The sequence below is a fragment of the Pantoea sp. X-Soil-ISGK-355 genome, from assembly GCF_059730805.1.
Map to the genome: position 1 here is coordinate 1,438,324 of NZ_AP035971.1, position 55,607 is coordinate 1,493,930.

Genomic DNA, 55,607 nt, shown 5'->3' on the forward strand with positions numbered 1-55,607 from the left:
AGGCGCGAATTACCCTGCAACAGTACTGAAGAGTAGTAGGGATCCCAGATTGCCCAGGCATCCACATCACCCTGCTGGAAGGCAGCGCGCGCATCGGCTGGCGTCAGATAAACCGGCGTGATGTCTTTAAACGTGAGGCCCGCCTGCTGTAATGCGCGCAGCAGTAAATTGTGTGAACTGGAGCCTTTCTGGAAAGCGACTTTTTTGCCTTTCAGATCGGAGACCTGTTTCAGAGCGCTGTTTTTCGGCACCAGAATCACTTCTGATTTCGGTTTTGGCGGCTCCGAGCCGACATAGAGCAGATCTGCGCCTGCGGCCTGGGCAAACAGTGGCGGAAGGTCACCGGTACTGCCGAGATCGATACTGTTAATGTTCAGCGCTTCCAGCATTTGCGGGCCAGCCGGGAACTCGATCCACTTAATCTGAGTATGGGGAAAACGCTTCTCCAGCAACTGATGTGACTTCGCCAGCACCATGCTGACTGAACCTTTCTGATAGCCGATGCGAATCTCAGCCGGATCCGATTCAGCGGCCTGTACCTGAAGGCCAGCCAGTAACAGTCCTGCCACCAGCCACTTTCCTAATCTCTGCTTCATCAATCGCTTCCTTATACTGCCTGCGCAACGGGATGGTGATGACGGGTCAGCGCCAGCCAGAATGCGGAGACGGCTTCATCAAGACGCTCTGCCAGTGAATCTTCCAGTACAGGCTGACGATCGTAATGCGTGACCTGGCTGTCTTCGGCGTAGACCCCATGCAGAATTTCCTGTGCTTTCAGCGCGTTGAGAACCGGTTTCAGCGCGTAGTCCAGCGCCAGCATATGGCCGACACTGCCGCCGCTGGCGAGTGGTAACACAACTTTATGCTCCAGTGCGCGCTCAGGCAGCAGATCGAGCAGGGTCTTCAGCGCGCCCGAAAACGACGCTTTATAGATAGGTGTTGCCACAATCAGCCCATCAGCCGAGGCCAGATCGTCACGCAGGGCCAGCAGCGCGGGTGCATCAAAGCGCGCATTAATCAGATCGTCAGGCTGAAAGTTGTGAATATTCCAGGGAATGACTTCAATGCCACGAGCTTCCAGTTTGTGCTGACACAACGTCAGTAATGAAGTTGAGCGGGAGGGAAATCGTGGGCTGCCTGCCAGCGTAATAACTCGCATTATCACTCCTTATAACTAAAAGTTATTGATTATTTAATGTTGAGAACTTATGCCTTCATACTGTCAGAGCAGTGGAGTGGGCTTAAATGATTTATCCGGCAAAGCAAGGATAAAAACTGCAAATAGACGTGCCTGTAGCAGCGAATAAAACTACCGCTTCCGATAATTCTTAAATTAGGCGCTGGCAGCTGAGCAATTCATTAATGGGTATGATATGAGATTGCCATAATGGGGTGATTGATCAGAAAAATTCTCTTTCGTCTGATTGCTTAATCAATCATTCCTGAGAATGACGCGGTGTTAAAGCGAAACGGTTGAAAAAATAGCCTCTGAAGCGGCACGGAATCAGCGTAACTGCGGCCGCATCCGCCAAAGATTAAGATTAATTGCAGAAAGTAAACTGTAATAAAAATGAAGGAATAGTGAAGATATTCATCTTTTCAGATGTTCGCTTACAGATTTCTGAATCTGGTTACGCCTGCTTTGTGGGGGGATTTTAAATCATTCCTCAACGGTTTTAACATTACAGCGGGCTATAGATGCACTTTTTTTAACAGTGAAAATCAGGTGAAACGTTTAGATAATTTTTACAAGTGGTCTTTTTTCGCATAACCGGTTTAAGATAATCAGGCTCAATCAAAGCTATCATAATAGTAGCGTATTACTCTTTTCGACGTTTCGCCTCTGGTCAGGCCCTGCATCTGGCAGGTGACTCGTATTGTCTTTTTTCTAACAGCAGAGAATTGCCTATGTCTGACACTTTATTATCAGTGATTATTCCAACCTACAATGTTGAAAAATATATTGTGGAGTGCGTCGATTCATTATTACGTCAGGTTAAAGCACCCAATGAAATAATCATTGTGAATGATGGCTCCACCGATGGAACATTAGCCTTACTTGAACAGAATTATGCACACCTTGCTCAGGTGAAAATAATGACGACTGAGAATGGTGGTGCCGGTCATGCACGTGATGTGGGTATTGAGCAGGCTAAGGGTCAGTTTCTCTTTTTCTGCGATCCAGACGACGTCGTGGCGGATGGGTTGGTCGCTGAACTGAGCATGGTGGCGGAAAAGCATCCTGAAACGGATCTGTTCTGTTTTAAATCGTGCGTCTATCGCGACGGCCATATTGATATCACCTCGCCAAAAGTCAGACACGAATACTTTGGGCAGCAAAAACCGCAGGACGTCTTATTGGGCCTGCTGCGTAACGGCAGCTATACGTCAGCGGCGTGGAGCTATGTCATCAGCAAACGTGTTATTGAACAGCATAAATTACGCTTTGTTAAACGCGTTCATGAAGACCACAATTTTACGCTCTCCTGCTTTATGAAAAGTCAGCAGGCCTGGGTGAGCCATCAGGTTTATTATAAACAGCGTATTCGTAACGGCTCACTGACGAACAGTACCAAAAGTAATGAGTTTTTCTATCAGCGTTATGATGCCTTTATGCACGCCTACAATACGTTAACCGGCTCTCTGGTTAAATCAGCGTGGCGCGATACGCTTGAAAAAGCCTATTTAATTCACTCGTTTCGTCTGATGATCTACTTATCACTTTATAATCGTACGCCTGTGCCGGAATATGTGCTTAACGCAATTCGCTTTATGGGTCGCAATGTGAAAACAGAAAACGTTAAAGAGTGGCTATTGTTCAATCGGCCTGAACTGTTTATTGCACTTCAGCATTACAAGGTCAAAAAAGAGCTGAAAAACGCCGCCTGATTCTGAAAAGCAGCCTGATTCTGAAAAATGTGAAGCGATATTGTTTATGCCTTTGCGAAATGAGAAGGTGAGACATGCAATGTGTATAAGGTTGTTGCGTCATGGCAAAAGTACTCGATAAAAGTCTGGTTATTAATATTTTCTCGCTGCTGGCCTACCGCGGCGCATCATTTTTGTTTCCGCTGGCCACGCTGCCCTATCTTGCCCGCGTTCTGGGTGTAGAGCAGATGGGGACGCTGGCGCTGGCCATCGCCTGCGTGCTCTATTGCAGTACCATCTCTGACTGGGGATTCAACGTCTTTACTACTAAAGACATTGCTCATCATCGTGATGATAAGGAACGCGTCAGTCAGCTTTTCTGGTCAACGTTTAACGCCAAGCTGATGCTGCTGGTGGTGACCAGTGGCACGTTACTGACGGCGACCTGGTTTAATCCCGCCTGGCATCCGCTGTTTTTTATCATTCTGGCGAACTGCACCACGCTGATAGGCTCGCTGTTTTCATTCGGCTGGCTGATGCAGGGGTTTGAGAAACTGGGTAAAACGGCGATGATCGCCACCTTCGGTAACTTCTGTGCCATTCCACTGACCTTTTTGCTGGTGAAATCCCCGCAGGATACCTGGCTGGCGGCGCTGATCCCTGGCACTGTCTCCATCATCAGTGCAGCGATTACGCTGAAGTTTGTGCTGGAGATGAAGGTCATTGGCCGTTACCGCTTTGAGCCGCGCGAAATCAAACAGCGCATCACCGACAGCATGGATGTGTTTATTGCTATCGCGGGTGCCAATCTGTTTAACAGCGTCAACGTGGTGATCCTGGCCTCCTTTACCTCTACTTATATGGTCGGGATCTACAACGGTGCGGATCGTCTGCGTAAAGCGGCTAACTCCGTACCCGAGCAGATCGGCAGTGCTTTCTTCCCGCGTGTCAGCCATCTGTTTGGTCGGGATAAACGTGCCGCCATTGCGGCAACGCGCAAAAGCCTGCTGCTGTCATTCTCACTGAGTCTGTCGATTGTGATCTTTACCTGGTTCTTTGCTGACCTGGTGGTCTCTATTTTACTGGGTAAAGACTTTATTCCGTCGGCGGATGTGCTGCGCGTCTTCGTGCTCTGCTTCCTGTTCGGCAACATTGCCTATCCGGCTGGATTACAGATTCTCATCCCGCACGGTCTGGCGCGTCAGCGTATGTGGGTCATGATGGCCGCTGGCGTGATAAACGTGCCGCTATGCTGTTTCCTGGCGTGGAAATTTGGTGCTATCGGTGCTGCGTGGTCGATGGTAGGGGCTGAAGCGTTTGTCTGTCTCGGTATCTTTGGCATCATGCAGCGTCACGGCATCCTGCGGGAGTATCTGTTTCCTTCCGAAGTGAAAAACCAGCCCGTAAACGATTCCGCCGTTTAAGATCAAAGCATTTTCATATAGTTTTCTGCATCCCCGCCCTTCGATTTACTTTTGCGCCAGAGCACTTTACCATTCTGGCGCACATTTTCCCGTGCACCGACTTTCACGATTGCTTCCGTCCTTCAGGAGAGTGCATGTTTTATCCTATCGTCCGACCGGCGCTGTTTAAACTCGACCCCGAACGCGCGCACGAACTCACCTTTAAGCAACTGCGTTTTATGAACGGCACGCCGCTGGAGCTGTTTTATCGCCAGAATCTGCCGTCGCGTCCGGTCACCTGCATGGGACTGACCTTTAAGAATGCCCTGGGCCTGGCTGCGGGTCTGGATAAGAATGCCGAGTGCATTGATGCGTTTGCGGCGATGGGCTTTGGTTTTGTTGAAGTCGGCACCGTCACGCCGCGCGCCCAGGCAGGTAATGATAAGCCGCGGATGTTTCGTCTGGTGGAAGCGGGCGGCATTATCAACCGGATGGGATTTAATAATCTGGGCGTTGACCACCTGGTTGAGAATGTGAAAAAAGCGCGTTTTAACGGCGTGCTTGGGATCAATATCGGTAAAAATAAAGATACGCCGGTTGAGCAGGGCAAAGAGGATTATCTGATCTGCATGGAAAAGGTCTATGCCCATGCCGGTTATATCGCCATCAATATTTCCTCGCCTAACACGCCAGGTTTGCGTTCACTGCAATATGGTGAGGCGCTGGATGATTTGCTCTCTTCCATTAAACAGAAACAAAAAGAGCTTGAAAAGCGCCATCTGAAATATGTTCCGCTGGCCGTAAAAATTGCGCCCGATCTCTCTGAAGAGGAGTTAATTCAGGTCGCGGACAGTTTGATTCGTCATCAGATTGATGGCGTCATTGCCAGCAATACCACGCTCGATCGTTCGCTGGTAAGCGGTCTTAAGCATGCTGAAGAAGCAGGTGGATTAAGTGGACGGCCAGTGCAGTCGCGCAGTACGGCAGTGATCCAGCGCCTCTCTCAGGAGCTGCAGGGGCGTCTTCCCATTATCGGCGTTGGCGGCATTGATTCTCTGACCGGTGCGCGTGAAAAAATCGCCGCTGGCGCAACGCTGGTTCAGATTTATTCAGGCTTTATTTATCAGGGGCCAGGATTAATTAAAGATATCGTTACGCATCTCTAAGACAATTCTCACAATGATTGGCCGGGGGGTTTATTTATCCCCTCGGCTCGTTTATATTTTGTCCTGTTGCACGCTTTTTCAGCTTTTCCTTATGTTTCTTTTTTCGCTGAATTCTGCGCGATTTTTGGCGCAGCGGTAAATACAGGGCACACGATGAAAATTAAACCCGATGATAACTGGCGCTGGTATTTTGATAGCAGCCACGACCGAATGATGCTCGACCTGGCTGACGGGATGCTTTTTCGTTCCCGCTTTTCCCGCAAAATGCTCACGCCGGATGCGTTCTCTGAGTCGGGTTTCTGTGTCGATGACGCCGCTCTGTATTACACCTTTGAAGAGACCTGTCGTCAGTGCAAACTCAGTGGCAGCCATTGCGCTGAACTGGTGCTGAATGCGCTGGTCGCCGCGCGTTTCCTCAAACCACTGATGCCAAAAAGCTGGCATTTCGCCGCTTATGCCCCTGCAATGCAGCCCCGTCCCGGTGAAATGGTGCAGGTTACGCTGGCAGAAGAGGGCACACAGGCACGTCTGCTGGTGGTTGAGAGTGGTGATAATGCGGCGCTCTGCCTGCTGGCGCAGCCTGGATTAACCCTGGCCGGTAAAAATATGGTGCTCGGCGATGCCATCAAGGTCATGAACGACCGGCTGCAACCCTGGTACCAGGATGTCGCGCACTACGCCCGCGCTGTCTGATTACTTCACTTCTATATCACCTGCCGGAATACAGCTGCAGCTTAAGAGGGTGCCGTCCTGACGCAGGGCACTCTGTTTAAGCGCTTTTACTTCACCGGCTACCAGACTCAGCTTGCAGCTACCACACAGACCTGCCCGACAGGAGTAAGGGATGCGAAAGCCCTGCATCTCCAGCTGATCCAGTAATACCTGCTGATTATCCCCGGTGAAGGTCTGACCCTGAAACGTGATGGTCACGGCATCCGGCGTCTGCTGCTGTGGTTTCAGCGTTTCGACCACTTCGCCGGCACCATAGATGCGGGGCGCATGACGTTTCAGGACGATCATTTCATCACCCGTACGCACCACACCACTGTTCCGCGCCACTAAGTTCAGACCGAAATCGATGTCGCCACTGCCATCCTGAGCGGTGCGGAAAGTCTGCAGTGTCGCCAGCGGATGACCGGTGGGATGCTTAAGTCCGGTCTCGGTGCTGACCGTAGTAAGTACACAGCGACTGCAGGGCTTGGGAGCCTCAAAGATGACGTCGCCAATCTGAATCTCTGCCCAGCTATCCTCATCCCAGGCGGCCGCACCGCTGACGATCAGATTCGGGCGAAACTGTTCGGCACGCACGCTGGCCGGGCAGCGCTGTTGCAGATCGTGCAGCGAAGCATTGTTGATCAGCAAAAACGGAAAGCCATCGGCAAAGCTCAGCGGAATATGATCAAACTTTTTGACCCGGCGAGTCGGTTGCGGCCCGACCCAGCGCAGTTGAACGTCACGCGGGAAGAACTGGCTCAGCCACTGATTAACTGCTTCGGGCGCAATGCGCGCAGTGAAGTGGTTGCCCCAGACTTCGGTGGGATGACCCTGCTCACTAAAATCGCTGAAGCGGATCAGGGTCTGGCTGCCATCCGGCGCAGCCAGCAGCAGGCCATCCGGCAGGAGCGCCGGTGTAAAGCGCACCATCTCCGGGTGCTGGCGTGCAGTAATAAAGGTGCCATCAGGTTCGGTCACCATAAACAGACGATCAAACGCCAGCCCGCTGTCAGTGACCAGCGCATGTGACAACGCTAATCCCCGCATTGACTTCACAGGATGAATAAATAAGCGGGAAAGCGTGATCATGGTGTTCTCCTTGAACCCGACGCGCGACACAAAAGAAGCTAACTTTATGACATAGGTCTCCGATTCGCTATAATGCGCGACAATTTTCTCAAGAGTTAAAAAGTGACAATATGAATTCTCTGTTTGCCAGCACGGCGCGTGGGCTCGAAGAGCTGTTAAAAAGTGAGCTGGACGCGCTGGGTGCGCAGGATTTGCAAGTGGTGCAGGGAGGCGTTCACTACGAAGCCGACGATCGCGCCATGTACCAAAGCCTGATGTGGAGTCGTTTAGCATCACGCATCCTGTTGCCGCTGGGAGAGTTCGGCGTCTACAGCGATCTCGATCTCTATCTGGGTGTACAGAGCGTGGACTGGCCGTCGATGTTCGGCAGCGACAAAACCTTTGTTGTGCATTTCAGCGGCACCAACGACGCGATTCGTAACAGCCAGTTCGGTGCGCTAAAAGTTAAAGATGCCATCGTAGACAGCTTTACCCGTCAGAATCTCGAGCGGCCTGATGTCGATCGTGAGCAGGCGGATATTCGTGTCAACGTCTGGCTGAATGACGACCGCGCCAGCATTGCGCTGGATCTCAGCGGCACCTCGCTGCATCAGCGCGGTTATCGCCAGCAGACCGGTCAGGCACCGTTAAAAGAGACGCTGGCGGCGGCTATCGTGCTGCGTTCAGGCTGGGAGCCGACCACGCCGCTGATCGATCCGATGTGCGGTTCGGGTACGCTGCTGATTGAAGCGGCGCTGATCGCCAGCGATCGGGCTCCGGGCCTGCTACGTAAGCACTGGGGCTTCACTGCCTGGAACAAGTTTGATGCTGCGCTGTGGCAGGACGTGAAAACCGAGGCGCAGAACCGTGCCCGCGCGGGCACAGCCGCGACTCAGGCGCGCTTCTTTGGCTACGATAACAATGGCCGGGTGCTGGAGTGGGCGCAGGCGAATGCCCGTCGTGCTGGCGTCTTTGAACTCTTTACATTTGCGCAGCAGGACCTGCTGCAACTGACCAATCCGCTCGAACCGGCGGTTCACGGTACGGTGCTGAGTAACCCGCCGTACGGTGAACGTCTGGAGAGCGAACCGGCGCTGATTGCGCTGCACAGCCAGCTCGGACGTCTGATGAAGCAGCATTTTGGCGGCTGGAACCTGTCGCTGTTCAGCGCCTCGCCTGAACTGCTGAGCTGCCTGCAACTGCGAGCCGATCGCCAGTTCAAAGCGAAGAACGGCCCGCTGGATTGCGTGCAGAAAAACTATCAGCTGGCGGTTAACAGCCATGAAAGCGCCGGGCAGATTGCGGAAGATTACGCAAACCGTCTGCGTAAAAATGTGAAGAAGCTGGAGAAGTGGGCACGTCAGGAAGGCATTGAATGCTACCGCATTTATGATGCCGATCTGCCAGACTACAACGTTGCTGTCGATCGCTATGGCGACTGGGTCATTATTCAGGAATACGCGCCACCGAAAACCATCGATCCGAATAAAGCGCGTCAGCGCCTGTTCGATGTCATCAGCGCGACACTGAGCGTACTGCAGCTGCCTGCTGACCGTCTGATTATGAAAACGCGTGAGCGCCAGAAAGGTAAAGCGCAGTATCAGAAGCTCAGCGAGAAAGGCGACTATTTCGAAGTTAAAGAGTTTAATGCGCGTTTCTGGGTGAACCTGACCGACTATCTCGATACCGGCCTGTTCCTCGATCACCGCATTGCCCGTAAAATGCTCGGCCAGATGAGTCAGGGTAAAGATTTCCTGAACCTGTTTGCCTACACCGGCACCGCCAGTGTGCATGCCGGGCTGGGTGGGGCGCGTTCAACTACCACGGTAGATATGTCGCGTACCTATCTGGAGTGGGCGGAGCGCAACCTGCGTCTTAACGGACTAACCGGACGTCAGCACCGCCTGATGCAGGCAGATTGCCTGAGCTGGCTGAATGAGAGTGACGAGAATTTTGACCTGATCTTTATCGATCCGCCAACCTTCTCTAACTCAAAACGTATGGAAGAGAGCTTCGACGTTCAGCGCGATCATATGATGCTGATGCGTAACCTGAAACGCCTGCTGCGTCGCGGTGGCACCATCATGTTCTCCAATAACAAACGTGGTTTCAAAATGGACATGGATGGTCTGAAAGCACTGGGCCTGCAGGCGCAGGATATTACCCAGAAAACGCAGTCGCAGGACTTCGCGCGTAACCGTCAGATTCACAACTGCTGGCTGATCACTCATGCCGGTAAGGAATAAGATTACATGTCATTAATCAGTATCCACGGCGCTTATCTCTCCTTCAGCGATGCGCCGCTGTTAGACAATACCGAGCTGCACATCGAAGAGAACGAACGCGTCTGTCTGGTGGGCCGTAACGGTGCGGGTAAATCCACGCTGATGAAAATCATCAATGGCGAACAGCCACTGGATGATGGCCGCATTATTTATGAAACCGATCTGGTGGTGGCGCGTCTGCAACAGGATCCGCCGCGCAATATTACCGGTTCGGTCTACGACTTCGTAGCTGAGGGCGTTGAAGAGCAGGCTGAGCATCTCAAAGCCTATCACGCCATTTCCCATGTGGTGATGGAAGATCCCAGCGATAAAAACCTCAACGAGATGGCACGACTGCAGAGCATTCTCGACCATCAGAATTTGTGGCAGCTGGAGAGCCGCATCCATGACGTACTGGAACAGATTGGTCTGCAGCCCGATACCGAGTTGTCGTCGCTCTCTGGCGGCTGGCTGCGTAAAGCCGCGCTGGGTCGTGCGCTGGTGAGTAACCCGCGCGTCCTGATGCTGGATGAGCCAACCAACCACCTTGATATCGAAACCATCGACTGGCTGGAAACCTTCCTGAAGAACTTCAGCGGCAGCATCGTCTTTATCTCGCATGACCGTTCGTTTATCCGCAACATGGCGACGCGCATTGTCGATCTTGACCGTGGCAAGCTGGTCTCCTGGCCGGGCAACTACGATCTCTATCTGGAAGGCAAAGAGGAGGCGCTGCGCGTTGAAGAGATGCAGAACGCGGAATTTGACCGCAAGCTGGCGCAGGAAGAGGTGTGGATCCGTCAGGGCATCAAAGCCCGTCGTACACGTAACGAAGGCCGTGTACGTGCGCTGAAAGCGCTGCGTCGCGAACATTCAGAACGTCGCGAAGTGATGGGCAAAGCCAACATGCAGGTCGGTGAAGCCTCCCGTTCCGGCAAGATTGTATTTGAGCTGGAAAATGTCGACTACGCAGTGGGCGGCAAAACGCTGGTGAAAGATTTCTCTACCCAGGTTCAGCGTGGCGATAAAATTGCGCTGATCGGGCCGAACGGCTGCGGTAAAACGACCTTACTGCGTCTGATGCTGCAGCAGCTGAAAGCCGATCATGGCCGCGTCCATTCCGGCACCAAGCTGGAAGTGGCCTACTTCGACCAGCATCGCGCTGAACTGGATCCGGATCGCACCGTGATGGACAACCTGGCCGAAGGCAAGCAGGAAGTGCTGGTTAACGGCAAACCGCGCCACGTGCTGGGCTATCTGCAGGACTTCCTGTTCCATCCAAAACGTGCCATGACGCCGGTGCGTGCACTCTCAGGGGGTGAACGTAACCGTCTGCTGCTGGCGCGCCTGTTCCTGCGTCCCAGCAACCTGATGATTCTGGATGAACCGACCAACGACCTCGACGTCGAAACGCTGGAGCTGCTGGAAGAGCTGATTGATGGTTATCAGGGCACCGTCTTACTGGTGAGTCACGATCGTCAGTTCGTCGACAATACGGTCACCGAGTGCTGGATTTTTGAAGGCAACGGCGAAATCGGTACCTTTGTGGGCGGTTATCACGATGCACAGCAGCAGCGTGCCGCTTACCGGCAGCACAGGTCTGCTTCACCGGCAAAAGCGACAGCGAATACCGCTAAGCCAGCCGCCGAAAAGAGTGAAGCGAAGCGTAGCGTGAATAAGCTCAGCTACAATCTGGCGCGTGAGCTGGAACAGCTGCCGCAAAAACTGGAGCAGCTGGAAGCGCGCATCGGTGAACTGCAGGCGAAGATGAGTCACCCGGACTTCTTCAGTCAGGCACACGATCAGACGCAACCGGTGCTGGATAATCTCGCTCAGGCTGAGCAGGAGCTGGAAACTGCTTTTGCGCGCTGGGAAGAGCTAGAGTCACTGAAAAACGGCGCGTAGGGCAGGGCTAACGGATGTGTTTAGCAGTGAAAAGTAACGCGTGGATGCTCTGTCCACAATGCGATTTAATGATTAAGCTGCCGGACATTCCCGTTGGCAGCCGTGCGTCATGCCCGCGCTGCGATACCTCTCTGACGGCCAACTGGCACGAACCCCGTAAACGGCCAACGGGCTATGCGCTGGCGGCACTCTTTATGCTGCTGCTGGCGAATCTGTTTCCTTTTGTCTCCATGAAAGTGGCGGGGCTGACCAGCCAGATTACGCTGTCGCAGATCCCACAAGTGATGGTGGCGGAAGATTACAGCAGCCTGGCGACACTGTTTCTGCTGTTTGTGCAGGCGGTTCCGGCCTTTTGCATGATCACCATTATTCTGCTGGTCAATCCGGTCCCTCTGCCCGTCCGTCTCAAAACTGGTCTGGCGCGTATTCTGTTTCAGCTGCGTAACTGGGGCATGGCCGAAATCTTTATGGCGGGTGTACTGGTCAGCTTTGTCAAACTGATGGCCTATGGGGATATCGGACTGGAAACCAGCTTCTGGCCGTGGGTGATGTTCTGCCTGTTACAGTTGCGGGCCTTTCAGTGCGTTGACCGGCGGGGCTTGTGGGACAGTCTTTCCCCGCGACCTGCGATCCCTCATTCACCCGAAGTGGGCATCAGTGGTTTAGAGCAGGGCCTGCGCTCCTGTCCCTGCTGTACCGCCATTCTGCCGGAAGCTGAGCACACCTGTCCACGCTGTGGCGTTACCGCACAGGCGCGGCGTAAGCACAGCCTGCAATGGACGCTGGCGCTACTGTTCACCTCAATACTGATTTACATCCCGGCCAATCTGTTGCCGATCATGGTGACGGAAACCCTCGGTACGGCTTATCCCTCCAATATCATGGCAGGGGTCATTGTGCTGTGGGGCGATGGTTCCTATCCGGTGGCGCTGGTAATCTTTATCGCCAGTATCATGGTGCCGACGCTGAAGATGCTGGCCATCGGCTGGCTCTGCTGGGATGCCAGCGGACGCGGGCGGCGTGACAGTCATAAGATGCATAAAATTTATGAAGTGGTCGAGTTTGTTGGCCGCTGGTCAATGATCGACGTGTTTGTGATTGCCGTGCTCTCTGCGCTGGTGCGTATGGGGCAATTAATGAATGTTTATCCCGCGTGGGGGGCAGTATTGTTTGCGATGGTGGTGATTATTACCATGATCGCTGCCATGACCTTTGACCCGCGATTAACCTGGGATCGTGTACGCGAAAACAATATGAAGGAGTCGCGCCTTGACGGAAACTAACCACGGCCATGCAAAGGTGGAACAGATTAAGCGCTGGTCGCCGGTCTGGATTGTCCCCATCGTTACGCTGTTAATCGGTGGCTGGATCCTCTTTTATCACTTCAGCCATCAGGGGCCGGAAGTCACCTTAATCACCGAAAATGCCGAAGGCATTGTTGCCGGTAAAACCACGATTAAAAGTCGCAGCGTCGATGTCGGCGTGGTGGAGAGCGCGGTATTAAGCGACGATCTTCACCATGTGGAAATCAAAGCGCGTCTGAATGCGGGCATGGAAAAGCTGCTCCACAGCGACAGTGTTTTCTGGGTAGTGAAACCGCAGGTGGGGCGTGAAGGGATCAGCGGGCTTGGCACGCTGCTGTCAGGTGCTTATATCGAACTGCAGCCCGGCACCAAAAAACAGCCACCCGAGCAATTTAAGCTGCTGGATGCGCCGCCGTTAGCGCCACCGGATGCCAAAGGTATTCGTATCGTGCTGGACAGCAAAAAGGCAGGCCAGCTTAATCCGGGTGATCCGGTGCTGTTCCGTGGCTACCGTGTCGGTACGGTTGAGACCAGCGTTTTTGATACTGACAAACGTATGATGACCTATCAGCTGTTTGTCGCTGCACCCTACGATCGCCTGATTACCACCAATGTCCGCTTCTGGAAGGACAGCGGCATTGCCGTGGATATGTCCGCCTCAGGAATGCGGGTGGAAATGGGATCGCTCACCACGCTCTTCAGCGGCGGTGTCAGTTTTGACGTGCCGGATGGCTGGGCGCTGGGCGAGCCCGCGCAGAACAAGTCTGACTACCATCTGTTTGACGATCAGCGCAGTATTCAGGACTCGCTCTACACCAATCATATCGACTACGTGATGTTCTTCTCTGACTCGATTCGTGGGCTGCAGGCGGGCGCGCCGGTTGAGTTCCGTGGCATTCGTCTGGGTACTGTCTCCGAAGCGCCACTGATGAAAGCGGGCCTGGTCCAGGCACTGAATAACGATTACCGGGTGCCGGTGCTGATCCGCATTGAGCCGGATCGTTTTGTCAGCCGATTGGGTGAGAACTTCGATCTGGAGCAGCATCTGCAGGATGGTAAAAAACGTGGCCTGCGTGCGACGCTGAAAACCGGTAGCCTGCTGTCGGGTGCGCTCTATGTCGATCTCGACTTCTATGACAATGCACCGCCTTATAAAGGCCCGCAGAAAGTTTCTGGTTATGAAGTCATCCCAACGGTCAGCGGCGGCCTGAGCCAGATTCAGCAGAAGCTGATGGCGGCGCTGGATAAGATCAATAGTCTGCCACTGAACGGTATGGTCAATGAAGCGACAGGTACGCTCAAAGAGAGCCAGAAAACGATGCGTGATCTGCAGCGCACCATCGACAACATCAATAAAGTCACCGGCAGTCCGGCCATGAAAACGCTGCCAGAAGATTTGCAGCAGACGTTACGCGAGCTTAACCGCAGCATGAAAGGCCTGCAGCCAGGTTCGCCTGCCTACAGCAAGCTGGTCGGCGATATGCAGCGGCTGGATCAGGTTCTGCGTGAACTCCAGCCGGTGTTAAGAACGCTTAACACCAAGAGCAATGCGCTGGTATTTGAGGCGAAACCGGGACAGGATCCCCAGCCGAAGAGGGCGAAACAGTGAAAAAAGGATTGATACTTTGTGCCGCGCTGGTGTTGAGTGCGTGCAGCAGCAGCGTTGACAATACCTGGTATCAGCTGCCATCCGGGGCGGCTTCCATGAAGGTCAGCAGCAGCCAGCTGAATGAAGCGCAACCGATGTTATGGGTGCAGCAGGTGACGGTGCCGGATTATCTGGCAGGCAACGGACTGGTTTATCAGACCAGCGATGTCAAATATGTTATCGCCGCGAATAATCTCTGGGCCAGCCCGCTTGATCAGCAGTTGCAGCAGACATTGATCACTAACCTGAGCAAGGCGCTGCCAGGCCGGCTGGTAGCCGGGTCACCGTTAGGCGCCCAGCACGACACGCTGAATGTAACCATTACAGGCTTCCAGGGACGCTACGATGGCAAAGCGATTGTCAGTGGCGAATGGACGCTGGAACATCAGGGCCGTGTGACCAAACAGGCATTTAACCTCGTGCTGCCGCAGACTGAAGATGGCTACGATGCGATGGTCAGAACGCTGGCGGCGGGTTGGCAGCAGACCGCACAGACGATTGCTAATAATGTGGTTGCGTTAAATTAAGATTAATGTGAATAAATAAGCTAAGCCCCTGAACGATTGTCGTGTTTTATCGGCGTCATTCAGGGGCTTTTTTATTAGCTTATTCAGAAAGATAGTGTTGGCGTATGCATCACAAAACGTCCTTAATTTTACCGATTAAGGTCACATTTATGACACTGGCATGAAGATTGGGCATTGATCTTTGGGTGCGCAGGAGGTAGAACATTAGGGTGGTTGAACATTAATTCACCACTTTTTCTTTCCACCAGATTCCACAGACCTTACATGAGGGACACGGAGTATGAAGAGACAGAAACGAGACCGCCTCGAACGCGCCCATTCACGTGGTTATCAGGCAGGCATTACTGGACGCTCAAAAGAGATGTGTCCGTATCAGTTGATTGACGCTAAGTCTCACTGGTTGGGAGGTTGGCGACAAGCCATGGAGGACAGGTCGGTAGCTGCATAACCGGATGTCACTGAAAAGGGAATATAACCTCCGCCATGCGCGGAGGTTTTTGTTTCCAGGGGAAACGCTTAAAAAGCGGCAGTATCTTTAAACAGGCCGACTTTCAGATCGCTGGCGGTATAAATAAGGTTGCCGTCAACCAGCACTTCACCATCTGCCACGCCCATCACCAGTTTACGGTTAATCACACGTTTGAAGTGAATGCGGTAGGTGACTTTCTTCGCTTCAGGCAGGACCTGTCCGGTGAATTTCACTTCACCCACGCCCAGCGCACGACCTTTACCTTCGCCGCCCAGCCAGCCCAGATAGAAACCGACCAGCTGCCACATGGCATCCAGGCCCAGACAGCCCGGCATCACCGGATCGCCAATAAAGTGACAGCCGAAGAACCAGAGATCAGGATTGATATCCAGCTCCGCTTCAACAAAGCCTTTGTCATATTTGCCGCCGTCTTCGGTCATTTTGACCACGCGGTCCATCATCAGCATGTTGCCAGATGGAAGCGGCGGACCATTTTCGCCAAACAGTTCACCACGACCTGACAGAATCAGATCTTCTTTGGTATAGGATTCGCGTTTATCTACCATGTTTTCAATAAGCCTTGTTTTAGTGAATCACGAATATTAGCGAACAGTTGTACGCTGAGCAAATCGGATTAACGGTGGTTGAACCAGTTAAGCCAGCGGAGCGCCCAGGGACGTTGCGGCACGTCCGGCTGGTTAAACAGGCTAATGCGTTCCTGGATGGTGTTCAGCAGGCAGTCACCCTGACCATCTTCAGTACTCCAGATTTTACCGGTCAGGAGCGGCAGCGCTTCATCAGCACGGTCGATCGCCCAGATGTGGAAGCGACCCTGTTCAACCGCTGTCACAACGGCCTGGTTAAGACTGAGATGACGAACGTTGCAGGCAGGAATAATCACACCCTGCTGACCCGTTAGTTCACGCTGATGACAGATATCAAAGAAGCCTTCGATCTTCTCATTCAGTCCGCCTACCGGTTGTACGTTGCCAAACTGATCGACTGAACCAGTCACGGCGATTTGCTGATTGATCGGCTGATTCGCCAATGCGCTGATTAAGGCACAGAGTTCAGCCAGCGAAGCGCTGTCACCGTCCACCTCGGAATAGGATTGCTCAAAGACCATTGAGGCTGAGAAGGGCAGTTGCTGATCGAGCTCCAGCTCGGCAATCAAAAATGCCTGCATGATCATCATGCCTTTAGCATGAATGTTACCGCCCAGCTCCGCCTTACGCTCAATATCCATGAACTCGCCATCGCCGGGATGAACCACGCAGGTAATACGAGAGGGGTCGCCCCAGGCACGGGGATGACCAGGATATTCCACCACCGACAGGCCGTTAATCTGACCGACTACTTCGCCTTCGGTTTCAATCAGAATCTGTCGCAGCAGAATCTCATCACGCATCCGTTCATTGAGATAATTCTCGCGCCACAAGCGCGCTTCAAGCGCATCACGCAATGCTTCAGCATTGAGTACGTCGCCCATCAGAGCCGACTCGCGCATCTGACGCTGCAGCCAGCGCGGGCAGAGGGGTAGCGTATCCTGATCGCCGCTGTAACGGACACCTTCTTTGATCAGCTCTGGCCAGAAGTCCGCTTCCGGCACGGGCAGGCCCGCCTGTTGCGCCAGTTCAGTACTCCAGCGACACCAGGCCAGCATGTCATCTTCATCAAGAACCTGAATGTTCTCTTCAAATTCAGTATAGATGGCCATTTCATGCGCTTCAGGGTCGAGCTCCTGAAAATCCGCAAGCGCTTCGCGGTCGCCGCACAGGACCAGGTTAAGACTGAGCGGTAATGAAGGAATCGAGACAGGTAGCGGGCGGCGTTCATCCTGAGAGGTCCACTCAACATAGCCTTGCTCAATACACTTTTTCAGGCGCAGCCATAGAATTGGCTGCGTCAGCAGGCTACGCAGTGACAGTACCAGCGTGCCGCCATTGGCGCGATGGATCAGCCCTGGCTCAAGCTGGATGCGATCTTTATACTGCCGCACGCAGCCAAACAACTGCTCCATCTCAATCCACTCAGCAAAGTGAATACCACCCTGACTGGTGAATGGGCGTTGCGGATCGGATGGGGGCTGAAGCGTGACGTTGTCAGCCATGATATGGTAATCACCGCCGGACAGAGTGGTACTGTCAGCCATGACCCGCTGCGCGGCCTGAACGATGAATGTCAGATAATCGCGATTCTCCTGGCTTCTAACCAGCAGTAACGGGAATCCCTGCGACTGGTGATGTAAATGCGCCAGCGCATTCAGCAACCGGGGCTGTACCGTTGCCAGAGCATCAGTTTCTTCATCAGCAATTCGGGAGAAAACGGATTGGTATTGCGCGCTATCCGGCTGTAAGGTCTGCCACGTAAGTTGAGTGCTGGTCAAAATAATCGCATTTATCTGTTTTAAGAAAAGCGAGATTATACAGGATTCACCCTTGTTAAGCACTGCAGACTTCCTGTTGAAGATGTGATGATGGCAGCATGTTTTTCGTTGCTGCATCCGGGAAAAAAGCTGTTATTCTTAGCCCGTTACGTGATCACGATGAGATTCCGATGAAATACCAGCAACTCGAAAATCTTGAATGTGGATGGAAGTGGAAATACCTGGTGAAAAAACATCGGGAAGGTGAACTGATCACGCGTCACCTTGAGTTAAGCGCGGCACAGGCGGCAGTGGATAAACTGCTGGCGATGGAAAATAATCCGGTGACGGTGAACGAGTGGATTGCAGAACATATTCATTCTGATCTTGATAACCGGCTGAAGCAGACCATCCGTGCCAGGCGCAAACGCCATTTCAACGCTGAACATCAGCATACCCGAAAAAAATCGATAGACCTGGAGTATCTGGTCTGGCAGCGGCTGGCAGGCCTCGCTCAGCGGCGTGGCTGCACGCTTTCTGAAACGATTGTTCAGCTGATAGAAGATGCGGAACGCAAAGAGAAATATGCCACTCAGATGTCGAGTCTGAAGCAGGATTTGCAGGCGATTCTGGGTAAATCGGGTTCAGAGAGCGAGTAAGCGGGCAGGGAATTCAGAGTATAGGCGCTAAAGACCGATTGATTACCGGCACAAAAAAACCCCGCTAAGGCGGGGTTTTTTATGACGTGTAAACTTAAGCCTGTGGCTGAGTTACAACGTCTTTGATGCCTTTAACGTCGATTTCTACACGACGGTCCGGCGCCAGGCAGTCGATCAGGGCATTACGGCCTTTCACGCTGTCACAGGTGTTGCCGGTAACTGGGTTAGATTCACCCATGCCACGTGCAGAGATCTTGTTAGAAGGAATACCTTTAGATACCAGGTAATCTACGACTGACTGAGCACGTTTCTCAGACAGTTTCTGGTTGTACTGCTCTGAACCGATGCGATCGGTGAAGCCCAGTACGACAACGGAACCATCTTTAGGATCCATTGAGCTCAGCTGGCTGTACAGCTGATCCAGAGCCTGCTGGCCTTCTGGCTTCAGGGTAGATTTGTTGAAGGTGAACAGAACGTCAGACTTCAGAGTGAAACGCTTGGTTTCAACAACTGGAGCTGGTGCTGGAGCCGGAGCTGGCGCCGGAGCAGCGACGTCATCCTGACCGAAGCGGTATGAAACGCCTACGCTCAGCATGCCGTTGTCTGGACGCGTACCAACGGTCTGTGCATCACCGATGTTGTTAACCCACTGGTAGTCCAGACGGGTAGCCCAGTTTTTGGTCAGCGCATATTCAACACCAACAGCAGCCAGCGGAGATACGCCGGTGTCGTGGTCGCTGATGCGGCCAGTAGTTGGGTTAGTCTGCGTTGAATCTGCACGCCATACCATGCCGCCCAGACGAGTATACACGTCCAGATCGTCATAGATTGGGTAGCTCAGTTTAGCAGCCAGCTGAACGCCCTGTGCTTTGAATGCGCCGTTAGTCACGTTGCCTTTGTTAGGCATGCGACCCAGCCAGTCATAGCCCAGCTCGAAGCCCAGGTATGGATTTGCCTGGTAACCAACGAATGCACCTGCACCCAGCTGGCTTTCATGAGTTGGACCGTCATTGTTTTCGTAACCGTTACCGTAGTAACCAGTGTCGTGATACTGAGACCAGCCCAGTTTAGCACCGGTGTACCAGGTGTCATCTTTCGGAGCGGCCTGCGCTACGGTAGCGAAGCCAGCCAGTGCCACTGCAATTGCGATAGCTGTCTTTTTCATTTTGCGCCTCGTTATCATCCAAATAGGCAATGAGCAAAAAGGTTGCTCTTGGTTTAAATCCTTCGCCGGGTCAAAACGCTCGCTTATGACTCTACCGCAAAAAACGGAGGTTATTGAGCACCCTGGCGAGATAAAGTCTACAACGAGATTGGAAACTTACAAGTATGATGTGAGGCGCTTCTGTAAAAAAACAGCGATTTATACACAATTTCTAACAATTAGCCTGGTAGTATTGTCGCGGCAAAAAGCCTTAAAAACCTGCTAAACCATTGTCACAGCTCGAACTAACAGAATCAGTGGTTTAGCGACGACAGATAAGAAAAATAGCTTGGGAAACTTCTGATTTTTACTTAATGAAACAAATCCGACTGAATTTTTATCGCACTTTGCGGTCTGAGAGGCGCTTCCGATGTCCCGCTTGCCCGCAAAATCAAACCCAGCGCGTCACCCTCTGCCGCCGCATTTTCAAGTTGACGGCGCTCATCTTCGCCAAGGTCATAAGGAATCCATGCCAGAACGACACTGTAATTTCCTGTACGTAATGCCTTGACCATCGCTTCCACCGCATTCAGACGTTCAGAATCGGCGATATGCATACTTTTATCCAGCGGTAATCCCGACTCCTGCATCCAGGTGCGATTCAGTTTATGTGCCGGTGTTAACCACAACTGCCAGCGTGATTGCTGACTCAGCTGCTGTAATAATGGCAACAGCAGCATCTGCATCATACCGGGCTGCTCGCTGCAGCGTAACTCAGTAATTCCACCGCCCTGAGAGGCCGGAACGGAAGAGGACGCGTAATGATGAGCATAGCGTGCATTATCAGGATGTTGTGTTCGCATAAGTTAATCACCAGCAGTTGACTGTATGAATATACAGTACTGTCATCCTGGATAAAGATCAACCCAAATTTCTGAAAACGCCTCGCAAAAACGCGACAAGATTAGTTGAAGCGTTATTTATTCATTGAACCGGCTGACACTTTTTTCTATCTTCTAATTGCCTGATACCCAAGGCAATTTAAGAAGTATTTCTGACATGGAGGTGGTGCAATGAAAAAGGTGAATCCGGTCGTAGAGCGCTCCAGAGCGCGCCTGGCCCCATTGGGACCAATAGAGTCCCGCACCCAGTTTGGGGGGTATGCTCTGGCTGTCGAAAGTGTGGTTTTTGCCTTAATTAATCAAGACGAACTCTATCTGCGGGCCAGTGAACCGCTGCGCGAATACATTACCGATCGCCCGCTGCAACCGTTGATTTTTCGCAAGCGGGGAAAACTGGTCAGCCTCAATTACTTTCGGGTTGATGAGGCCTTATGGCGCGATTCGGACCATCTGCTGGCGCTCTCTGCTGCCTCATTAGAGACGGCGCAGCTGGAGTTGCAGGACAGGCAAGCGTCTCCGCGGCTGAAAGATTTGCCTAATCTCAGTGTACGCATGGAGATGATGCTCTTTGAGGCGGGCGTAATGAGCGTCAATCATCTCTACCAGATAGGGGCCAAGCAGTGCTGGCTGAAGCTGAAAGCGATCAACCAGCACGTGGGATTTCAGACATTACTGGCGCTGCAAGGGGCTATTACGGGCCGCCATGCGGCTGCGCTGCCGCAGGCAACCCGGGCGGAGCTGAATGCATGGTTCCAGCGCACGCTTTTATCACACCCGGACTTCAGAAGTAGTGAAAGCTAGTCAGTAATGAGCGTGCGGCGCAGGCGAGCCACATCCGGCATTAATGCCACCAACAGACCGAGTTGCTGGAGCACCAGCGGCGCACGCGTATCTGCATCTGCAGCCAGCTGGCTGATTCGCTGAGCCAGTTGCTGGCGCATCAGTTCAACATGTTTATCGCTGACCACGTCCGTCTGAAGCACATCCTCGACATAGCAAACCGTATCATCCAGTAAGGCGAGCAGGTCCGGCGCTGTAATTTTATCGCGGTGAGCGCCCAGCGCGGAAATGTAGCTCAGAAATGAGTGATTGGAGCAGAGCAATTGAAAAGCTGAATCACGCAGTTTCTGGCTGGTACGACTTTCACTGCTCATGTTTGAGACGACAGACGCCAGTTCAGCATCCGCATTATGCGCATCACGGCGGGCAATACGATAGGCAAGCCGGTTATCTTTACCCTGGTGATATTGCTCCATGATGGCATCCAGATAACGACAGTTCGCTTTCAGCGTTCGCTCTGCCACAGCTGGCAGCTGACGAAAGCGCCAGTCAGGCCAGATAAAGGCGACAGCCAGCCAGGCCAGACCACAACCGAGTAAGGTATCCACGACACGGGGCAGCGCGACTTCAAACCCTTCACCTAACAGGTTAAAGCAAAGCAGCACCAGCAGAGTGATAAACAGCGTAGCCTGCGCATACTGCACCTGCCTGAAAGCGAAGAACAGCACGCCGGTAATCACTATCAGGATTAACTGCCCTTCAATGGAGGGTACCAGCCATAAAACGGGTAAACCAATCGCAATCCCCGCCAGCGTTCCGCCGATGCGCAAGGCAAGGCGTCGCTGCGTGGCGTTATAGTTGGGCTGGCACACAAACAGGCTGGTCAGCAAAATCCAGTATCCCCGCTCCAGTCCGGTTATCTGAATGAAGCCGTATCCAATACAGAGCACCACTGACATGCGAACCGCATGCCTGAACAGTGCCGACGCGGGAGAGAGATGGCGGCTGAAGCGCAGCCGGATATCACTCCAGCCACTCAACCCTTCACGTGACAGCAGATTGTCACTGTGCTGCGGATCTTCACCGGCCAGCGTCTGCTCTGACTCAATGGATGCGAGCTGTGCGTCAATGGCACGCAGGTTACGTAGCAGCCAGAACAGCGCGCGGGTATGTGGCGCCTCAGGCTCATGTTGCTCAAGTCGTTCAATCGCTTTCTGCAATCGTTCAAACGCACGTTCAAAGCGGCTGTCATGCACCCATCTTTCACGCATCAGGATGCAGTGTGCCAGCTGGCGACAGGCTTGCGCCTGCATATTCAGCAGACGCTGAAAGCGAAACAGAATTTCGTTATAGCGCCAGTCGCCGCGCAGCAGGTGATATTGCAGATGAGAGGAGCTGGCGCGTTCATGAATATCCTGCGCCACAAAGTAGTAGTGCAGACTGCGACGGGTGCCGCGCGATCCGCGATCGCCGCGCAGACGGCTCTGCAGCGTGGTTTTGGTCAGATTGAGCTGCGCCACTAACTGGCTGTTGACCATTGCCGCATCAATAAACGCAGCATCATCCTGCTCGCCCGCATCAGGATCGAACAGATTCGCCTTTGCATCAAGGTAGCGGGCCAGTTGTGAAAAGCTTCCCGCCAGCTGTTCCTGTACCGGTCGGACCGGGAACATCAGATGACCCAGCAGGGTCAGAAGGTTATACCAGAGAGCGCCGACCAGCAGCAGCATTGGCTGCATGTACCACTGGCTGAACAGCCCGATGCCGAGCATGGTATAGACCGCAATCAGCAGCGCACCAAAAGCGATAGTGGCGTAGCGCTGCCCCAGAGCACCCAGCAGAATAAAGCCCCAGGTCGAAATCGCCAGCCCGACCATAAAGGCGAACGGCCAGGGAAACAGCAGCTCTACGGAAACCGAGGCGATGCAGAAGCAGAGCAGGGTAATCAGCAGATTCTTCAGACGTCCGGCCAGACGATCATCAAGATCGGCCAGCGCAGCCGCGACCACCCCCAGCGTCAGAGGAATCGTCCACTCAATCTGATGCAGCCACCAGGGGATGGCAGCGCAGCCACTCAGGGCAAACAGGATCCGCAGCAGATAGCGCCACGTACTGTTAAACAGATATTTTCGCCAGCCAGGCACTGCATCAGACATCATATTAATAGCGGCGGGCATTGGCGTCGCGCGCAGCACGCGCCTCTTCTACTGACACCACCCGGCGTCCAACCGGCCAGAGCGCAATAGCGGCGATCTTAAAGTTTGCAATCCCTGTCGGAATACCGATGATGCTGATGCACTGCACAATGCCCACGGAAATATGCGAAAGGCAGAGCCACCAGCCGAAGAAAATCAGCCAGAAGATGTTCAGAAAGGTGCCGCCGGTATTCAGAATATGACTCTTACTTTCAGGACGCAGCACATCGACATGCACCGCCTCGTTGCCAAACGGCAGCAGCGAGAGTTTAGTGATTTCCCAGCAGGAGCGGGTCAGCGGCAGGGTAAAAACCAGCACGACGCTGATCAATGTGGCAAACAGCCAGCTCAGGGTGGTGAAAAAGCCGCCCAGAACAAAATTCAGAATATTTAAAACGGTGCGCATGATCTTCTTTTCCTTTTGCATTCCGCAAGATGTGACGCCAAGTTTAGCCTGTTTTAAGGCTGGAGCGCCAAGGGTCTGACAGGTAAACTCCCCCTAATCCTCTTATCTGACGTTGGTGTCGGCGTGGAACTGAAAGCAACTTCAATGGGCAAACGGCTTGCTCAGCATCCTTATAACCGTGTTCGTCTGCTGGCAGCGGGTGTCGAAGTCAGTGGCGATAAGCATGAGTATCTGATCCCCTTTAACCAGTTACTTAATATCGCCTGCAAGCGTGGGCTGGTATGGGGCGAGCTGGAATTTTTGCTGGACGATGAAAAAGTGGTCCGGCTGCACGGAACGGAATGGCAGGAGACGCAGCGCTTTCACCACTATCTGATGCAGGCCTGGCAGAACTGGAGTCTGGAGATGAGCACGGTGTGCCGCGAGGTACTCCAGTCACTGCGCGACGAAATCGGGACGTTTGGCGCGCAGGATCGCTGGCTGAATCGCCACGAGCTGCAGGCGCTGAAGATAAAAATTCTCAAACAGTTCGACGCGTTACCGATGCCGCTCACCCGCTTAAACGATTTTCCTGACTGCCGTGATAGCCTGGCATTTTGCCAGCACTGGCTGGATCAGGGTGAGTTGGCTCTGCGGCAGCGAAACCGTGACTGGACTAACGCTATGCTGACCCGCTATCAGTCGTTCTTTGCCAGCGTCGAGAGCACGCCACTCAATCAATCGCAGTGTGAGGCGGTGGTTAATGGCGAGGATTCTCTGCTGGTACTGGCTGGTGCGGGCAGCGGTAAAACCTCGGTGCTGGTGGCCCGTGCAGGCTGGTTAATGGAGCGCAGACTGGCCAGCGCCGATCAAATTCTGTTGCTGGCATTTGGCCGCCAGGCTGCTGGAGAGATGAACGCACGTATTCAGTCCCGGCTCTCTGCGGGTGACATCCAGGCAAAGACTTTCCATTCTCTGGCTCTGCATATTATTCGTGAAGGGAGCAATAAGCAGCCGGTTATCAGCAAGCTGGAGAGCGATGCGGATGCACGTCGCACGCTGCTACTCAGGGAGTGGCGGCAGCAGTGCCACGAGAAAAAGGCGATGGCAAACGGCTGGCGTCAGTGGCTCCGTGACGAACTGGCGTGGGAGTTACCGGAAGGGCCATTCTGGGAGGACGAGAGGCTGGCAAACCGGCTGGCGTCACGTCTGGAGCGCTGGCTCGGTCTGATGCGCATGCATGGCGGTGCGCAGGCAGCGATGATCGCCGACGTGCCGGAAGAGATTCGGGATCGCTTCAGTAAACGCATCAAACTGATGGCACCCCTGCTGAAAGCGTGGAAAAGCGCGCTGAAAGAAGAGGGCGCGGTCGATTTCTCGGGACTCATTCACCAGGCGATTGCCATTCTGGAAAAAGGACGGTTTATCAGTCCGTGGAAACACATTCTGGTGGATGAATTCCAGGATATCTCGCCTCAGCGTGCCGCATTGCTCAGCGCACTACGCCAGCAGAATAAGCGCACCGCGCTGTTTGCTGTCGGCGATGACTGGCAGGCTATCTACCGCTTCAGCGGCGCAGAGATGACGCTGACCACCGCATTTCATCACTACTTCGGTGAGGGCGATCGGTGCGTGCTGGACACCACCTACCGCTTTAATGATCGCATCGGTGACATTGCGAACCGGTTTATCCAGCAGAATCCGCAGCAGCTGGCAAAACCGCTGAACAGCGTCACCAAAGGCAATAAAAAGTCGATTTCGCTGCTGGCGGAGGATCAGCTGGAAGCCCTGCTGAACAAACTCAGCGGTTATGCGAAGCCTGAAGAGCGGATTCTGCTACTGGCGCGCTATCACTATCTGCGACCGGAACTGCTCGATAAAGCCAGAACCCGCTGGCCGAAACTTAATCTGGAATTTATGACAATCCATGCCAGCAAAGGTCAGCAGGCGGATTACGTTATTTTGCTGGGATTGCAGCAGGGCAAAGAGGGTTTCCCGGCGGAAGTACGTGAGTCGATTATCGAACAGGGCCTGTTACCGCAGCCCGAAGCGTTTCCGGATGCCGAAGAGCGCCGTCTGGCCTATGTGGCGCTGACGCGAGCGCGCCAGCAGGTTTTTCTGATGTTTGATAAGGCCGCGCCGTCACCGTTTGTTGATCACTTCCGCGAACTGGGCGTTCCTGTGCTGCGTAAAGCCTGAGTTATTTCAGACGATCGGCCAGATAGCGCTGATAGTCAGGAATCATAATCTCAACGTTTTGGGCAAACAGTGGCGACTGAATAATAAAATCCGCTGTGGAGCGGTTCGTGGCGACCGGGATATTCCAGACGGTCGCCAGACGCAGCAGGGCTTTTACATCCGGATCGTGCGGCACGGCGTTGAGTGGATCCCAGAAAAAAATCAGCGCATCAATTTTACCCTCCGAGATCAGCGCACCTACCTGCTGATCGCCGCCCATGGGGCCGCTCAGCATAGCTGTCACATTCAGACCGGTATTACGATTGATCAGGTTTCCGGTGGTGCCGGTCGCATAGAGGATGTGTGGTTCAAGTGCGGGCTGGTTTTGTTTAATCCATTCAAGCAGAGCGGCTTTACAGTGGTCATGGGCGACCAGCGCGATATGTTTTGTGGTGCCAAGGGTACGAAAAGTCTGTTCCATAAAGGCGTCCTGATAAGGCTCATGCGCAAGAAGAGAGAGCACGAGTGTACCTCTGGCCCTTCAACGCTATCAACTCGTACGTAACATTTTGACCAGGGTCAGTAATTGCTGACGCGTGGCTTCGTCGAAGCGGTGAAACCAGCGATGCAGCGAGGGCAGTTCGGCCTGCGTTGTCCAGTCCAGATCGGCGGTGAGGCGGGAAGAAGAGGGCGTAGCAGAAGCGGAATTTGCAAACCGGGGTACAGAGGCAATCTGATGGGTGCGATTGTAATTCAGCATCGCTTTTTCCATATCAGCTGTCGCGGTTGCTGGCAGGTGGTCACGCACGCTGGTTATCTCATTGCCTTTCTCATCCACCAACTGAAAATTCAGACTGCGGTCAAAATGATAACGCTCACGTTTTGTCTCCAGCGCCGGCAACCGGATAGTGATGGTTTTGGCCACGGCAGTAAAGGTAACGATCATCGGTGCAGACTGATAAGCGATCACACTCTCTTTCTGCCCTTCACGCTGCTGCTCTACCCGAAACAGAAACTGATGCTGACCGCTATCCAGCTCTAAGCTGTCTGCTCCTTTGAGGAACGAGCCTGAAATTTTTCGGCCATCCAGCACCAGCATATCGATTTGGGGATCGAGCTTTAATGTGATGGCAGAACAGGACGCCGAAACAAGGAGTGTAAGTAACCCCGTTAAGGCCAGCGACAGCTTCATTTCAACTCCGGTAAGTGGTGACGCAAAGGATGGCGTGTAGCAAATTCTTACATTATGGCAGCTAATTTACATTTAAACATATTTATTCGTGCGCAGGTTCAATTAATTTCGTCAGGGACTTAACTGTTAAAGCATGCGTCAAACTACACTCAACACTGACCTGAAAGGAGATAAAGATGAACGACCAGACAATTCGCGATGTGCTGACGCGTACCCAACGTATCGCCTTAGTAGGGGCAAGCGATCGTCCCGACCGTCCCAGTTATGGTGTGATGAAATATCTGCTCGATCAGGGCTATGACGTGATCCCGGTCAGCCCGAAACTGGCCGGTAAAACCCTGCTGGGGCAGCAGGCTTATGGCAGCCTGGCGGATGTACCGGGCGAGATTGATATGGTAGATGTCTTCCGCAATTCAGAAGCCGCATGGGGCGTAGCGCAGGAAGCCATTGCTGCAGGTGCAAAAACATTATGGCTGCAGCTGGGTGTGATTAATGAGCAGGCGGCGGTACTGGCACAGGATGCGGGTATGACGGTGATTATGGATCGCTGCCCGAAGATTGAAATTCCGCGTCTGGGGATAACGCGTTAAAAAATTAGCGTGGCGGCAGAGCGTGCCGCCACAGATTAATGCCGCAGATGAGGTGCCTGTAATTGCTGACGTACTGACGCCGCCAGCTCATCCATTGATGGCTGCTCAGGATGCTCAATGCTTGTTTCACCGGACAGCTGAATTTCGGCAACATAGGTATGAACCTGATCGCCTTCCTCATCTTCCATCACCACATGATACCAGGGTGCGGTGCGCATTTTCTCTTCCGCGCCAACATCTTCAATTTTAGGTGCATCTAACGAGTATTCAGGATCGACATCGACGATAACGCCCAGTACGCCGGACAGACGATGACGAACCTGCTGACCAATACCAAATTTACTGGCAATCATAGTGACCTCCGAAAAAAAGCTCTCTTTCCAATATGGGGGCAGGAGCTGATTTTTCAAGTCACATCACGCGGCAGGCGAAACCTTTCAGATAGAGACCTTCCGGATAGCTGGCGATGACCGGATGATCCGCTGCCTGCCGGAACTGCTCAATAAACTGCACTTCGCGACCAGCATCCAGTGCGGCATCGGCAATGATCTTCTGGAACAGATCGGTGGCCATCAGACCGGAACAGGAGAACGTCAGCAGCACGCCGCCCGGGTTAAGTAGCTGAATGGCGAGCATATTAATATCTTTATAGCCGCGGCAGGCACCCATTAACTGGCTTTTGTTTTCGACAAACTTTGGCGGATCCATGATGATCAGATCAAATTTTTCCCCGTTGTCACGATAACGGCGCAGCAATTTGAATACATCATCACGTTCAAAGTGCGCGCGGGAAAGATCCAGCTCATTCAGTTCAACGTTCTGACGGGCAACGTCCAGCGCTTCCTGTGAGGTATCCACGCTGATCACTTCTTTACAGCCGCCCATCAATGCAGAAACCGCGAAGCCGCCAGTATAAGAGAAGCAGTTAAGCACGCGGGCATCCTGCGCGTAACGACGCGTGGCAAGACGGCTGTCACGCTGATCAAGGTAATAGCCGGTTTTATGACCGCCCTGAATATCAACCAGCAGCTTCATGCCATGCTCGGTAATCGGCAGCAGAGGCGGGGGAAGTTCACCGGTGACGGTGCCCTGCGTCAGTTCCAGGCCCTCTTTCTTACGAACAGCGACGTCAGAGCGGTCATAGATGGCACAGCCAGGGAAGCACTGTTGCAGGGCAGTGATGATCGCCGCGCGCTGATATTCCGCACCTGCTGAAAGCAGCTGAAGTACTAAAAAGTTGCCAAAGCGATCAATGGTAACGCCCGGTAAACCATCTGATTCACCGGCGATCAGGCGATAGCTATCCAGACCATCGCGGGCCGCCAGCCATTTGCGCCACTGCTGCGCCTGTTCAAAACGGCGGACAAAGAAGGCGATATCGATGGATTCATCGGCCTGCCAGCTCCAGACGCGGGCGCGGATCTGCGACTCGGGTGAATAAGCGGCACGCGCCAGCCATTTACCGTTGCTGTCACACACGTCAATGGTTTCACCCAGTTGCGCTTTACCTTCCAGACGTGCAACGGCCCCTGAAAAGACCCATGGATGGCGACGGAGCAGGGACTTTTCACGTCCCTTTGCGAGAATCAATCTGACTGTCATAGTTTGCTATGCTTACCTGAAAAAATGAGGCGCCATTGTCCGGTGGATAACGGGAAATTGCAACGAACAGCAGCAGGAGAGAATCATGTCAGCAGCCTGTTTTAAAGCATGGGTTCATGGCCGCGTCCAGGGCGTTGGGTTTCGCTACAGTACGCAGGCTGAAGCCAGAACCCTGGGCGTACTGGGGTACGCGCGAAATCTGGATGACGGCAGCGTCGAGGTGCTGGCCTGGGGCGAGGCGGATCAGGTTGAAGCGCTGATTGCCTGGATTAAAGCGGGCGGACCTCGCAGTGCGCGCGTGGATAAGGTGCTGGTGGAGCCACATCAGCCCGCAGAACCGCCCCGCGATTTCAAAACCGGTTAATTACAGACATTTCGCCGGTTTAGGCAGACCGGCGATTTTCGTCGCCTGTTTAGCGGGTCCTTCCGGGAAGAGGCGAAACAGGTAGCGGCTGTTGCCTTTCTCTTCCCCATACTTCTGCGCCATTGCCTTTACCAGCATTCGCACGGCGGGTGAGGTGTTAAATTCCAGATAAAACGCGCGCACAAAATGGACCACCTCCCAGTGCGCTTCAGTCATAGTAAGCCCTTCCTGTTCCGCGATGTGCGCCGCCAGCGCCTCACTCCAGTCGGCAGTATGCTTCAGATAGCCTTCGGCATCGACGGCGATTTCGTTACCGTTAAAATTCACGTGATGTCCTCTCTGTAAATGACGGCGCAGTTTAGCAAACCTGGCGGGCAGTAAAAGCAAAAACCCCGCCGAAGCGGGGTTTCAAAGGGTGACTGTCACTGCCGGTTAGTTGCTGCGGGCAAAACCCAGCAGGCTCAGCAGACTGACGAAGATGTTATAGAGCGAAACATAGAGGCTGACCGTCGCCCGGATGTAGTTGGTTTCGCCACCCTGGATGATGTTGCTGGTCTCCCACAAAATGGCACCAGCGGAGAACAGGATGAACAGGGCGCTGATAGCCAGATGCAACGCAGGCAGCTGCAGGAAGATATTCGCGACCACCGCCACCAGCAGCACCACAAAACCAGCCATCATCATGCCGCCCAGGAAAGACATATCACGACGGGTAGTCAGCACGTAGGCAGAACAGCAGAAGAACACCAGCGCCGTACCACCCAGTGCCAGCGCGATCACGTCGCCCATGCCTGCGGTCAGGAACGAACTCAGGATAGGACCCAGGCAATATCCCAGGAAGCCGGTGAAAGCAAACGCGGCCAGAATCCCCATCGGGCTGTTTGCCAGACGGTAGGTTAAAAACATCAGGCCATAGAAGCCGACCAGCATCAGGATCAGACCAGGCGCAGGCAGGGCCAGCAGGGTGCTGGCTGTCGCCGTCACCGCGGAAAAGGCCAGGGTCAGCCCCAGCAGAAAATAGGTATTGCGCAGAACTCTGTGCGTTGACAGCAGTGAAGACTGCGATGAGGTGACAATTCTTTCCATGTTGCGCTCCTTTAAGCAGAACACTAAATATGTGCCGAGAATACGCAGGCCATTAAAGAGGGAAAAGGCGTTTTACCCTTCTTTACGCGCTATTCTGCTAATTGTTTGAGCAGAGTGGCGATTTTCACAGCGAAAAATCACAATCTGGCTGTTTTTCAGGCGAATAGACAGATAGACGCTTTACATCGCTAAACGGGATGTTTATAGTGCGCGTCATTGCGGAGGGGTGGCCGAGCGGCTTAAGGCAGCGGTCTTGAAAACCGCCGATGGGAAACCATCCGAGAGTTCGAATCTCTCCTCCTCCGCCACTTTATCTGCCACGGGCAAATCAATAAGTTTACCGAAGCAGTACAGTTTCAAAACGGAGGGGTGGCCGAGCGGCTTAAGGCAGCGGTCTTGAAAACCGCCGATGGGAAACCATCCGAGAGTTCGAATCTCTCCTCCTCCGCCACATTTTACAGGCCAGCACATAGTGCTGGCCTGTTTCGTTTCTGCCACTCCTGTTTCTTCCTCCAGTCTGAAAAATTACGCCTCTTCTGATGACGTGCGGCTGCACATTCATCTGCCCTATGCATCTCTGCTATAGTCCACTCACTGTTTTTGCAAACATCTGGCGCTTTTCTGAGGCGAGCTGAGTTACACTGTTAAATACATCGCTCTGAGGCGAGCTAATCGGTTGATAGCCTGAGTGTTTCTTTACTGAATGAATGGAATAGGCACAATGATCAAGAAACTGAGTCTTTGCGCATTGTCAGTGCTCGCTGCATTGCCGGTCGGAACGGCAGCATTTGCTGCTGATGGCGATATGCAGCTGCAACAGGTGCTGATGGTAAGCCGTCACAATCTGCGCGCGCCGCTGGCCGATAATGGCAGCGTGCTGGAGCAGTCGACCAAAAAGAGCTGGCCGCAGTGGGATGTTCCCGGCGGACAGCTGACCACGAAAGGTGGCGTGCTGGAAGTTTACATGGGTAACTACACCCGTCAGTGGCTGGCACAGCAGGGCCTGGTAAAGAACGGCAGCTGTCCTGACAGCAATAATGTCTTTGTTTACGCGAACAGCCTGCAGCGCACTGTCGCTACCGCGCAGTTCTTTGTCAATGGTGCCTTCCCAGGCTGTGACATTGCCGTCACGCATCAGGATGAAATGGGTTCCATGGATCCTGTCTTCAATCCGGTCATCACCGATGACAGCGAAGCCTTCAATAAAAAAGCGTTAGCCGCCATGGCCGCCGCCAATGAAAAACTGCCGCTAAAACCCGCCTTCCAGCGTCTGGAAAAGATTGTCGACTACAAAAATTCGCCTGCCTGTAACAATAAAAAGCAGTGCGACCTCAGCAGTGGTCAGAACACCTTCAGCGCTGAAAATGGTAAAGAGCCTGGTGTCAGCGGTCCGCTGAAAGTGGGTAATTCGCTGATGGATGCTTTCACGCTGCAATATTATGAAGGCTTCCCGCTGGAGCAGGTTGCCTGGGGGCAGATCAAAACGCCTGAACAGTGGAAAGAGCTGTCAGCCATTAAAAATGGTTATCAGGATGCGCTATTCACCAGCCCGGATGTTTCCCGTGAAGTGGCTGCACCGCTGGTGGATTACATTCGCAGTCAGTTAGTGGATCAGGACAAAGCTAACGCGCCGAAAATTATGCTGATGGTCGGCCATGACTCGAACATCGCCTCGCTGCTGAGCGCGTTGCAGGTCAAGCCTTATGAACTGCCTGATACCTTCGAAAAAACGCCAATTGGCGGTCAGGTTGTTTTCGAACGCTGGCATGATGCGAAAAACGATAAAGACCTGCTCAAGGTGGAGTATGTCTATCAGACCGCCGATCAGCTGCGCAACGCAGACGTGCTGAGCCTGAAGAACCCACCGAAGCGCGTGACGCTGCAGCTGGCGGGTTGTGAGACCGATGCAAACGGCTATTGCAGCTGGGATCAGTTCTCTCTGGTGCTGAATGCTGCGCTGCAGGGCACGCCAATGCAGCCAGCGGCGGCACCACAACCGGCAGCCCAGTCTGACGACGACAGTGCGAAAGCCGCAGCGACGAATGACGCTGCTGCTGATAAGGCTGAAGCGGATAAAGCGACCGCAGCCAAAGAGAAGGCTGACGCCGATAAAGCTGCCGCTGAGAAGTCTGAAGCGGATAAAGCTGCCGCAGAAAAGGCAAAAGCGGATAAGGCTGCAGCCGAGAAAGCTGCAGCAGAAAAGGCAAAAGCGGATAAGGCTGCAGCCGAGAAAGCTGCGGCTGAAAAGGCAAAAGCGGACAAAGCAGCAGCAGAAAAAGCCGCTGCTGAGAAAGCGAAAGCTGACAATGCAGCAGAATCAGCCAGTGATAATAAAGCCACGACTGACAAAGCTGACGCCGCAAACGCGCCTGCAACCGCGAAAGAGGACCATTCAACGTCAGCGGCTGTGGCCACACAGTAATTGCGCTTTACGGCCAATACGAAAAAACCCCGTCGAGACGGGGTTTTTTTATGGCTGCAGGACGATTATCCCGCTACGACAACCAGTTTCTGATTAGCAAACTCTTTAATGCCCAGATCAGAAAGCTCACGACCATAGCCTGAACGTTTCACACCACCAAACGGCAGCTCAGCAGAGGTATCGCTCTGGGAGTTGATAAACACCATACCGGTTTCAATGGCAGAAGCCAGTTTACGACCACGTGCAATGTCACGGGTCCAGACTGAGCCACCCAGACCGTAGTGCGAGTCATTTGCCAGCGCCACAGCTGCGTTATCATCACCCACAACGTAGATCTGCGCGACAGGACCAAAGAACTCCTCATAATAGGCGGGGTTGTCCGGGGTAATGCCAGTCAGAATGGTTGGCTGATAAAAGCAGCCCGTTCCTTCAACAGCTTTGCCGCCCGTCACCAGTTTTGCGCCACTCGCTACGGCTTCGTCTACCTGCTTCACCAGGCGGTCGCGCGCGTCAGCAGAAGAGAGTGGGCCAAGGGTGGTCTTCTCATCCAGTGGATCGCCCAGTGTGGCAGAACTCAGCGCGGCGCTGAACTGGCTGATAAAGCGGTCGGCAATCTTCTCATGCAGAATGAAACGTTTTGCGGCGGTACAGACCTGGCCGCAGTTACTGAGACGCGCCTGCACGCCCTGACGGACGGCTTCATCAAGATCGGCGTCATCCAGCACCACAAACACGTCATTGCCGCCCAGTTCAAGCGTCGATTTCTTCAGATGCTTACCGGCCTGCTCAGCCACGGCACTGCCCGCGCGCTCGGAACCGGTCAGGGCAACACCCTGAACCCGATCATCAGCAATCAGATCGGCGACCTGATCTGTAGAGATGAACAGGTTAGTCCAGGCGCCTTCTGGCGCACCTGCTTCACGCACCAGCTTTTCAAAGACATCGGCACAGTGCGGCACAATGTTAGCGTGTTTCGCCAGTACCGGATTACCCAGCGCCAGGTTAGGAGCCAGTACGCGCATCAGCTGATAGTAAGGAAAGTTCCACGGCTCGACAGCGACTAACACGCCAATCGGGTGATACTCAACCCAGGCTTCGCCCAGATCGCTGGGATAGGACTGCGGCTGCAGAATACGTTCCGCATTCTCTGCGTAGTAGCGGGCAATCTGCGAACAGATTTTCACTTCGCCACGGCTCTGACCAATCAGTTTCCCCATCTCTTTACTGGCGATGGTGGCCAGTTCTTCCGCGCGGCTATCAATCAGGTCAGCCAGTTTTTTCAGCACCTGCAGACGCGGCTGAATGTCACCTTTGCTCCATGAGGAGTGGAAAAGATGATCGGCCACATCCAGGGCATGGCTGACGGCGGCCTCATCATGTGACGGCCAGCTTTTCAGCAACTGGTTGTTCGCGGGATTAATGCTTTGATAGGAAGACATAGCGTACTCCTTGGTGAGGTAAAAAAATTGAGGGCGGGAAAGTCCCGCCCCTGAATCAGACGTTCTTACGTTCTACGGGCTTGTCATCCCAGGTCAGGAGATCTTTATCGGTTTTTTCAAAGGCACGAATCAGCACGTCATCGCTGCCTTGCTGACGCCAGATCTCTTCTGCCAGTCTCTCATCGTAATTCGCCACTTCGAAAATGGCCTCGGCAATTTCAGGGGAGGTATGACGCAGACTGGCCCATTCGCCAACGTGATGTGCTTTCGATTGTTCAGTAGACATACTTTTCTCCTTTGTTTAAATCAGTCCTGCAGTTTCACTGTCAGTCCGGCAACATGTTCACCCTGGAAACGGGCAATATTCAGTTCCGCTTCAGTCGGCTGACGCGAACCATCGCCGCCCGCCAGCGTGGTCGCACCATATGGCGTGCCACCGCGAACCTGTGAGATATCGAACAACTCTTTGGTGCCGTAGCCGATAGGCACAATGACCATGCCGTGATGCGCCAGTGTGGTCCAGACCGAAGTAATGGTCTGTTCCTGACCGCCACCGGTACCGGTTGAGGTAAAGACGCTGGCAACCTTGCCAAACAGCGCGCCTGACGCCCAGAGACCGCCAGTGCGATCCCAGAACGTCCGCATCTGTCCGGACATGTTGCCAAAGCGGGTCGGAGTACCGACGATAATCGCGTCATACTGCGGCAGTACCTCAGGCGTCGCTTCTGCTGCCTGTTGATGGGTTTTGCCGCCCACCTGTGCAAAGCGATCGGCCTCCATCGTTTCAGGAACCCGCAGGATATCCACTTCCGCGCCGGGAACCCGACGAGCGCCTTCTGCTACAGCGTTCGCCATCGTTTCGATATGTCCGTACATCGAGTAGTAGAGCACCAGAATCCTGGCCATAGGTCTCTCCAGATGGTTTTGACGTCCAGAAAAGTATAGAAGAGCTTTCGCTTTACGCAGGCGATGCTTACTCCGCAGTGGATGAGTCGGGCAAGAAATCTGCAGCTAATCGGTTATATGTCGGCAGAATGTTCGTTCTTTAATCAAATTGCTGATGATTACTCTGTTGCTAAATGTGACTGTCGTGGGAGTTAAAGAAGAATCTGGCTATTATTTAACCATGAGTTGAATTCGGCTTCGGGCCGTCAGCTCTCTGCTATTTCATTCTTATTTATCGCACTATGCGACAGGAGCAAATCATGGCAACACATCGTGGAGGTTCAGGGAATTTTGCTGAGAACCGTGAACGTGCCGCAGAAGCGGGACGTAAAGGGGGCAAAAACAGCGGTGGGAATTTCAAAAACGATCCGCAGCGCGCCGCGCGTGCCGGTGAGAAGGGCGGGCGCAGCAGTCCTAAAAAAACGGACGCATAATCCCACTCTGCCGCCGGTTAAGGCCGGCGGTTAACGTCGTTGCTTTTCCCCCTCGCTCTCCCCACAATATCGTCCGGACACATCATCAGGTGAATTATGTCGGACACATCCCGCAGTTTAACCCTGCGCCTGACGCGGCAGGAGCTGGTATTACTTTTTATCACCATGATCTGGGGCGGCACCTTTCTGGTGGTGCATCGGGCGATGCAGCACTCCGGCCCGTTCTTCTTTGTCGGCCTTCGTTTTGCCACCGCCGCACTGCTGCTGGCGCTCTTTTTTCGCCGCTATCTGGCCGACATGACCTGGCTGGAAGTGAAAGCGGGCGCACTGATTGGTCTGTCTATCGCCGGAGGTTATGGTCTTCAGACCTGGGGCATGCAGACTATCTCCAGCAGTCAGTCCGCCTTTCTTACTGCGCTTTATGTTCCGGTGGTGCCATTGCTGCAGTGGCTGTTTTTACGCCGTCCGCCGGGGTTAATGTCGTGGCTGGGGATTGTGCTGGCCTTTGCCGGCTTGTTGCTGGTGGCCGGGCCGCAGGATGGCCGTATCAGCCTGAATGCAGGTGAAATCGCGACGCTGCTCAGCACCCTGGCGATTGCCGCCGAAATTATCTTAATCAGCCGCTATGCCGGTCAGGTTGATGTACGCCGCGTGACGCTAATCCAGCTGGCGGTGGCGTCGCTGTGTGCCTTTGCTTTGATGATCCCCAATGGCGAAACAGTGCCCGCAATTTCAACGCCGCTGCTGCTCAGCGCGCTGGGGCTGGGCGCGGCCAGCGCCCTGATTCAGGTCACCATGAACTGGGCGCAGCGCAGCGTTTCGCCAACCCGCGCCACGGTAATCTATGCCGGGGAACCGGTCTGGGCGGGCGTGGTAGGGCGAATTGCCGGTGAGCGACTGCCTGCGCTGGCGTTGCTGGGTGGGGCGCTGATCGTCTGCGGGGTTATCGTCAGTGAACTGCGGCTGAAACGGAAAAAAGCGGTGCAGCCTGCTGCGACACCGCTGGAGTAGTTAACCCTGCTGTCGCACCAGCGGTTTATCCTGCTGTGTCGCACTGCGTCGGCGCAGAATGGCATTGAGGATAATCGCGCCAAAGGTAGCAGTGCCGATCCCGCCAAGCGTGAAAGAGCCGATTTTCAGCGCGAAATCCACTGCGCCAAGCACCAGCGTAGTGGCGACCATAATCAGGTTGCTGTTCTGACCTAAATCGACATGGTTCTGCACCCAGATGCGTGCGCCCGCCACCGCAATCAGCCCGAACACCACAATGGATGCACCGCCAATCACCGGGGTCGGAATGGTGTGGATCAGCGCACCAAACTTCGGTGAGAAACCGGCGAGGATGGCGATAATAGCTGCGGCGACAAACGCCAGCGTGGAGTAGACCTTAGTCACGGCCATCACCCCGATGTTCTCAGCATAGGTGGTTACGCCACTGCCGCCCATCGAGCCGGAAAGCATCGTAGCCAGCCCATCGCCCACAAAGGCTCGTCCCATGTAAGGGTCAAGGTTACGGCCGGTCATCCCCGCCACGGCTTTCAGATGTCCCAGGTTTTCCGCCACCAGAATGATCGCGACCGGGGCGATCAGCACCATCGCCTGCAGATCAAAGGTCGGTGCGGTGGTATGCGGCAGGCCAAACCAGGCTGCCTGTGACAGCAGTTTAAAATCGACCGGCTTGCCCAGCCCCAGAACGTTAGTCAGCAGCGCATAGATCGCCCAGGCCAGAATCAGTCCGACCAGAATCAGCAGACGCTGTACCATCCCGCGGGTAAACACTGCGACCAGACCGATACAGAGCACGGTCATCACCGCAACCCAGCTGTCGAATGAAGAGGCGGAGACGCTATGCACCGCGATGGGAGCCAGATTCAGCCCGATTGCCATCACCACCGCGCCGGTCACCACTGGCGGCATCAGATTTTCAATCCAGCGCGTGCCTGACTTCATGACCACCAGCCCAATCAGTGTGTAGAGCAGGCCGCAGGCGATCACGCCGCCCAGCGCCACGCTGAGGTTGGGATTCAGTCCCTGACCGCTGAAGCCGGTCACCGCAATCACCACGCCAACAAAGGCAGCGCTCGACCCGAGATAGCTGGGCACGCGACCACCGGTTATAAAGAAGAACAGCAGGGTGCCAATACCCGAGACCAGAATCGCCAGATTGGGATCCAGCCCCATCAGCAGCGGCATCAGCACCGTTGCGCCAAACATCGCTACCGCATGCTGCAAACCCAGCACCAGCGTCTGCCCCAGCGGCAGTGTTTCATCCGGGGCGATAATACCGTTTTCGGTCAGTGCCGACTTCTTTTGCCATTGCGGAAACCAGGATCGTGCCATCGTTTACTCCAGAACGTGATGAATGCCGGTAAGGTTCAGGGAAGAGTTATCAGGCTTCCTGCCGCATCAGGGGATGATAGCCCCGGTCAAACCACATGAGGCCATGGGTATCATCATTTCGCACTATGCCCACGACTTCGCAGAACAGCGTGTCATGTGTACCGACGCTGACAATCTGCGTAATGCGACAGTCAAAGGAGGCAACTGCGCCGCTCAGTACCGGCGAGCCGGTCACGGCCGTCGACCACTCAGCGGCAATAAAACGGTCAGCCATCGGCGTTTTTCCGCCGAACAGACTGGAGAGCGCTTCGTGTCCCGCCGCCAGCGTATTGACGCAGAGCTGCATGTTTTCGCGGAACACCGGATATACCGAGGCTGAGCGGTTCAGGCAGACCAGCAGCGTTGGCGGCGAATCGGTGACGCTGCACACCGCTGAGGCGGTAAAGCCTGCGCGTCCGGCCGGGCCTTCCGTCGTGATGATGTTGACCGCAGCGCCGAGCCGCGACATCGCATGACGAAACTCAGTTTTCTCAACGGCGGGGGTAAGGGTATCCAGGCTCATAGTGTTCTCCGCGAAAGGGTTATCCTGCGACGCGCTGCAGCGGCTGCACGTCATCAGTCTGATCCAGCCACTGCAGCAGCAGGGCATTAAATTTTTCGGGGTCGGTAACGCTCATGGCGTGGCCGCCCCAGGCCATCATCTGTTCAGTCGCGTTCGGCAGCGCCTCGGCCAGTTCGGTTGAACAGCTCCACGGCACCAGCAGATCGTCCTGGCTGGCAATTACCAGCATCGGTTGCGGAATGGCGGCAGCCCGGGCGCTGAAGTCGGCGCTCATCAGGGCATGCAGCCGTCGCATCAGATTTTCCATCCCCTGAAAATGCGTGACGTGATGGCTGTCTTCCTGCTCCAGACGCGTCTGATGCCCGGCCATCCACTCAGCAGGATAGAGAAACAACGGCTGAGCGCGGACGAAAGCCTCGACGCCGACATTGAGCAGCAGATCCTGCCGCACCTGGAAGCAGCGGCGGGTATGCGGATGCAGCGTCAGCCAGCCGTTGATCACCACGATCCGTTCGATCCGATCCGGATAATCCAGCGCCAGCTGCATTCCCACCAGACCGCCCAGCGCGTGTCCAATCAGGCTGAATCGCAGGATGCCATGCTGCGCCAGCGCGTCGGCCAGCTCCGCCGCCATCATCGTCATGCTGTAGCCTTCCGGTAAGCTGTCCGCGCTGCGACCGGTGCCGCGCTGGTCATAGAGCACGACCCGATAGCATGCTGTCAGCGCCGCCAGTTGCGGCTGCCAGAAACCCGCCACGCCGCCCAGACCGGAAGAGAGCACCAGCGTCGGTGCTTCGGGATTTTGCAGGCCCAGAATATCCAGCTGCATCAGACCTCCGGCTTGCCGATGTGCGCCACGCTGGCGATCTCAATCAGCGCGTCAGGCTTGACCAGCCCACACTGAATGCAGAAACGGGCAGGCTTATCACCGGGGAAGTATTCGGCGTAAACCTGATTTACCGCGGCATAATTCGACCAGTCGGTGATAAAGATCGAGTTAAATGTCACATCGGCCATGTTGCCACCAGCGGTCTCAATCACCTTTTTAATGGTTTCCAGCACGTGACGGGTCTGCGCGGCAGCATCACCCACATGGACCACGTTGTTGTCACCATCAAATGGCAGCGTGCCGGAAACATAGATCACGCCGTCCGCCAGCGTGCCAGGGACAAACGGGGCGATGGGTGTGGTGGTGCCTGGTGGCACAATAATACTTTTCGGCATAGCGACGTCCTCTTAGTGGATTAGCGGGCATTCAGGCTTTCGCAGAAGGTATCGACATCCGATACCCAGCCAAAAAAGGTTTCGATATTGAACAGCGCTGCCTGCTGAGCAAAGGGCGGGCCAGCCTGATACGTGGCGTCTTCCAGCACCACACCGAAATACTCCAGAAAGAAGCCGTCGCGCAAGGTCGACTCCACACAGACGTTGGTGGCGATGCCGGTGAAAATCAGATGGCGGATCCCGCGACTGCGCAGCATGCTGTCGAGTGGGGTGTTATAGAAGCCGCTGTAGCGCGATTTTGGCAGCACGATGTCACCGGCTTGTGGCATCAGCTCATCGACCAGCGCGTAATCCCAGCCGCCTTTTGACAGCAGTGAACCCTGCAGTTCTGGCCGTTTACGCATGGTTTTCAGCGCATTCGATTTGTGAAAGTTAGGGGAACCGGCGTCACCGGCTTCAACATAGTCGCTGTCCCAGCCGTTCTGGAACCAGATGATCTGAACGCCGGCCGCACGGGCCGCCGTCACCGCCTGATGGATCTTCGCAATCACCGGCTTCGTCGCGGAAACATCAAAGCCCGCCAGGTCGAGGTAGCCACCTTCGGTGGCGTAGGCGTTCTGCATATCCACAACAATCAGTGCCGTCCGGCCAGGCGGAAAGGCGATCGGCTCAGGACGAGCAGGCAGTTCAACCTGGGGAACATCCGGCGTGTGGGCGCAATAAACGGTATTCATTATGCCACCTCCTGCTGTGCGTCGAGCAGGGCGCTGCGACAGGCCATCAGCGGCTGAATGTGCTGGCCGAAGTTCTCAATACCTTCCAGGAAATCATCAAAGGTCAGCAGCACGCCGTGCGTGCCTTCTACCTGCGCCACTTCATCCAGCATCCGCGCGACACTGGCATATGAACCCACCAGGGTGCCCATATTGATATTGACGGCTGAGGTCGGGTCCGCCATCTGGCGCACATTGGTGTCGCTGCCTGATTTGGTATCCTGCTGACTCTGGGTGGTGAGCCAGGAGAGCGCCTCTTCATCTGCACCAGCTTTGTAGTGTTCCCACTTAGCCCGCGCCTCTTCATCTGTTTCGGCGGCAATAATCATAAACAGTACGTAGGAGCCAACATCGCGGCCCGCTTTTTCGGCGGCCTGCTTCATGCGAATCGAAGTTGAACTGAAAGCAGCAGGTGTGTTAACCCCTTTGCCGAAGCAGAAGTTGTAATCGGCGTGCTGAGCAGAGAAGGCCATACCGGCATCGCTCTGTCCGGCGCAGATCACCTTCATCGGACGCTGCGGCTGTGGACTGACGCGGCAGTCATTCATAGTGAAGAACTCACCTTTGAAGTCCGATTTTCCGGTGCCCCACAGGTCGCGCAGCACGGTAACGTACTCGGTCAGATAAGAATAACGGCTGCCGAAGTACTCATCGCCTGGCCACATTCCCATCTGCTCATATTCAGGTTTCTGCCAGCCGGTCACCAGATTAACGCCGAAACGACCGCCTGAAATGGAATCGATAGTGGACGCCATGCGCGCCACAATCGCCGGTGGCAGCGTCAGGGTGGCCGCGGTAGCGTAGATTTCGATGCGAGAGGTAACGGCCGCCAGGCCCGCCATCAGGGTGAATGACTCCAGGTTATGATCCCAGAATTCTGTTTTTCCGCCGAAGCCGCGCAGTTTGATCATCGAGAGTGCAAAGTCGAAGTGGTAATGCTCTGCTTTCAGCACGATGGCTTTGTTCAGTTCAAAGGTCGGCATGTACTGCGGCGCGTTGGACGAAATCAGCCAGCCATTGTTACCAATCGGAATAAAGACGCCTATCTTCATGTGAAACCTCGTTGCGATGGGGGAAAGGTGTTTCACGCGCTGCACTGCATCCTGCTACGTCCGTATAAGCCGCGCTCAGCCACAATTGTGCAAATCGTGTGCCACATTTTTTATTCTTATAAATAACAAACAGTTAAAATTAACCCGAAAGAGGTAAGTGGAGTAACTGGTCCATTTCGGACCATCTGGTCAAAATTCACTGCACGTTTTGCATGCAGGCTGAGCAAAAAAGGTGCAGGGCGCGGATTGGGCAGCGACTCATCCCTTTGCTATGATGCGCTGACACCAGAAGGATGAGGTAAACGTGTGAATAGCGATGAAAAAAAGCCAACGCGTCGTTCGCGTGCGGTGGCAGCGAAGCGGGCTGCCATACTGGAAGCGGCCTTAACCTTCTTCTCACAGTTTGGCATTCACGGCACCAGCCTCGATAAGGTGGCCGAACGGGCCGATGTCTCTAAAACGAATCTGCTCTACTATTTTCCCTCTAAAGAAGTGCTCTATGTGGCCGTGCTGAAACAAATTCTGGATGTCTGGCTGGCCCCGTTGCGCGCGCTGGCGCATGACCAGGATCCGCTGGTCGCCATCCGGCGTTATATCCGGCTAAAGCTGGAAGTGTCGCGCGATCATCCTCAGGCTTCTCGTCTGTTCTGCCTGGAGATGCTTCAGGGCGCACCCTTGCTGAAAGGGGAACTGGCGGGCGACCTCAAGCAACTGGTGGATGACAAAGCAGCCATTATTGAACGCTGGATTGATGAGGGACGGCTGGCGGGCGTACAGCCACAGCACCTGATCTTCATGCTGTGGGCCACCACGCAACATTACGCCGACTTTGCCACCCAGGTTGAGGCCGTGACCGGTCAGACGCTCAGCGATCCGGCGTTTTTCGATCAGACCGTCGAAAACGTCCAGCGCATGATCATTGAAGGGATTCGCGTACGCTAATTCAGGACACATTTACAATTCGGTGACGGAGTGAATCAATGGATTCTGTTTCGCAGTTGGTGTTGGGTGCTTCAGTCAGTGTTGCGGTGATGGGACGTCGGGTGCCGATCTGGCAGGCCGCGCTGGTGGGCGGCGTCTGCGGCACCTTACCCGATCTGGATGTGTTTATTGACCATGGCGATGCGATACGCAACATGACCCTGCACCGTACGGAAACACATGCGCTGCTCTGGCTTACATTGATCTCACCTCTGATGGCGTGGGGAGTGTCGGCAATGTTCAGGCAGCGGGTGAAGTGGTCGCACTGGTGGCCCGCCGTCTGGCTGGCGCTGATTACCCATCCGCTGCTTGATTTAATGACGGTGTACGGCACCCAGCTTGGCCTGCCGATCACCGATTATCCCTATGCCATCGGCAGTATTTATATCGTCGATCCACTCTATACGTTGCCACTGCTGATAGGGCTGAGTGTCGCGCTGTGGCGTCGTGGTGACAAAGGCATGCGTGGGAACCGGATCGGCCTGGCGCTGAGTACGCTTTATCTGGTCTGGAGTGTGGCCATTCAGGGTGTCGCAGGCTGGCAGATCAGCGCATCGCTGGCGGAGCAGGGTATTCCGGACAATAAAGTGCTGGTGACGCCGACGGCCTTTAATACGCTGGTCTGGCGCAGCGTGATTATGACGCCGGATCGCTATGGCGAAGTTTACTGGTCGCTGTTGTCGCCCTCACGGCCACTGCAGGTGGCTTGGTACCCGCGTCATCCTGAACTGTTCGACGCCTTCCGGGGTAGCTGGTATGCAGAACGTGTTGCCTGGTTCAGCCACGGCTTCTACGCGCTGCGTGAGCAGGACGGGCAGACGACGATTGCCGACCTGCGCATGGGCGAAGGCGATAACTATACCTTCACCTTTGGTCTGGGCACGCCTCAGCAGCCCGATCCCCGGCCGCAGCGCTTACCTAATGAACGTCCCACGTTGTCCGCCATTTTCTCTGCGCTCAGTGAACGCCTGTAAAAAAAAGCCCGGTCAGGTGACCGGGCTTTTTTCATGCTGTCAGCGATTAGCGGCTGCAACGCGTACGCAGCATCCAGCCCACACCCAGCAGCGCAAACCAGAGTGGCGTCACCATCAGGGCCTGGCGTGTATCTTCCTGCAACGTCAGCAGCACCAGCACAAACGCAAAGAAGGCCATGCAGACCCAGCACATGAATTTGCCTAGTGGCATCTTAAAGGCCGATCTGGCATGGCGCTCAGGATGCTTTTTACGGTAAGCCAGATAGCTGCACAGAATGATGGTCCAGACGAACATAAACAGAATGGCTGAAACGGTGGTGACCAGCGTAAAGACCTTCATCACATCCGGGATCAGGTAGATCAACGCCACGCCGAGTAACAGACACAGACAGGAGAAGAACAGGCCGGTAGTCGGGACCGAACGGGCAGAGAGACGGCCAAACGCGCGGCTCGCGACGCCCTGCTGCGACAGGCCATAGAGCATACGGCTGGTGGAGAAGATGCCGCTGTTGGCTGAAGAGGCGGCAGAGGTCAGCACAACAAAGTTAACGATACTCGCCGCAGCAGGCAGGCCAATCAGCACGAACATCTCAACAAACGGACTGCGGTCAGCCATAACCTGGGTCCAGGGCGTTACCGCCATGATCACCATCAGCGCCAGCACGTAAAACATAATGACCCGCAACGGAATTGCATTAATCGCGCGTGGTAAGACTTTATGTGGGTCGTGGGTTTCAGCGGCTGCCGTTCCAACCAGTTCAATGCCGACAAAGGCAAACACCGCAATCTGGAATCCGGCAAAGAAGCCGCTGAGGCCTTTCGGGAACATCCCGCCGTGATCCCAGATGTTGCTCAGCGCCGCGGTGCCGCCACCGGGTGAAGGGTAGTGAATCGATACCAGCACAATCCCGGTGACGATCAGCGCAACAATGGCGACGATTTTGATTATCGCGAACCAGAACTCCATCTCACCAAACAGCTTAACCGTGGCGATGTTCAGCGCCAGAAAAACCACCACGCAGAGCAGGGCGCTCATCCAGATCGAGAAGCCCGGAAACCAGAGCTGGAAATAGGCGCTGATGGCCACGACGTCGGCGATGCCGGTTACTACCCAGCAGAACCAGTAAGTCCAGCCGGTAAAATAGCCCGCCCACGGTCCAAGCAAATCCGCGGCAAAATCGCTGAAAGACTTGTACTCAAGGTTGGAAAGCAGCAGCTCTCCCATGGCGCGCATCACGAAGAACAGCATAAAGCCGATGATCATATAGACGAAAATGATCGAGGGACCAGCCAGACTAATGGTTTTACCGGAACCCATAAAGAGGCCGGTACCGATAGCACCCCCTATGGCGATCAGCTGAATATGGCGATTATGCAGGTTACGCTGTAGCTTGTCGGGCGCGTGTGCGGTTTCTTTAGATTGGTCAACCATAGAATTGTCTTTCCTGTCTTGATGTTGTGTCAGCTCTGCTGGCTGTTAGTAAACGAGTCTGCCCGAGGGGCAAGTGGGCATAAGATAGAGGAAGAGGGCCGGAATCGGGTAACGCTTTTTTATCAATTGTGAAGCCTGACGCCCCGCAAGCCGTAATAACGGGCAGTTTCGTTCAATCCTGCGTCAGTATGGGTAATTATTCATCACGTTATGTCAGGCAGACTGCGTGAAGCGGAATGGGCTTCTACACTTTTTAGTTATTAATCATTATGCTGCAAAGGGAATTATGCGCACGCTTATCCTGTTTCTGCTGTTAATTGCGCTGGGATGGGTCAGCTTACCCTGGCTTAAGCAGCATCTCCCGCCGCAGTTCAATCCCTTTACACCGCTCTCCGTCACCGATCCTCCAGGCTGGATGACGCAGATAAAGATGAAAAGGCTGGCCCAGAATCCTGACGAATGTCTGGCGGTGATGCGTCATGCCCAACAGGCGGGCTGGGTCAGTTTCAGCGAGCGTCCTGCTGTCACGGGCAACTGTCCGATCAGCCATCCACTGCGAATTCAGAAATTTGGCCCGGTCAGCCTCAGCAGCAGCTTTCTTGCCAGCTGTCCAATGGCCGTCGCCAGCACCATGTATGCCCTCCGCAGCCGGGAACAGATTACCCGGGATATGCACAGTCCACTGGTACGAATTACCCATGTCGGCAGCTATGCCTGTCGTAATATTTATCATCGCGCAAAGGGGCGGCTCAGTGAGCATGCCACCGCAGAGGCCTGGGATGTGACCGGCTTCCAGCTGGCTGATGGCCAGCGGCTTGAGGTCAGTCGTCACTGGCAACAGCCAAAAGAGAAAGCGGCCATGCTGCACACGCTGTGGCGTGGCGGCTGTGACGTATTCGGCAATGCGCTGGGACCGGACTACAACGCCGCGCACGCCTCACATTTTCATCTGGGTATGCGTGGCGCGGGCTACTGCCGATAAATCATCAGGCAGGATTAATACCGTGTTTGATTAAGAATCAAACTGCCGGTAAGGGAAAAACCAAACCAGTTATCATTGCCAGCGCGGACATACCTGACAATGAGTAGCAACAAATCAGGCGGCTGATCAGGCAGCCTTTTTCAGGGCCGCAAGTGACAACAGAAAAGTGCCCATAAATGCAATCAGCCGTAAAGTTTCGCCGCCTCATCTGGACAGTGCGAGCAACGTCAGGATGAAATTAATTCACGATGCTGCAAAGTGAATTAAGGGAAATTAACTGCATCGATAAAGTGTGCAGAATTAAATAACGATCGGGGATTATACCTTGGATTTTTTTAGTGATTTTGTTGCGTGACTATCGGTATAGTGATTTTCGTGACTAAAAGAGAGCCAGCGTTGAGCGTACTGCTGCCATAACATACTGTCAGCATAAATAGTGATCTGTACCACGCATTAGGTGCAGGCAGGAGATAAATAAAGCTGATTTTCTTTAATACGTTGCTTTCGGTTCAGATTATTCTCAGTCAAAAATTGTTTAAGGGTTGAGCGGGTCAATTTGTCCGGTAGTGATTGCTGTCGGGCAGAATATTCTAATTAAACAACTCTTCGCTACGCCTGTCGGATAGCTAAGGCAAAGGGAGCTGAATCAGCATTGAGAGGCGGCAGATGTAGTCTGCGCACCTGTTAGCTTTTCCGGTCAGAGAGGCGCGTGCTTCCGTGTAGAGAGACTGTGCACAGGAATGCGGTATCGCCTGAACAGCAGAGCTTATTTCCTGATAAAAAATATGCCAGCAATTTTCGGCTGCCGCTTCGCTTATTAGGACGCAATTAACGCATTGTTTACACATTATTTACTCGACATCCCGTAGACCGATTCAATATTCCCGACAGCTTTTCAACATCTAAGATGAAATTGATTCATTGGCAGGGATTGAATTTCTATCAGAAAAATCTTATTCTCCTGAGGTGATTGAAATTGCTGTGGCTGGCCTCACATTACAGGGGCAGGGGCATTTTTTCACTCTGCCATAACGTTGAATGGCATTTGCGCTGTTTAGGGTGAAGGATTCACCTCAACGATAAATTAATTTTCTAAGATTAATTAAATTTATCCGATGAATCCGAATGAATAATACCGGAAGGGCGAGTGAAAATTAACGCTGAGGCAATATGAGTACTGAAAACTATTTCGCCTGGCGAAATGAGGTGAAAGAAAAATTTCAGGCGTTAACGGCTTCTTCTGAATTGAAGACGTTATTGCAACAGTTTACTGAATCATTAGGCTTCGATTATTTTGCCTTTTTGATTCAGCATCCGGTGCCATTTACCCGGCCGCGTTTTCATTTACATAGCACCTATCCCAAATTATGGGTTAAACGTTATGAGAAGCAGAATTATTACGCTGTCGATCCGGTGCTCACATTGTGTCAGCGACCGGGCAGAGGGATGGCCTGGATAGAGGAACAGTTCGCTGACGCCGGCAATCTTTGGCAGGAGGCGAGAGAGTATGGGCTCCAGAGCGGATTTTCTTGCTCCGCAATGGCACCAAATCGCGTCATTGGTATATTATCTATATCGTCGCAACAGCCCATTTCTGTCCAGCTCCGCCATGCTGAGCTGGAGGTGAAACTACACCTTTTAGCGGAACTAAGCCTGGATACGCTGGAACGCTTTAACGATGATGCAATGATGGTACTAAGAAAAACGTTTAGTCAGCGCGAGTTGGAAATTCTGAAATGGACAGCCGAAGGAAAAACGGCGGTCGAAATTTCACTTATTTTATCCATCTCTGAACATACCGTTAACTTTCACCAGAAAAATATGCAAAAGCGTTTCAATGTTTCCAATAAAACGCAGATTGCCTGCTATGCAGCGGCAATCGGACTGATTTGAACATAATACAACTGCTACATTTGGCAGTTCCTTTGTACAGGTCTGTTGTCTACCCTGCGCCGGGGCTTTGCCGGGCTGGCGCAAAGAAATCATTGCAAATATGGGGATGTCAGAGGCGCATGATGAAAATAGTGCAAACGCAATTAAAGGATATGCCATCCTCTTTGCTTGCCGAACTCGGCAGCTACCGTTATAGCGTTTTTGCGCGCGGCGAAGGGTGGTCAATACCCCCACGCCTGAGCACGCCAGGGCAGGAATATGATCGCTACGATCGTTCAGATGTCACCTGGCTAATCGCATGGAATGCGCGCGAGGGCATCAGTGGCTGCGCGCGTCTGATGCCCTGGTTCGAACCTGAGCAGAGTGAGGGCATTGTGCTGCCTTTCAGCCATGAGAAAGTGTGGGAGATGTCGCGCTTCTCGGCACGGCTGGAAGTTGACGCTGAACTGCCGCTGAACATTCTCTGGCACGCGGTACAGCTGGCAGAGCTGAACGGCATGGAGTACATCATCAGTTCGGCAACGCCGATGCTGGAGACGATGTTTGAGGAGCATGGCGTGGTGTATGAGCCGCTTACGCCGGGGCTCATTCTGTCAGAAGATAATCTGTTTGCGATCCGTATTCCGGTTGTTCAGCCCACTCTGGCAGAAAAATATCGGGGAACACGTCGTTTCAGCCCGGAAGAGGTACTGCCAACGCTGGGCGTTTCAGTTAACTGGCAGGCGCACAGTTAGCGTATTTGCCCCCGCTACCGGGGGCAAAAAAGCTTACTGACGGTAGGCTGTTTTGATCTGTTTGATGGTATTGCTGAACACTTCCGCCTGAGGCTTGTCGCCCAGCGTCTGCACATAGCGTTCCATGTTAATAATCACTTTTCCGGCATCAGCCTGTCCCATACCTTTGAGAATCAGGGTAATCATCATCTTCAGGCCCGCGATTTCATCCGCTAATTTCCGGGCTTCCTGGGAAGTTGCAAAATCTTCATCGCTCATGCGTTTCTCCTTGGTGAATGACAACGTGTCGGCAATCTGTCCGAACAGCAGTGCGTGAGTATATCACAGGGGCGGTAAGTTGCTGAGACGGCCGCTCCGCTTCGCCCTGAAAGGCGGGTTTGTCCAGTACAACTAATCAATCGCTGAAAGTAATCACAGGCTTCATCGGCTCAGCAGCCGCGAGGATGCACGGCACTGAACCCTGAAGCGATACGGTCTTAATACACTGAAAAAACTATCATTTAACGGTTATTTCGCCATCTGGACACAATGCATAACCGTCCCTGAATCTCTTCAGGATGGACCTGGCAGCAATCATGTAATGCTTACACTGTTTTGCTTTGTTGATGTGCTTTTGAGGTAAAAGCGGGTATGATTGACGCCTGAAATCGTGAATTACTTCTTCTTTTTTAGCCTCTGGAGTTTCCCCGTTGATCAGTGTGCTTCTTGTTGATGACCATGAACTTGTCCGCGCGGGTATCCGTCGCATCCTGGAGGATGTGAAAGGTCTGGCCGTGGTCGGAGAGGTCAACTGTGGTGAGGATGCCGCCAGATGGTGCCGTGCCAATCAGGTTGATGTGATCCTCATGGACATGAACATGCCGGGGATCGGCGGACTGGAGGCGACGCGCAAAATCGTGCGTTATAATCCCGATATCAAAATTATCATGCTGACCATCCACACGGAAAATCCGCTGCCTGCTAAAGTGATGCAGGCGGGTGCAGCAGGCTACCTCAGTAAAGGTGCTGCGCCACAGGAAGTGATTAATGCGATTCGCTCGGTAAATGCTGGTCAGCGTTACATCGCGTCAGACATTGCTCAGCAGATGGCGCTGAGCCAGATTGAGCCGCAAAAAGCGGAATCGCCCTTTAGCTGTTTGTCGGAAAGGGAATTGCAGATTATGCTGATGATCACCCGAGGACAAAAGGTGACGGAAATTTCCGAGCAGTTAAATCTCAGTCCTAAAACCGTTAACAGCTACCGCTACCGAATGTTCAGTAAGCTGAATATCAGTGGCGACGTAGAGTTAACGCATCTGGCCATTCGACATGGCCTCTATAATGCGGAGCCGTTAATCAGTAGTGAATGACGTTTTTGATTCCAAAGCCTTTCTGAGTACGGTAACCAGCAAACCCGGTGTTTACCGCATGTATGACGCCTCAGGCACCGTCATCTATGTGGGCAAAGCCAAAGACCTGAAGAAGCGTCTCACCAGCTACTTCCGCACCCAGGTCGGCAGCCGCAAAACCGAAGCGCTGGTCAGCAATATCCAGCACATCGATGTCACCGTTACCCACACCGAAACCGAAGCGCTGCTGCTTGAGCATAACTACATCAAGCTCTATCAGCCGCGCTACAACGTACTGCTGCGCGATGATAAATCGTATCCCTACATTTTTCTTAGCAGTGATACCCATCCGCGGCTGGCGATGCACCGTGGCGCAAAGCATGCCAAAGGCGAATACTTTGGCCCGTTCCCCAACGGCTATGCGGTGCGTGAAACGCTGGGCCTGCTGCAAAAAGTTTTTCCTATTCGCCAGTGTGAAAACAGCGTCTACCGCAATCGCTCCCGGCCCTGTCTGCAATATCAGATTGGTCGCTGTCTTGGTCCCTGTGTCGCGGGTCTGGTCAGTGAAGAGGAGTATGCGCAGCAGACTGATTACGTACGCCTGTTTTTAGCCGGTAAAGACGATCAGGTTCTCAATCAGCTGGTCAAACGCATGGAAGAGGCGAGCATTGGCCTGCGCTTCGAAGAGGCGGCACGACTGCGCGATCAGATTCAGGCCGTGCGCCGCATCACCGAAAAGCAGTTTGTCTCCAATCAGGGGGATGACCTGGATGTGATGGGTGTAGCTTATGAAGCGGGTATGGCCTGTCTTCACGTGCTGTTTATCCGTCAGGGCAAAGTGTTGGGCAGCCGTAGCTACTTCCCGAAAGTGCCGGTGGATACCGATCTTGCCGAGGTGGTTCAGACTTTTGTCGGGCAGTTCTATCTGCAGGGCAGCGAGGCACGGACGCTGCCGGGTGATATTCTGCTGGACTTTACCTTGCCGGAGCGCGAATTGCTGGCGGAGTCGCTCAGTGCACTGGCGGGACGCCGCGTGAATATCCAGAGCAAGCCGCGTGGCGATCGCGCCCGTTATCTTAAGCTGGCGCGCACCAACGCCGCGACGGCATTAACCACGCGTCTGTCGCAGCACTCCACGATTCATCAGCGGTTGATGGCACTGGCAGAGTTTCTTGAGCTCGACCGGATCACGCGCATGGAGTGTTTCGATATCAGCCACACCATGGGTGAGCAGACCATCGCCTCCTGTGTGGTGTTTGACCAGAATGGTCCGCTCCGTGCTGACTATCGTCGCTATAACATTACCGGCATTACGCCGGGCGATGATTACGCTGCCATGAATCAGGTGTTACGACGCCGGTATGGTAAGGCGATTGAAGAAGATAAAATCCCGGATGTGATTCTGATCGATGGCGGTAAAGGCCAGCTCTCTCAGGCAAAGCAGGTTTTCGCGGAGCTGGATGTGCCCTGGGACAAAAACCGGCCCATTTTACTCGGCGTTGCGAAAGGCAGCGACCGTAAAGCCGGACTGGAAACGCTGTTCTTTGAAGCGGAAGGTGAGGGCGTTTCGCTGCCACCGGATGCGCCAGCACTGCATGTGATTCAGCACATTCGTGATGACGCTCACAATCATGCCATTTCAGGTCATCGTAAAAAACGAGCCAAAGTAAAGAACACCAGCGCACTGGAAAGCATTGAAGGGGTAGGGCCTAAACGGCGTCAGCAACTGCTTAAGTACATGGGGGGCCTGCAACCGCTGATGAATGCGTCGGTAGAGGAGATCGCCAATGTACCCGGTATCTCCCACGCGCTGGCAGAAAAAATATACTACTCGTTGAAACACTAGCATTGAAACGGGGGGGGCAATGTAGGAACATAGGCTAAATTTTACCTATATCCAGACAGTTACCGGCATATGCAATTAAACATCCCGACGTGTCTCACCCTGTTTCGAGTCGTGCTCATCCCGTTCTTTGTGCTGGCTTTCTATCTGCCGTTCACCTGGGCACCGCTGGCTACCGCACTGATTTTCGTTTTTGCTGCCATCACCGACTGGTTTGATGGTTTTCTGGCGCGCCGCTGGAAACAGACGACGCGCTTTGGTGCCTTTCTCGATCCGGTAGCGGATAAAGTGATGGTGGCGATTGCGCTGGTACTGGTGGCGGAATATTTCCACGCGTGGTGGATCACGCTGCCTGCAGCCACCATGATTGCCCGCGAAATCATTATCTCTGCGCTGCGTGAATGGATGGCGGAGATTGGCAAACGCAGCAGCGTGTCGGTTTCCTGGATTGGTAAAGTGAAAACCACCGCACAAATGTTCTCTCTGTTTGCCTTGTTGTGGCGTCCTGATGCCACCGTTGTCGCGGTGGGCGTAATCGCGTTATACATTGCTGCCGTGCTGACTTTCTGGTCTATGTTCCAGTATTTAAGCGCCGCGCGCGGCGATCTGCTCGAACCGTGATCGATACGATTTAAAAAGCAGCAAACGGACACGCTGTAAGGATAATTTTATTGACTCATTGCGTCATCTAAGTAGAATGCAACGCATCGAACGGCAGCCAGGCTGCCAGAAGATAAATGAAATCAGCAGGTTCGACGAAATTGCTGAAAATTGCGGGAATAGCTCAGTTGGTAGAGCACGACCTTGCCAAGGTCGGGGTCGCGAGTTCGAGTCTCGTTTCCCGCTCCAGATTCGCAGGTCAGGTTAACCTGACGGCACATCAGTTTAAGGCGCGTTGGCAGAGTGGCTATGCAGCGGATTGCAAATCCGTGTACCTCGGTTCGACTCCGGGACGCGCCTCCAGTTACACCCTGCCCGGGTGGTGAAATCGGTAGACACAAGGGATTTAAAATCCCTCGGCTGTAAGGCTGTGCGGGTTCAAGTCCCGCCCCGGGCACCATATTTCTGGCGCAGAAAAACGAATAAAACAAAGTAATATGCAGTAATGTCGTAACCGCCCAAGGGCGGTTTTTTTGTGCCTGTTATCTGGCATGACGGCGACGAAACCATCCGACTGGCGGTATTAACCGCCGTCAGCCGCGGGAGCTGAACACCAGTTCATCATCCGTATCACTTACCAGCACCATTCGTTGCGCCTCTCCACTGGATGAAACAAAGGTCACTTCATGCCCGATGCTGATTGCATCGAATGCATCTGTTGGCTGTGACTGCTTCTGGATCTCCAGAACCATTCGCGAGGCAAAGGGTTTATCATTGACCCTATCCAGACGATAGTTGGCGGTAAAGCTCAGTTCGGGCTGATCAACCACGTAGAATTGTCCTGAAGGCATAGTCTTGACCTCTGTGTTGTGTTGGCCATATGTCCCGGCCGGGACAGGCTGCCTGAAATTTAAGGTTAGCGGAATAATCAATGTCTGCAGGTGCCCGTGCCTTGTTTATGGGATTATGCCGCGATTGCTGAATATACACGCCGCTTGCGCTTGTCAGTTCTGAAAGGAGTACTAACCTTGTTTACACAGTGCGCTTTCCTGGCAAACTTTCGGGCATGGTATAAAGGTATTACTGCAACTCTTAATGGGTTGACGATGCGGGTTCAATTCCTGCTGCCCGGTCCATCTCTCGCCTCTTCTTAACCCCCGCTGCTCTGCCTCCGCAAACCCAGTTACATCTGATTTCACTCATTTTTGCGGCCTGCATCGAACTATGTAACCTGTTGTAACACCCTTGCTTACCGTAAAGTGGGGGATTGTTTGTCGTCTCAGAGAAGTTAACGCCAATGAGTTCACCTTCTATTCCTGTTTTAACGGAACCGGCTTTACCCCCGATTATCGGCGTTGTCGCCAGCCAGCTGCTCAACCCCTGCCAACAAAAAATGCTGGATGAGGTAACGCGCCAGCTCAATGCGCGCGGGGTTATCACCGTGCTGCTGAATGCCGAAACCGACGTGGCACTGACCGCACTCATCCAGCAGGCGACACCCCTTGCGCTGCGGGGGTTGCTGCTGTTGCCCGGAAACAAGGCTATCAGTGCCTGCAATCTGCCGGTGCTGGAGATTGACGCAGAACCTGAATGGCAGGCGGATGCGCTACGGGCGGGCGAAGTAACCGCAGCGTTACTGCTCGCGCAGGGGCATCAGCGGTTTGGCTTTTTGCAGAGTCAGCCCGGTGACATGGCGCAGAAGCAGAGCTACTGCACCACATTACAGGCGGCGGGCATGACGCTGGATGCAGAACTGACTGCTGGCGCTGACGACCGTGACGGCGCTTATCAGGCGATGATGCAGTATCTGAAAAAAACCCGTGCCGCTGAGCGCATTCAGGCACTTTTCTGTGAAAGCGATCTGCTGGCGTTTGGTGCGATACAGGCAGTACGCGATTTTGGTCAGGGTACGCATCTGGCTGTGGCTGGATTCGGCGACAGTGAGGAAGCCCGCAGTCCGACCTGGCATCTGACCAGCTGGTCACCTGACATCAGACAGCTCATTGGCCGGGCGTTAGATCGCTGGCTGGGGCAGCAGGCAGAAAACAGCGGTGAAGAGGGGCAATTACAGCAGCGTCATTCTCATTCTGGCAAAGTCATTCCGGGTGAGATGTCAGCCTGCGGCTGCGCCTTCCGGCACTAGCCAGCCTGCGAGGCAGGCTGGCTAAAGAGCATTACGCCTGCGGCTGTCCTGCCGGGCCGACACCGCCCGGTGCACCCACTGGCTGCTGTCCGCCTGGCGGTGGGGGTGGTGGGGCATCTCTGCCCGGCGGTGGCGGTGCACAGGCGGTGAGAGTAGCAAGAATAGCCAGCGTCGATAACAGATAAGCCGTACGTTTCATCGTAATTCCCTGATCAGGTAAGCGGAACGTAAAGTATAGAGAATCGCCAAAAAATCGCGCAGTCAGCGTTGAGCGCCCACAACGTTGCGTAAATTAAGGGTGATTATTTGAAACGCCTCGCAACTCCTGCAAGCCGGAAATGCATTACGGGCAGGAGCACGCTAAGGTAGCGCTTTATTTAAGAGGAGTCGTTATGAATGGCATTATGAAGTTCGTCCGCGGCTGGCTGGTGTTCTCTGTACTGTGGGGCGTATTCATGTGGTTTATGTCATGGCAGCAGCAGGGCAAGGAGCCTGGTCTGGCGATTCTGACAAGTCTCTACGCCGGTTTAATCTATCAGGCGTTGATTACGATGGTGGGCCGTTATCGGGCGCGCCGACAACAGGCTGAGTAAATTCTGCTGCCTGAGAGGCAGCAGAACACACCCTCTTAGCCGAAATTACCGGTCAGGCGCTGATGGAAATCAGTACTGCGTGGATCCAGCCCCTCAATGGTCACCTCTGCACCATAACGCTGATAGCGATACTCA

At 53.9% G+C, this 55,607-nt stretch carries 57 protein-coding genes and 6 tRNA genes (2 of these 63 only partly in view); 34 read left to right on the forward strand and 29 right to left on the reverse strand.

Annotation, left to right across the window (positions count from 1 at the left end; genetic code table 11):
• Together AC6I8J_RS06495 and ssuE are read right to left on the reverse strand one after the other, a co-directional pair.
• On the reverse strand, positions 1-596 hold the 5' portion of the coding sequence (locus tag AC6I8J_RS06495) for a sulfonate ABC transporter substrate-binding protein (RefSeq protein ID WP_161735677.1). 358 nt of this gene lie to the left of the window's left edge; only the first 596 of its 954 coding nucleotides appear in the window; the start codon lies at positions 594-596; its stop codon lies off the left edge, out of view.
• Positions 597-607: 11 nt separating this feature from the next.
• Positions 608-1,159, reverse strand: a complete 552-nt coding sequence (ssuE, locus tag AC6I8J_RS06500) for an NADPH-dependent FMN reductase (RefSeq protein WP_013357340.1) — start codon at positions 1,157-1,159, stop codon at positions 608-610.
• Between the two features lie 749 nt (positions 1,160-1,908).
• On the opposite strand from ssuE, the gene AC6I8J_RS06505 reads away from it, so the two are divergent.
• From AC6I8J_RS06505 to AC6I8J_RS06520, 4 genes are all read left to right on the forward strand, one after another.
• On the forward strand, positions 1,909-2,889 hold the full coding sequence (locus AC6I8J_RS06505; RefSeq protein WP_222924257.1) for a glycosyltransferase family 2 protein: 981 nt from the start codon (positions 1,909-1,911) through the stop codon (positions 2,887-2,889).
• 101 nt (positions 2,890-2,990) lie between these two features.
• Entirely contained in the window at positions 2,991-4,292 is a 1,302-nt protein-coding gene (locus AC6I8J_RS06510; RefSeq protein WP_013357342.1) for a flippase, read from the forward strand.
• A gap of 134 nt (positions 4,293-4,426) precedes the next feature.
• Entirely contained in the window at positions 4,427-5,437 is a 1,011-nt protein-coding gene (gene pyrD, locus AC6I8J_RS06515; RefSeq protein ID WP_497825185.1) for a quinone-dependent dihydroorotate dehydrogenase, read from the forward strand.
• 153 nt (positions 5,438-5,590) lie between these two features.
• Complete coding sequence (locus AC6I8J_RS06520) at positions 5,591-6,130, forward strand: cell division protein ZapC (RefSeq protein WP_150009867.1); 540 nt, start codon at positions 5,591-5,593, stop codon at positions 6,128-6,130.
• On the opposite strand, the gene AC6I8J_RS06525 is transcribed toward AC6I8J_RS06520, so the two are convergent.
• Positions 6,131-7,240 (reverse strand): YcbX family protein, encoded by a 1,110-nt coding sequence (locus AC6I8J_RS06525; protein WP_497825186.1) that lies wholly within the window; start codon positions 7,238-7,240, stop codon positions 6,131-6,133.
• 110 nt (positions 7,241-7,350) lie between these two features.
• Between AC6I8J_RS06525 and rlmKL the strand changes: the two genes are divergently transcribed.
• From rlmKL to rmf, 6 genes are all read left to right on the forward strand, one after another.
• A complete protein-coding gene (gene rlmKL, locus AC6I8J_RS06530) occupies positions 7,351-9,465 on the forward strand; it encodes a bifunctional 23S rRNA (guanine(2069)-N(7))-methyltransferase RlmK/23S rRNA (guanine(2445)-N(2))-methyltransferase RlmL (protein ID WP_497825187.1) in 2,115 nt (704 codons plus the stop codon).
• A 6-nt stretch (positions 9,466-9,471) separates the two neighbouring features.
• A complete protein-coding gene (locus AC6I8J_RS06535) occupies positions 9,472-11,388 on the forward strand; it encodes an ABC transporter ATP-binding protein (protein WP_161735668.1) in 1,917 nt (638 codons plus the stop codon).
• 14 nt (positions 11,389-11,402) lie between these two features.
• Positions 11,403-12,671 carry a membrane integrity-associated transporter subunit PqiA gene (gene pqiA / locus AC6I8J_RS06540; protein ID WP_440829425.1) on the forward strand — a complete coding sequence of 423 codons (1,269 nt, stop codon included), beginning with the start codon at positions 11,403-11,405 and terminating at the stop codon, positions 12,669-12,671.
• Positions 12,658-14,301 carry an intermembrane transport protein PqiB gene (gene pqiB / locus AC6I8J_RS06545; protein WP_161735664.1) on the forward strand — a complete coding sequence of 548 codons (1,644 nt, stop codon included), beginning with the start codon at positions 12,658-12,660 and terminating at the stop codon, positions 14,299-14,301. The genes pqiA and pqiB overlap by 14 nt, the downstream gene beginning before the upstream one ends.
• Positions 14,298-14,867, forward strand: a complete 570-nt coding sequence (pqiC, locus tag AC6I8J_RS06550) for a membrane integrity-associated transporter subunit PqiC (protein ID WP_222924253.1) — start codon at positions 14,298-14,300, stop codon at positions 14,865-14,867. Before pqiB ends, pqiC begins: the two co-directional genes overlap by 4 nt.
• 280 nt (positions 14,868-15,147) lie before the next feature.
• On the forward strand, positions 15,148-15,315 hold the full coding sequence (rmf, locus tag AC6I8J_RS06555) for a ribosome modulation factor (RefSeq protein ID WP_008925875.1): 168 nt from the start codon (positions 15,148-15,150) through the stop codon (positions 15,313-15,315).
• 68 nt (positions 15,316-15,383) lie between these two features.
• Here the strand turns inward: rmf and fabA are convergent, their stop codons facing one another.
• Both fabA and AC6I8J_RS06565 read right to left on the reverse strand, forming a co-directional pair.
• Entirely contained in the window at positions 15,384-15,902 is a 519-nt protein-coding gene (gene fabA / locus AC6I8J_RS06560) for a bifunctional 3-hydroxydecanoyl-ACP dehydratase/trans-2-decenoyl-ACP isomerase (RefSeq protein ID WP_008925876.1), read from the reverse strand.
• Between the two features lie 68 nt (positions 15,903-15,970).
• Entirely contained in the window at positions 15,971-17,839 is a 1,869-nt protein-coding gene (locus AC6I8J_RS06565; RefSeq protein WP_161735660.1) for an AAA family ATPase, read from the reverse strand.
• A gap of 53 nt (positions 17,840-17,892) precedes the next feature.
• Here AC6I8J_RS06565 and matP point away from each other — a divergent pair, with 53 nt between their 5' ends.
• Positions 17,893-18,360, forward strand: a complete 468-nt coding sequence (gene matP, locus AC6I8J_RS06570; protein ID WP_143813132.1) for a macrodomain Ter protein MatP — start codon at positions 17,893-17,895, stop codon at positions 18,358-18,360.
• Between the two features lie 94 nt (positions 18,361-18,454).
• On the opposite strand, the gene ompA is transcribed toward matP, so the two are convergent.
• Together ompA and sulA are read right to left on the reverse strand one after the other, a co-directional pair.
• Positions 18,455-19,525: a porin OmpA gene (gene ompA / locus AC6I8J_RS06575; protein ID WP_010255028.1), complete on the reverse strand. Its 1,071-nt coding sequence runs from the start codon at positions 19,523-19,525 to the stop codon at positions 18,455-18,457.
• A 350-nt stretch (positions 19,526-19,875) separates the two neighbouring features.
• Positions 19,876-20,367: an SOS-induced cell division inhibitor SulA gene (gene sulA, locus AC6I8J_RS06580; RefSeq protein WP_161735658.1), complete on the reverse strand. Its 492-nt coding sequence runs from the start codon at positions 20,365-20,367 to the stop codon at positions 19,876-19,878.
• A gap of 210 nt (positions 20,368-20,577) precedes the next feature.
• On the opposite strand from sulA, the gene AC6I8J_RS06585 reads away from it, so the two are divergent.
• Positions 20,578-21,207 carry a TfoX/Sxy family DNA transformation protein gene (locus AC6I8J_RS06585; RefSeq protein WP_161735656.1) on the forward strand — a complete coding sequence of 210 codons (630 nt, stop codon included), beginning with the start codon at positions 20,578-20,580 and terminating at the stop codon, positions 21,205-21,207.
• Here AC6I8J_RS06585 and yccS read toward each other — a convergent pair.
• Positions 21,204-23,363 (reverse strand): YccS family putative transporter, encoded by a 2,160-nt coding sequence (gene yccS, locus AC6I8J_RS06590; protein WP_253422138.1) that lies wholly within the window; start codon positions 23,361-23,363, stop codon positions 21,204-21,206. The genes AC6I8J_RS06585 and yccS overlap by 4 nt on opposite strands.
• Complete coding sequence (locus AC6I8J_RS06595; RefSeq protein WP_161735652.1) at positions 23,347-23,787, reverse strand: YccF domain-containing protein; 441 nt, start codon at positions 23,785-23,787, stop codon at positions 23,347-23,349. The genes yccS and AC6I8J_RS06595 overlap by 17 nt, the downstream gene beginning before the upstream one ends.
• A 123-nt stretch (positions 23,788-23,910) precedes the next feature.
• Between AC6I8J_RS06595 and helD the strand changes: the two genes are divergently transcribed.
• Positions 23,911-25,965 (forward strand): DNA helicase IV, encoded by a 2,055-nt coding sequence (gene helD, locus AC6I8J_RS06600; protein ID WP_497825188.1) that lies wholly within the window; start codon positions 23,911-23,913, stop codon positions 25,963-25,965.
• 1 nt (position 25,966) lies between these two features.
• Here helD and mgsA read toward each other — a convergent pair whose 3' ends face one another.
• Both mgsA and AC6I8J_RS06610 read right to left on the reverse strand, forming a co-directional pair.
• The gene (gene mgsA, locus AC6I8J_RS06605; protein ID WP_161736446.1) at positions 25,967-26,425 is read right to left on the reverse strand and encodes a methylglyoxal synthase; all 459 of its coding nucleotides are present in this window, start codon (positions 26,423-26,425) and stop codon (positions 25,967-25,969) included.
• A gap of 69 nt (positions 26,426-26,494) precedes the next feature.
• Positions 26,495-27,136, reverse strand: a complete 642-nt coding sequence (locus tag AC6I8J_RS06610) for a YccT family protein (RefSeq protein ID WP_161736445.1) — start codon at positions 27,134-27,136, stop codon at positions 26,495-26,497.
• 176 nt (positions 27,137-27,312) lie between these two features.
• Here AC6I8J_RS06610 and AC6I8J_RS06615 point away from each other — a divergent pair, with 176 nt between their 5' ends.
• On the forward strand, positions 27,313-27,726 hold the full coding sequence (locus AC6I8J_RS06615) for a CoA-binding protein (protein ID WP_150009839.1): 414 nt from the start codon (positions 27,313-27,315) through the stop codon (positions 27,724-27,726).
• Between the two features lie 35 nt (positions 27,727-27,761).
• Here AC6I8J_RS06615 and hspQ read toward each other — a convergent pair whose 3' ends face one another.
• Positions 27,762-28,079 carry a heat shock protein HspQ gene (gene hspQ / locus AC6I8J_RS06620; protein ID WP_161736444.1) on the reverse strand — a complete coding sequence of 106 codons (318 nt, stop codon included), beginning with the start codon at positions 28,077-28,079 and terminating at the stop codon, positions 27,762-27,764.
• A 58-nt stretch (positions 28,080-28,137) separates the two neighbouring features.
• Positions 28,138-29,328 (reverse strand): 23S rRNA (cytosine(1962)-C(5))-methyltransferase RlmI, encoded by a 1,191-nt coding sequence (gene rlmI, locus AC6I8J_RS06625; protein WP_260057816.1) that lies wholly within the window; start codon positions 29,326-29,328, stop codon positions 28,138-28,140.
• An 85-nt stretch (positions 29,329-29,413) separates the two neighbouring features.
• Here rlmI and yccX point away from each other — a divergent pair, with 85 nt between their 5' ends.
• On the forward strand, positions 29,414-29,692 hold the full coding sequence (yccX, locus tag AC6I8J_RS06630) for an acylphosphatase (protein ID WP_161736442.1): 279 nt from the start codon (positions 29,414-29,416) through the stop codon (positions 29,690-29,692).
• Here yccX and tusE read toward each other — a convergent pair whose 3' ends face one another.
• On the reverse strand, positions 29,693-30,019 hold the full coding sequence (gene tusE / locus AC6I8J_RS06635) for a sulfurtransferase TusE (protein WP_161736441.1): 327 nt from the start codon (positions 30,017-30,019) through the stop codon (positions 29,693-29,695).
• A gap of 105 nt (positions 30,020-30,124) precedes the next feature.
• Positions 30,125-30,778, reverse strand: coding sequence for an FtsH protease modulator YccA (yccA, locus tag AC6I8J_RS06640; RefSeq protein ID WP_090962424.1), 654 nt, complete (start codon positions 30,776-30,778; stop codon positions 30,125-30,127).
• A gap of 220 nt (positions 30,779-30,998) precedes the next feature.
• Here yccA and AC6I8J_RS06645 point away from each other — a divergent pair.
• The 3 genes from AC6I8J_RS06645 to agp all read left to right on the forward strand — a co-directional run bounded on the left by AC6I8J_RS06645 (position 30,999) and on the right by agp (position 33,200).
• A tRNA-Ser gene (locus tag AC6I8J_RS06645) sits at positions 30,999-31,086 on the forward strand.
• A 55-nt stretch (positions 31,087-31,141) separates the two neighbouring features.
• A tRNA-Ser gene (locus AC6I8J_RS06650) sits at positions 31,142-31,229 on the forward strand.
• Between the two features lie 270 nt (positions 31,230-31,499).
• Positions 31,500-33,200, forward strand: coding sequence for a bifunctional glucose-1-phosphatase/inositol phosphatase (gene agp, locus AC6I8J_RS06655; RefSeq protein WP_497825189.1), 1,701 nt, complete (start codon positions 31,500-31,502; stop codon positions 33,198-33,200).
• A 65-nt stretch (positions 33,201-33,265) separates the two neighbouring features.
• Here agp and AC6I8J_RS06660 read toward each other — a convergent pair whose 3' ends face one another.
• From AC6I8J_RS06660 to wrbA, 3 genes are read right to left on the reverse strand one after another with little or no spacing between them, the layout of a single operon-like run.
• On the reverse strand, positions 33,266-34,639 hold the full coding sequence (locus tag AC6I8J_RS06660; RefSeq protein ID WP_480343588.1) for an NAD-dependent succinate-semialdehyde dehydrogenase: 1,374 nt from the start codon (positions 34,637-34,639) through the stop codon (positions 33,266-33,268).
• Between the two features lie 55 nt (positions 34,640-34,694).
• Positions 34,695-34,925 (reverse strand): YccJ family protein, encoded by a 231-nt coding sequence (locus tag AC6I8J_RS06665; RefSeq protein ID WP_003850006.1) that lies wholly within the window; start codon positions 34,923-34,925, stop codon positions 34,695-34,697.
• A gap of 20 nt (positions 34,926-34,945) precedes the next feature.
• Complete coding sequence (gene wrbA / locus AC6I8J_RS06670) at positions 34,946-35,545, reverse strand: NAD(P)H:quinone oxidoreductase (protein ID WP_161736438.1); 600 nt, start codon at positions 35,543-35,545, stop codon at positions 34,946-34,948.
• A gap of 299 nt (positions 35,546-35,844) precedes the next feature.
• Here wrbA and AC6I8J_RS06675 point away from each other — a divergent pair, with 299 nt between their 5' ends.
• Positions 35,845-36,018, forward strand: a complete 174-nt coding sequence (locus AC6I8J_RS06675) for a con-10 family general stress protein (RefSeq protein ID WP_161736437.1) — start codon at positions 35,845-35,847, stop codon at positions 36,016-36,018.
• A gap of 96 nt (positions 36,019-36,114) precedes the next feature.
• Positions 36,115-37,029: a DMT family transporter gene (locus tag AC6I8J_RS06680; RefSeq protein ID WP_253421539.1), complete on the forward strand. Its 915-nt coding sequence runs from the start codon at positions 36,115-36,117 to the stop codon at positions 37,027-37,029.
• Here AC6I8J_RS06680 and rutG read toward each other — a convergent pair whose 3' ends face one another.
• From rutG to rutA, 6 genes are read right to left on the reverse strand one after another with little or no spacing between them, the layout of a single operon-like run.
• Positions 37,030-38,358: a pyrimidine utilization transport protein G gene (rutG, locus tag AC6I8J_RS06685; RefSeq protein ID WP_497825190.1), complete on the reverse strand. Its 1,329-nt coding sequence runs from the start codon at positions 38,356-38,358 to the stop codon at positions 37,030-37,032. It lies immediately after the preceding gene.
• 49 nt (positions 38,359-38,407) lie between these two features.
• Positions 38,408-38,920 (reverse strand): NADH-dependent FMN reductase RutF, encoded by a 513-nt coding sequence (gene rutF, locus AC6I8J_RS06690; RefSeq protein WP_161736434.1) that lies wholly within the window; start codon positions 38,918-38,920, stop codon positions 38,408-38,410.
• Positions 38,921-38,939: 19 nt separating this feature from the next.
• Positions 38,940-39,749, reverse strand: a complete 810-nt coding sequence (gene rutD, locus AC6I8J_RS06695; protein ID WP_497825191.1) for a pyrimidine utilization protein D — start codon at positions 39,747-39,749, stop codon at positions 38,940-38,942.
• On the reverse strand, positions 39,749-40,144 hold the full coding sequence (gene rutC, locus AC6I8J_RS06700; RefSeq protein WP_161736432.1) for a pyrimidine utilization protein C: 396 nt from the start codon (positions 40,142-40,144) through the stop codon (positions 39,749-39,751). The genes rutD and rutC overlap by 1 nt, the downstream gene beginning before the upstream one ends.
• Before the next feature lie 20 nt (positions 40,145-40,164).
• The gene (gene rutB / locus AC6I8J_RS06705) at positions 40,165-40,878 is read right to left on the reverse strand and encodes a pyrimidine utilization protein B (protein WP_480343591.1); all 714 of its coding nucleotides are present in this window, start codon (positions 40,876-40,878) and stop codon (positions 40,165-40,167) included.
• Complete coding sequence (gene rutA / locus AC6I8J_RS06710; protein WP_161736430.1) at positions 40,878-41,969, reverse strand: pyrimidine utilization protein A; 1,092 nt, start codon at positions 41,967-41,969, stop codon at positions 40,878-40,880. Before rutA ends, rutB begins: the two co-directional genes overlap by 1 nt.
• 306 nt (positions 41,970-42,275) lie before the next feature.
• Between rutA and rutR the strand changes: the two genes are divergently transcribed.
• Positions 42,276-42,911, forward strand: coding sequence for an HTH-type transcriptional regulator RutR (gene rutR / locus AC6I8J_RS06715; protein WP_033732203.1), 636 nt, complete (start codon positions 42,276-42,278; stop codon positions 42,909-42,911).
• Positions 42,912-42,949: 38 nt separating this feature from the next.
• A complete protein-coding gene (locus AC6I8J_RS06720; protein WP_222924211.1) occupies positions 42,950-43,924 on the forward strand; it encodes a metal-dependent hydrolase in 975 nt (324 codons plus the stop codon).
• Between the two features lie 46 nt (positions 43,925-43,970).
• Here the strand turns inward: AC6I8J_RS06720 and cycA are convergent, their stop codons facing one another.
• Positions 43,971-45,356, reverse strand: a complete 1,386-nt coding sequence (gene cycA, locus AC6I8J_RS06725) for a D-serine/D-alanine/glycine transporter (protein WP_497825192.1) — start codon at positions 45,354-45,356, stop codon at positions 43,971-43,973.
• Positions 45,357-45,642: 286 nt separating this feature from the next.
• Between cycA and AC6I8J_RS06730 the strand changes: the two genes are divergently transcribed.
• The 3 genes from AC6I8J_RS06730 to AC6I8J_RS06740 all read left to right on the forward strand — a co-directional run bounded on the left by AC6I8J_RS06730 (position 45,643) and on the right by AC6I8J_RS06740 (position 48,965).
• The gene (locus AC6I8J_RS06730; RefSeq protein WP_497825193.1) at positions 45,643-46,338 is read left to right on the forward strand and encodes an extensin-like domain-containing protein; all 696 of its coding nucleotides are present in this window, start codon (positions 45,643-45,645) and stop codon (positions 46,336-46,338) included.
• A 1,170-nt stretch (positions 46,339-47,508) separates the two neighbouring features.
• Positions 47,509-48,231 carry an autoinducer binding domain-containing protein gene (locus tag AC6I8J_RS06735; protein WP_222924209.1) on the forward strand — a complete coding sequence of 241 codons (723 nt, stop codon included), beginning with the start codon at positions 47,509-47,511 and terminating at the stop codon, positions 48,229-48,231.
• Between the two features lie 122 nt (positions 48,232-48,353).
• Positions 48,354-48,965 (forward strand): acyl-homoserine-lactone synthase, encoded by a 612-nt coding sequence (locus AC6I8J_RS06740; protein ID WP_161733856.1) that lies wholly within the window; start codon positions 48,354-48,356, stop codon positions 48,963-48,965.
• Between the two features lie 33 nt (positions 48,966-48,998).
• Here AC6I8J_RS06740 and AC6I8J_RS06745 read toward each other — a convergent pair whose 3' ends face one another.
• Complete coding sequence (locus tag AC6I8J_RS06745; protein WP_003849983.1) at positions 48,999-49,223, reverse strand: DUF2594 family protein; 225 nt, start codon at positions 49,221-49,223, stop codon at positions 48,999-49,001.
• Positions 49,224-49,654: 431 nt separating this feature from the next.
• Between AC6I8J_RS06745 and uvrY the strand changes: the two genes are divergently transcribed.
• From uvrY to AC6I8J_RS06775, 6 genes are all read left to right on the forward strand, one after another.
• Complete coding sequence (gene uvrY, locus AC6I8J_RS06750; RefSeq protein WP_013357383.1) at positions 49,655-50,314, forward strand: UvrY/SirA/GacA family response regulator transcription factor; 660 nt, start codon at positions 49,655-49,657, stop codon at positions 50,312-50,314.
• Positions 50,307-52,139 carry an excinuclease ABC subunit UvrC gene (uvrC, locus tag AC6I8J_RS06755; RefSeq protein WP_161733847.1) on the forward strand — a complete coding sequence of 611 codons (1,833 nt, stop codon included), beginning with the start codon at positions 50,307-50,309 and terminating at the stop codon, positions 52,137-52,139. The genes uvrY and uvrC overlap by 8 nt, the downstream gene beginning before the upstream one ends.
• A 69-nt stretch (positions 52,140-52,208) precedes the next feature.
• Positions 52,209-52,757: a CDP-diacylglycerol--glycerol-3-phosphate 3-phosphatidyltransferase gene (pgsA, locus tag AC6I8J_RS06760; RefSeq protein WP_497825194.1), complete on the forward strand. Its 549-nt coding sequence runs from the start codon at positions 52,209-52,211 to the stop codon at positions 52,755-52,757.
• A gap of 152 nt (positions 52,758-52,909) precedes the next feature.
• Positions 52,910-52,985 (forward strand) — tRNA-Gly (locus tag AC6I8J_RS06765).
• 40 nt (positions 52,986-53,025) lie between these two features.
• A tRNA-Cys gene (locus AC6I8J_RS06770) sits at positions 53,026-53,099 on the forward strand.
• 10 nt (positions 53,100-53,109) lie between these two features.
• Positions 53,110-53,196, forward strand: a tRNA-Leu gene (locus AC6I8J_RS06775).
• Positions 53,197-53,329: 133 nt separating this feature from the next.
• Here the strand turns inward: AC6I8J_RS06775 and AC6I8J_RS06780 are convergent.
• Entirely contained in the window at positions 53,330-53,587 is a 258-nt protein-coding gene (locus AC6I8J_RS06780; protein ID WP_033732209.1) for a hypothetical protein, read from the reverse strand.
• Between the two features lie 209 nt (positions 53,588-53,796).
• Here AC6I8J_RS06780 and AC6I8J_RS06785 point away from each other — a divergent pair.
• Together AC6I8J_RS06785 and AC6I8J_RS06790 are read left to right on the forward strand one after the other, a co-directional pair.
• Positions 53,797-53,872 (forward strand) — tRNA-Lys (locus AC6I8J_RS06785).
• 161 nt (positions 53,873-54,033) lie between these two features.
• Entirely contained in the window at positions 54,034-54,879 is an 846-nt protein-coding gene (locus AC6I8J_RS06790; protein WP_161733843.1) for a substrate-binding domain-containing protein, read from the forward strand.
• Positions 54,880-54,910: 31 nt separating this feature from the next.
• Here the strand turns inward: AC6I8J_RS06790 and AC6I8J_RS06795 are convergent, their stop codons facing one another.
• Entirely contained in the window at positions 54,911-55,078 is a 168-nt protein-coding gene (locus tag AC6I8J_RS06795; protein WP_202604934.1) for a hypothetical protein, read from the reverse strand.
• 193 nt (positions 55,079-55,271) lie between these two features.
• On the opposite strand from AC6I8J_RS06795, the gene AC6I8J_RS06800 reads away from it, so the two are divergent.
• Positions 55,272-55,472, forward strand: a complete 201-nt coding sequence (locus tag AC6I8J_RS06800) for a DUF6404 family protein (protein ID WP_161733841.1) — start codon at positions 55,272-55,274, stop codon at positions 55,470-55,472.
• Between the two features lie 35 nt (positions 55,473-55,507).
• Here AC6I8J_RS06800 and AC6I8J_RS06805 read toward each other — a convergent pair whose 3' ends face one another.
• Positions 55,508-55,607 carry the 3' portion of a SulP family inorganic anion transporter gene (locus AC6I8J_RS06805; RefSeq protein ID WP_161733839.1) on the reverse strand. It continues 1,406 nt past the right edge of the window, so the window shows 100 of its 1,506 coding nt (coding positions 1,407-1,506); its start codon lies off the right edge, out of view — the gene reads right to left on this strand; it ends in the stop codon at positions 55,508-55,510.

Bases quoted from the DNA above. Each gene is read 5' to 3' on its own strand.
- ssuE (WP_013357340.1), bottom strand. From the start codon at position 1,159: ATGCGAGTTATTACGCTGGCAGGCAGCCCACGATTTCCCTCCCGCTCA.
- AC6I8J_RS06505 (WP_222924257.1), top strand. From the start codon at position 1,909: ATGTCTGACACTTTATTATCAGTGATTATTCCAACCTACAATGTTGAA.
- AC6I8J_RS06510 (WP_013357342.1), top strand. From the start codon at position 2,991: ATGGCAAAAGTACTCGATAAAAGTCTGGTTATTAATATTTTCTCGCTG.
- pyrD (WP_497825185.1), top strand. From the start codon at position 4,427: ATGTTTTATCCTATCGTCCGACCGGCGCTGTTTAAACTCGACCCCGAA.
- AC6I8J_RS06520 (WP_150009867.1), top strand. From the start codon at position 5,591: ATGAAAATTAAACCCGATGATAACTGGCGCTGGTATTTTGATAGCAGC.
- AC6I8J_RS06525 (WP_497825186.1), bottom strand. From the start codon at position 7,240: ATGATCACGCTTTCCCGCTTATTTATTCATCCTGTGAAGTCAATGCGG.
- rlmKL (WP_497825187.1), top strand. From the start codon at position 7,351: ATGAATTCTCTGTTTGCCAGCACGGCGCGTGGGCTCGAAGAGCTGTTA.
- AC6I8J_RS06535 (WP_161735668.1), top strand. From the start codon at position 9,472: ATGTCATTAATCAGTATCCACGGCGCTTATCTCTCCTTCAGCGATGCG.
- pqiA (WP_440829425.1), top strand. From the start codon at position 11,403: ATGTGTTTAGCAGTGAAAAGTAACGCGTGGATGCTCTGTCCACAATGC.
- rmf (WP_008925875.1), top strand. From the start codon at position 15,148: ATGAAGAGACAGAAACGAGACCGCCTCGAACGCGCCCATTCACGTGGT.
- fabA (WP_008925876.1), bottom strand. From the start codon at position 15,902: ATGGTAGATAAACGCGAATCCTATACCAAAGAAGATCTGATTCTGTCA.
- AC6I8J_RS06565 (WP_161735660.1), bottom strand. From the start codon at position 17,839: ATGCAGCAACGAAAAACATGCTGCCATCATCACATCTTCAACAGGAAG.
- matP (WP_143813132.1), top strand. From the start codon at position 17,893: ATGAAATACCAGCAACTCGAAAATCTTGAATGTGGATGGAAGTGGAAA.
- ompA (WP_010255028.1), bottom strand. From the start codon at position 19,525: ATGAAAAAGACAGCTATCGCAATTGCAGTGGCACTGGCTGGCTTCGCT.
- sulA (WP_161735658.1), bottom strand. From the start codon at position 20,367: ATGCGAACACAACATCCTGATAATGCACGCTATGCTCATCATTACGCG.
- AC6I8J_RS06585 (WP_161735656.1), top strand. From the start codon at position 20,578: ATGAAAAAGGTGAATCCGGTCGTAGAGCGCTCCAGAGCGCGCCTGGCC.
- yccS (WP_253422138.1), bottom strand. From the start codon at position 23,363: ATGCCCGCCGCTATTAATATGATGTCTGATGCAGTGCCTGGCTGGCGA.
- AC6I8J_RS06595 (WP_161735652.1), bottom strand. From the start codon at position 23,787: ATGCGCACCGTTTTAAATATTCTGAATTTTGTTCTGGGCGGCTTTTTC.
- mgsA (WP_161736446.1), bottom strand. From the start codon at position 26,425: ATGGAACAGACTTTTCGTACCCTTGGCACCACAAAACATATCGCGCTG.
- AC6I8J_RS06610 (WP_161736445.1), bottom strand. From the start codon at position 27,136: ATGAAGCTGTCGCTGGCCTTAACGGGGTTACTTACACTCCTTGTTTCG.
- AC6I8J_RS06615 (WP_150009839.1), top strand. From the start codon at position 27,313: ATGAACGACCAGACAATTCGCGATGTGCTGACGCGTACCCAACGTATC.
- hspQ (WP_161736444.1), bottom strand. From the start codon at position 28,079: ATGATTGCCAGTAAATTTGGTATTGGTCAGCAGGTTCGTCATCGTCTG.
- rlmI (WP_260057816.1), bottom strand. From the start codon at position 29,328: ATGACAGTCAGATTGATTCTCGCAAAGGGACGTGAAAAGTCCCTGCTC.
- yccX (WP_161736442.1), top strand. From the start codon at position 29,414: ATGTCAGCAGCCTGTTTTAAAGCATGGGTTCATGGCCGCGTCCAGGGC.
- yccA (WP_090962424.1), bottom strand. From the start codon at position 30,778: ATGGAAAGAATTGTCACCTCATCGCAGTCTTCACTGCTGTCAACGCAC.
- agp (WP_497825189.1), top strand. From the start codon at position 31,500: ATGATCAAGAAACTGAGTCTTTGCGCATTGTCAGTGCTCGCTGCATTG.
- AC6I8J_RS06660 (WP_480343588.1), bottom strand. From the start codon at position 34,639: ATGTCTTCCTATCAAAGCATTAATCCCGCGAACAACCAGTTGCTGAAA.
- AC6I8J_RS06665 (WP_003850006.1), bottom strand. From the start codon at position 34,925: ATGTCTACTGAACAATCGAAAGCACATCACGTTGGCGAATGGGCCAGT.
- wrbA (WP_161736438.1), bottom strand. From the start codon at position 35,545: ATGGCCAGGATTCTGGTGCTCTACTACTCGATGTACGGACATATCGAA.
- AC6I8J_RS06675 (WP_161736437.1), top strand. From the start codon at position 35,845: ATGGCAACACATCGTGGAGGTTCAGGGAATTTTGCTGAGAACCGTGAA.
- AC6I8J_RS06680 (WP_253421539.1), top strand. From the start codon at position 36,115: ATGTCGGACACATCCCGCAGTTTAACCCTGCGCCTGACGCGGCAGGAG.
- rutG (WP_497825190.1), bottom strand. From the start codon at position 38,358: ATGGCACGATCCTGGTTTCCGCAATGGCAAAAGAAGTCGGCACTGACC.
- rutF (WP_161736434.1), bottom strand. From the start codon at position 38,920: ATGAGCCTGGATACCCTTACCCCCGCCGTTGAGAAAACTGAGTTTCGT.
- rutD (WP_497825191.1), bottom strand. From the start codon at position 39,749: ATGCAGCTGGATATTCTGGGCCTGCAAAATCCCGAAGCACCGACGCTG.
- rutC (WP_161736432.1), bottom strand. From the start codon at position 40,144: ATGCCGAAAAGTATTATTGTGCCACCAGGCACCACCACACCCATCGCC.
- rutB (WP_480343591.1), bottom strand. From the start codon at position 40,878: ATGAATACCGTTTATTGCGCCCACACGCCGGATGTTCCCCAGGTTGAA.
- rutA (WP_161736430.1), bottom strand. From the start codon at position 41,969: ATGAAGATAGGCGTCTTTATTCCGATTGGTAACAATGGCTGGCTGATT.
- AC6I8J_RS06720 (WP_222924211.1), top strand. From the start codon at position 42,950: ATGGATTCTGTTTCGCAGTTGGTGTTGGGTGCTTCAGTCAGTGTTGCG.
- cycA (WP_497825192.1), bottom strand. From the start codon at position 45,356: ATGGTTGACCAATCTAAAGAAACCGCACACGCGCCCGACAAGCTACAG.
- AC6I8J_RS06730 (WP_497825193.1), top strand. From the start codon at position 45,643: ATGCGCACGCTTATCCTGTTTCTGCTGTTAATTGCGCTGGGATGGGTC.
- AC6I8J_RS06735 (WP_222924209.1), top strand. From the start codon at position 47,509: ATGAGTACTGAAAACTATTTCGCCTGGCGAAATGAGGTGAAAGAAAAA.
- AC6I8J_RS06740 (WP_161733856.1), top strand. From the start codon at position 48,354: ATGAAAATAGTGCAAACGCAATTAAAGGATATGCCATCCTCTTTGCTT.
- AC6I8J_RS06745 (WP_003849983.1), bottom strand. From the start codon at position 49,223: ATGAGCGATGAAGATTTTGCAACTTCCCAGGAAGCCCGGAAATTAGCG.
- pgsA (WP_497825194.1), top strand. From the start codon at position 52,209: ATGCAATTAAACATCCCGACGTGTCTCACCCTGTTTCGAGTCGTGCTC.
- AC6I8J_RS06780 (WP_033732209.1), bottom strand. From the start codon at position 53,587: ATGCCTTCAGGACAATTCTACGTGGTTGATCAGCCCGAACTGAGCTTT.
- AC6I8J_RS06790 (WP_161733843.1), top strand. From the start codon at position 54,034: ATGAGTTCACCTTCTATTCCTGTTTTAACGGAACCGGCTTTACCCCCG.
- AC6I8J_RS06795 (WP_202604934.1), bottom strand. From the start codon at position 55,078: ATGAAACGTACGGCTTATCTGTTATCGACGCTGGCTATTCTTGCTACT.
- AC6I8J_RS06800 (WP_161733841.1), top strand. From the start codon at position 55,272: ATGAATGGCATTATGAAGTTCGTCCGCGGCTGGCTGGTGTTCTCTGTA.